At 70.2% G+C, this 57393-nt stretch carries 39 protein-coding genes and 1 pseudogene; 8 read left to right on the plus strand and 32 right to left on the minus strand.

Annotated features, from left to right (window positions below; translation table 11 throughout):
- The 9 genes from FJY74_04030 to FJY74_04070 form a co-directional block, all read right to left on the minus strand.
- On the minus strand, positions 1 to 4851 hold a 4851-nt coding region (locus tag FJY74_04030; protein MBM3307474.1), incomplete at its 3' end, for a hypothetical protein.
- Between the two features lie 96 nt (positions 4852 to 4947).
- Positions 4948 to 5724 carry an NAD-dependent deacylase gene (locus FJY74_04035; protein ID MBM3307475.1) on the minus strand — a complete coding sequence of 259 codons (777 nt, stop codon included), beginning with the start codon at positions 5722 to 5724 and terminating at the stop codon, positions 4948 to 4950.
- The gene (locus FJY74_04040) at positions 5721 to 6572 is read right to left on the minus strand and encodes a 4Fe-4S binding protein (protein MBM3307476.1); all 852 of its coding nucleotides are present in this window, start codon (positions 6570 to 6572) and stop codon (positions 5721 to 5723) included. Before FJY74_04040 ends, FJY74_04035 begins: the two co-directional genes overlap by 4 nt.
- Before the next feature lie 328 nt (positions 6573 to 6900).
- Positions 6901 to 9603, minus strand: a complete 2703-nt coding sequence (locus tag FJY74_04045; protein MBM3307477.1) for a pyruvate, phosphate dikinase — start codon at positions 9601 to 9603, stop codon at positions 6901 to 6903.
- A gap of 188 nt (positions 9604 to 9791) precedes the next feature.
- The gene (locus tag FJY74_04050; protein MBM3307478.1) at positions 9792 to 10487 is read right to left on the minus strand and encodes a hypothetical protein; all 696 of its coding nucleotides are present in this window, start codon (positions 10485 to 10487) and stop codon (positions 9792 to 9794) included.
- A gap of 262 nt (positions 10488 to 10749) precedes the next feature.
- Entirely contained in the window at positions 10750 to 11856 is a 1107-nt protein-coding gene (locus tag FJY74_04055) for a DegT/DnrJ/EryC1/StrS family aminotransferase (GenBank protein MBM3307479.1), read from the minus strand.
- A 257-nt stretch (positions 11857 to 12113) separates the two neighbouring features.
- On the minus strand, positions 12114 to 17603 hold the full coding sequence (locus FJY74_04060; protein ID MBM3307480.1) for a T9SS type A sorting domain-containing protein: 5490 nt from the start codon (positions 17601 to 17603) through the stop codon (positions 12114 to 12116).
- Between the two features lie 266 nt (positions 17604 to 17869).
- Positions 17870 to 19576, minus strand: a complete 1707-nt coding sequence (locus FJY74_04065; GenBank protein MBM3307481.1) for a S8 family serine peptidase — start codon at positions 19574 to 19576, stop codon at positions 17870 to 17872.
- Positions 19577 to 19694: 118 nt separating this feature from the next.
- Positions 19695 to 20519: a hypothetical protein gene (locus FJY74_04070; protein ID MBM3307482.1), complete on the minus strand. Its 825-nt coding sequence runs from the start codon at positions 20517 to 20519 to the stop codon at positions 19695 to 19697.
- Between the two features lie 341 nt (positions 20520 to 20860).
- Between FJY74_04070 and FJY74_04075 the strand changes: the two genes are divergently transcribed.
- The 8 genes from FJY74_04075 to FJY74_04110 all read left to right on the plus strand — a co-directional run bounded on the left by FJY74_04075 (position 20861) and on the right by FJY74_04110 (position 28729).
- Positions 20861 to 21805, plus strand: a complete 945-nt coding sequence (locus tag FJY74_04075; GenBank protein ID MBM3307483.1) for a right-handed parallel beta-helix repeat-containing protein — start codon at positions 20861 to 20863, stop codon at positions 21803 to 21805.
- A 302-nt stretch (positions 21806 to 22107) separates the two neighbouring features.
- Entirely contained in the window at positions 22108 to 22809 is a 702-nt protein-coding gene (locus tag FJY74_04080) for a hypothetical protein (GenBank protein MBM3307484.1), read from the plus strand.
- Between the two features lie 18 nt (positions 22810 to 22827).
- Positions 22828 to 23481: a molybdopterin-guanine dinucleotide biosynthesis protein B gene (gene mobB / locus FJY74_04085; GenBank protein ID MBM3307485.1), complete on the plus strand. Its 654-nt coding sequence runs from the start codon at positions 22828 to 22830 to the stop codon at positions 23479 to 23481.
- Positions 23481 to 23891, plus strand: coding sequence for a 4Fe-4S dicluster domain-containing protein (locus tag FJY74_04090; protein ID MBM3307486.1), 411 nt, complete (start codon positions 23481 to 23483; stop codon positions 23889 to 23891). Before mobB ends, FJY74_04090 begins: the two co-directional genes overlap by 1 nt.
- A 71-nt stretch (positions 23892 to 23962) precedes the next feature.
- Positions 23963 to 25879 carry an aldehyde ferredoxin oxidoreductase family protein gene (locus FJY74_04095; protein MBM3307487.1) on the plus strand — a complete coding sequence of 639 codons (1917 nt, stop codon included), beginning with the start codon at positions 23963 to 23965 and terminating at the stop codon, positions 25877 to 25879.
- Positions 25879 to 26118 (plus strand): MoaD/ThiS family protein, encoded by a 240-nt coding sequence (locus FJY74_04100; GenBank protein ID MBM3307488.1) that lies wholly within the window; start codon positions 25879 to 25881, stop codon positions 26116 to 26118. Before FJY74_04095 ends, FJY74_04100 begins: the two co-directional genes overlap by 1 nt.
- Before the next feature lie 29 nt (positions 26119 to 26147).
- Positions 26148 to 26891: a HesA/MoeB/ThiF family protein gene (locus FJY74_04105; protein MBM3307489.1), complete on the plus strand. Its 744-nt coding sequence runs from the start codon at positions 26148 to 26150 to the stop codon at positions 26889 to 26891.
- Positions 26888 to 28729: an amino acid permease gene (locus tag FJY74_04110; protein MBM3307490.1), complete on the plus strand. Its 1842-nt coding sequence runs from the start codon at positions 26888 to 26890 to the stop codon at positions 28727 to 28729. Before FJY74_04105 ends, FJY74_04110 begins: the two co-directional genes overlap by 4 nt.
- A gap of 9 nt (positions 28730 to 28738) precedes the next feature.
- Here FJY74_04110 and FJY74_04115 read toward each other — a convergent pair whose 3' ends face one another.
- The 23 genes and pseudogenes from FJY74_04115 to FJY74_04225 all read right to left on the minus strand — a co-directional run bounded on the left by FJY74_04115 (position 28739) and on the right by FJY74_04225 (position 57381).
- Positions 28739 to 29524: a hypothetical protein gene (locus FJY74_04115; protein MBM3307491.1), complete on the minus strand. Its 786-nt coding sequence runs from the start codon at positions 29522 to 29524 to the stop codon at positions 28739 to 28741.
- Positions 29525 to 29675: 151 nt separating this feature from the next.
- The gene (locus FJY74_04120; GenBank protein ID MBM3307492.1) at positions 29676 to 30080 is read right to left on the minus strand and encodes a hypothetical protein; all 405 of its coding nucleotides are present in this window, start codon (positions 30078 to 30080) and stop codon (positions 29676 to 29678) included.
- Positions 30081 to 30092: 12 nt separating this feature from the next.
- Complete coding sequence (locus tag FJY74_04125) at positions 30093 to 31391, minus strand: hypothetical protein (GenBank protein ID MBM3307493.1); 1299 nt, start codon at positions 31389 to 31391, stop codon at positions 30093 to 30095.
- A gap of 188 nt (positions 31392 to 31579) precedes the next feature.
- Positions 31580 to 32851, minus strand: coding sequence for a hypothetical protein (locus FJY74_04130; GenBank protein ID MBM3307494.1), 1272 nt, complete (start codon positions 32849 to 32851; stop codon positions 31580 to 31582).
- A 560-nt stretch (positions 32852 to 33411) separates the two neighbouring features.
- Entirely contained in the window at positions 33412 to 36234 is a 2823-nt protein-coding gene (locus FJY74_04135; GenBank protein ID MBM3307495.1) for a T9SS type A sorting domain-containing protein, read from the minus strand.
- Positions 36235 to 36585: 351 nt separating this feature from the next.
- Positions 36586 to 38922 carry a tetratricopeptide repeat protein gene (locus tag FJY74_04140; GenBank protein ID MBM3307496.1) on the minus strand — a complete coding sequence of 779 codons (2337 nt, stop codon included), beginning with the start codon at positions 38920 to 38922 and terminating at the stop codon, positions 36586 to 36588.
- Between the two features lie 35 nt (positions 38923 to 38957).
- On the minus strand, positions 38958 to 40304 hold the full coding sequence (locus tag FJY74_04145) for an alkaline phosphatase family protein (GenBank protein ID MBM3307497.1): 1347 nt from the start codon (positions 40302 to 40304) through the stop codon (positions 38958 to 38960).
- Positions 40301 to 41542, minus strand: a complete 1242-nt coding sequence (locus FJY74_04150; GenBank protein MBM3307498.1) for an alkaline phosphatase family protein — start codon at positions 41540 to 41542, stop codon at positions 40301 to 40303. The genes FJY74_04145 and FJY74_04150 overlap by 4 nt, the downstream gene beginning before the upstream one ends.
- 31 nt (positions 41543 to 41573) lie before the next feature.
- A complete protein-coding gene (locus FJY74_04155) occupies positions 41574 to 42869 on the minus strand; it encodes an alkaline phosphatase family protein (GenBank protein MBM3307499.1) in 1296 nt (431 codons plus the stop codon).
- A 14-nt stretch (positions 42870 to 42883) separates the two neighbouring features.
- The gene (locus tag FJY74_04160) at positions 42884 to 44164 is read right to left on the minus strand and encodes an alkaline phosphatase family protein (protein ID MBM3307500.1); all 1281 of its coding nucleotides are present in this window, start codon (positions 44162 to 44164) and stop codon (positions 42884 to 42886) included.
- On the minus strand, positions 44161 to 45465 hold the full coding sequence (locus tag FJY74_04165) for an alkaline phosphatase family protein (GenBank protein MBM3307501.1): 1305 nt from the start codon (positions 45463 to 45465) through the stop codon (positions 44161 to 44163). Before FJY74_04165 ends, FJY74_04160 begins: the two co-directional genes overlap by 4 nt.
- Entirely contained in the window at positions 45465 to 47582 is a 2118-nt protein-coding gene (locus tag FJY74_04170) for a glycine--tRNA ligase subunit beta (GenBank protein ID MBM3307502.1), read from the minus strand. Before FJY74_04170 ends, FJY74_04165 begins: the two co-directional genes overlap by 1 nt.
- Entirely contained in the window at positions 47579 to 48517 is a 939-nt protein-coding gene (locus FJY74_04175) for a glycine--tRNA ligase subunit alpha (GenBank protein ID MBM3307503.1), read from the minus strand. Before FJY74_04175 ends, FJY74_04170 begins: the two co-directional genes overlap by 4 nt.
- Before the next feature lie 54 nt (positions 48518 to 48571).
- A complete protein-coding gene (recO, locus tag FJY74_04180; protein ID MBM3307504.1) occupies positions 48572 to 49345 on the minus strand; it encodes a DNA repair protein RecO in 774 nt (257 codons plus the stop codon).
- 4 nt (positions 49346 to 49349) lie between these two features.
- Positions 49350 to 50042 carry a DUF502 domain-containing protein gene (locus tag FJY74_04185; GenBank protein ID MBM3307505.1) on the minus strand — a complete coding sequence of 231 codons (693 nt, stop codon included), beginning with the start codon at positions 50040 to 50042 and terminating at the stop codon, positions 49350 to 49352.
- Complete coding sequence (locus FJY74_04190) at positions 50039 to 51277, minus strand: HlyC/CorC family transporter (GenBank protein ID MBM3307506.1); 1239 nt, start codon at positions 51275 to 51277, stop codon at positions 50039 to 50041. The genes FJY74_04185 and FJY74_04190 overlap by 4 nt, the downstream gene beginning before the upstream one ends.
- Positions 51278 to 51281: 4 nt before the next feature.
- Positions 51282 to 52553: an HlyC/CorC family transporter gene (locus tag FJY74_04195; GenBank protein MBM3307507.1), complete on the minus strand. Its 1272-nt coding sequence runs from the start codon at positions 52551 to 52553 to the stop codon at positions 51282 to 51284.
- Positions 52550 to 53068, minus strand: a complete 519-nt coding sequence (ybeY, locus tag FJY74_04200) for an rRNA maturation RNase YbeY (GenBank protein ID MBM3307508.1) — start codon at positions 53066 to 53068, stop codon at positions 52550 to 52552. The genes FJY74_04195 and ybeY overlap by 4 nt, the downstream gene beginning before the upstream one ends.
- 25 nt (positions 53069 to 53093) lie before the next feature.
- Positions 53094 to 55361: an HDIG domain-containing protein gene (locus tag FJY74_04205; protein ID MBM3307509.1), complete on the minus strand. Its 2268-nt coding sequence runs from the start codon at positions 55359 to 55361 to the stop codon at positions 53094 to 53096.
- The gene (locus FJY74_04210) at positions 55361 to 56338 is read right to left on the minus strand and encodes a PhoH family protein (protein ID MBM3307510.1); all 978 of its coding nucleotides are present in this window, start codon (positions 56336 to 56338) and stop codon (positions 55361 to 55363) included. Before FJY74_04210 ends, FJY74_04205 begins: the two co-directional genes overlap by 1 nt.
- Before the next feature lie 164 nt (positions 56339 to 56502).
- Positions 56503 to 56655, minus strand: coding sequence for a LysM peptidoglycan-binding domain-containing protein (locus FJY74_04215; protein MBM3307511.1), 153 nt, complete (start codon positions 56653 to 56655; stop codon positions 56503 to 56505).
- Positions 56652 to 57189, minus strand: a pseudogene (locus FJY74_04220) (LysM peptidoglycan-binding domain-containing protein). The gene FJY74_04215 and the pseudogene FJY74_04220 overlap by 4 nt, the downstream one beginning before the upstream one ends.
- Before the next feature lie 36 nt (positions 57190 to 57225).
- On the minus strand, positions 57226 to 57381 hold the full coding sequence (locus tag FJY74_04225) for a hypothetical protein (GenBank protein ID MBM3307512.1): 156 nt from the start codon (positions 57379 to 57381) through the stop codon (positions 57226 to 57228).
- Positions 57382 to 57393 lie beyond the last annotated feature (12 nt).

Here is a 57393-nt window from a genome sequence, read left to right on the forward strand (position 1 = left end):
GCGCTGGTCGAGCGTGCCCGCGGCGTACTCGGGGTAGTGGAGCGTGAGCCGCACGCTGCCGACGATGTCGATCGTCCCTCCGCCGCACGCCAGGCTCAGGTCGCGCGCCACGCCGACGTACTCCATGTCGTCGCGGATGTCGGTGTCCACGGCCCCCGTGACCGTCGAGAGCACGAGGTCCATCACGCAATCCACCGCGGGGAGGTCGCTCTCCTCGAGCGTCACGACCGTGCCGTCCTGGAACACGAGCATGAGCGGCGCGTCCCCGGTGACGAGCCCGTCCACGGCAGCCACCGTCTGCGTGCCCGCCCACGGCTCAGGCACCGCGATGGTGTAGGGCCCGGCCCAGATCTCGTTCTGGTTCCGCGACGCGTCGCGGGCGTAGAACCTGCCCACGATCACGCGCGCGTCCCCGGTCTTGTTGAGCCGGACGACGTTCGTCGCCGCGACGATCTCCTCGCGCGCGATGTCGGCCGCCCAGACGTCGCCGACGAGGTTCACCATCTCGACAACCCGGCGCGTCGTGTCGCCGAGCGTGCGCCAGTAGAACGCCGCGCGATCCAGGCCGGAGAAGTCCGTGATGGTCGTCCAGACCACGGCCGGCGCCGCGTCGAGCGCGAGCCACGGCGTGTGCTCGACCTCGGGATCGTCGGGCAACGGCGCGATGGTCGGCGGCGAGAGGTCCTCGGCGAAGCTCGCTTCGAGCACGACGGCGACCTTGTCGCCGGCAAACCTGGCCCGCGCGTCCGCCGTCGTGTAGTCCAGCATCTCCTGCTGCGTGCGGCCGGCCTCGTGGTTCGCGCCGGGGGAGGTCGCCACGTCGATCACGTTCGCGTCGCGCTCCCGTCCGCTCTCGTTGTCGCGCCCGCCGCCGAACTGCCACTCCTGCACGTTCTGGTTCACCCAGCGGACGCCGCCGAGGTTCGTGTCGTCGGTGTTGCCGTCGTGCGACGAGAGGCACACGATCAGGTCCCAGTTCTCGATGGTCTCGAGGTCGCCCCCGAAGAGCGCGGCGCGAACCCGCACGTCAATCCAGTTCTCGACGTGGTTGTTGCACATCCGGATGTCGCCGTCGGACTTGCGCAGCGTCCAGCTCGCCTGCGAGTTCGCGTCGTTCGAGATGACGAACCACTTCCCCCACCCCTCGACCGCGATGCCGTAGTCCCACGCGTCCACCGCCGCGACGTCCACGAAGCGGTTCGGGAACCCGCTCGTCGCCCCCTTGCCCTCCTGCGCGTCGATGTAGATGTCGATCTTCTGGAGGTTGAGGTCCGTGCGGTGCGGGTCGTCGCACGTCTGCGGCGTCGGTTGCGGCGCGCCCCAGTTGGCCGCGCCGGGGTCGAGATGATAGACGAGGTCTCTCACGCGCGTGCGGAACACGAGCCAGTCGCCGTCTCGGAAGATCTCGAGCCCCGTGATGTCGAAGGAGCCGGGGAGGAAGACCTGGTTCGTCGGGTAGCGGTAGTAGAGACCCGGGACCGGCGTCCCCGTCGGCGTGCCGTCGCTCGTCTGCGACGGACCGTGATCGTCGCCCTCGTCGTCGGTGAACGACCGGAGCGCCGTCGCGGGGTTGTCCACCGTGACGGCGATGGCAAGCCGCGACGCCCACACGTTCGCCGCGTCATTCGCCGTCACCACGGCGGCGTGCGCGCCGTCCGACACCGCCGCGGGCAGCATCGCCGCCGCCGTGAACACGCCGTCGCCCGCCGCCTGGTCGGCCCCCGCGCCGTCGTCGCGCATGCGCGTGAACCGCGAGCCGCCGAGCTCGGTGAGATCGAGGAACACGTCCCCGATGCCGCCGCCGGCGTCGGTCACGCGGACCGTGTAGGTCACGACGTCGCCCGGCTGGGCGACGGACGGACTCGCCGCGCCGTTCGAGAGCGTCGGCGCGGAACCCTGCGCGGGGATCTCGTACCCGGCGTACTGCGAGAGCGTGACGGGGGTCGTCGCGTTGTCCCACCAGTTGCCGGAGGCCGGCAGCATGTCGTGGGTCGCGTCGTGCGGCGTCGAGTCGAGGGCGGTGCGCTTCTGGCCGTCGGTCTCCTGCATCAGGTACGCCTGAAGCAGCACCGTGTCGCCCGGGCCGAGCGTGTCGGCCGGCACCGGCGAGATGACCACGAGCGGCACGCGGAAGCGGACCTCGGTGTCGGTCCTCACGACACCGCCGTGCTGGACCGCGTTCACGCCCTCGGCCCAGCCGATCCGCCACTCGCGGTTCACGAAGTCGTAGTGCTGCCACTGCCCGCCCTGGAACCGCCTGAGATCGGCGTAGTCCTGGGCCGCGTACTTGTACGTGAAGGCGTAGTCGGGCCTCTGCGAGTGGCCGTAGTTGACCGGGAACTCGAACGGGTCGGTCGAGCCTCCCGCCGCGTCGCCGGCGGTCTCCATGAGGAGCGCGAGATGGACGCCGTCCCAGTTGGATGCGAAGTCGAGCGTCACGACGAGCGTGTCGTTCCTGGCGACCGCGCGCACCACCGCACGCATCACGGTGAGGTCAACTCCGGGGTCGCTGTTGTGCGCTGGGTCAGACTCGGGGGCGGTCTCGTCCACCGCGACGATGGTCGCGTCCACGGCGATGTAGATGGGCTCGACGGTCAGCGCGCCCGCGCTTCCCGAGAGCTCGATGAGCCCGTAGGCCGCCGCGGCGGTGAGCTCACCGCTCGCAACGCCGGTGTCGTCGGTGACGATCGGCGAGTCGAGCGACGTCACGAGCGACGCCGGCGACGCGGTGAGTGCCACCGAGATGCCGGCGACCGGCACCGTGTTGCCCCACGCGTCGCGGACGCGCGCGCGGACCGTCGCGGCGCCGCCCGCCCGGAGGGACGCCGGTGACGCGGACAGATCAGCGGCGACGGCCGGTCCCGGCTCGATGACGATGGGCACCGTGTCCACCGCGAGCCCGCCCAACCCCGAGCCGGGGTCCACCACCGCCGTGACCGTGGCCGTCCCGGCGACCGTCCCGTAGAAGTCGAGTTCGAACCAGCCGTTCGCGTCCGTCTGCGGCGTCGGGACGCTGAAGCTCCCGCCGACGCCGCCCGCGCTCATGTCGGCCCCCACGCCGGCGACGCGCGCGGGATTCCCGCTCGCGTCGAGAAGCTGGCCGGTGATGCGGGCGCGTCCGGTTCCGGCCTCGATCACGCTCGCGTCCGAGGTCAGCGCGAGCCGCGAGGGAGCGGCCGCGCGGATCCCGACCTCGAGCAGGCCGTCGAGCGGCCCGGACGAGGCGTAGACGCGCACGACCTCGATGGCCGTGCCGGCGATGAGCACCGGCGCGCGTCCCGTGTCGAACATGTCCGCCGTGACGACGGACTGCGGCAGCGGCACGCTGTCGGCGCCCGCAAAGACCACCTGTCCGGCCGGCGGGTAGGCGGGGTCGAGCGCGGTCGCCGCGAGCTGGACCGCCGTCTGCGCGCCGGCGTCCCACACCGCGATGCGGCCTCCGTCGTCCCTCGGCTCGAGCCACGCCCGCGCGAAGTAGAACAGGCTGTCGGCCGGCATGCTCACGGTCGTGTTGACGCCGAGCACGGGGTGGCCGGCCGCGTCCGTGAACGCGTACCGCGTGCCGACGACCGCCGGGAGCGTGAGGGTCCCGACGTCCACGGTGTTCTCGTTCACGACCTCGGCGAGCGCGACCTGCTCGACGTAGCCGAGCGCCCTCGCCTCCACGCGGTACGTGCCGTCCACGACGGTCACGATCTCGAAGCTGCCCGTCCCGCCGGCGACGACCTGCGGGCCGTCGCCGCCCACCGCGCCCGTCGCGGCGTCGTACGCCGTGACCGTGACGTTCACGGGCGGGCCGCCCGTGAGCGCGACGCTGCCGCGGATCTTGCCGTCGACGCGCTCGAGGAGGAAGGCCACGCCGGTGACGTCGTTCTCGCCGACGATCTGAACGGGCACGGCCTGCGGCAGGTACGAGACCGCCGTCGCCCTCACGGTGTACGCGCCGTCCTGCAGAAGCTGGATGCTGTACGCCCCGCCGCCGGCCGGGGTCTGCGCGCTCTTCACGGCCGTGGAGCCGAGCCACGCGGTCACGGTCGCGACCGTCTGCGTGTCGCCGGGGTCGTCGAGCGTCACCGTGCCGGAGATGGAGCCGCCGGGCGGGTAGCCCTGGTCCGGTGCGCCGTCGCCGTTCCCGTCGACCACGACCTCGTGATACCGGTCGAGGTCCGTGTACGCGTTCCAGGGGGTCGCCGGGTTGGACTCGACGCCCGTGCTCGAGGTCGGCATCGCGTCGTACGCGCCCGAGCCGTCGCCGCCCACGACCGCCGCGATGAACCGGAGCGTCGTACCCGCCGGCACGACGCCCGGCCCCAGCCCGAAGAGCCCGTTCCAGGAGAACCGCGCCTCGACGTGACGCCAGCCCGGGTTGCACTGCGTGTAGGCCTCGGGAAGCGGCGTCGTCTGCGCGGGGTTGGTGCACCGACGGACGTCGAAGGTGACGGGGAGGTTCCACCCTCCCATCACGACGTCCGCGCCCATCGTGGGGAACCGGACCTTCCGTGGATAGAAGTTCGCGCTCGTGAAGTCGGTCGCCCCGGTGATGCCGTTCTGGGCGTCCGTATCAATGAAGAGGAGATAGCCGTTGCCGAAGCTGCCCGGTCCGTTCGTCGTCGTGATGCCGACGTAGAGGCTGTCGGCGTCCCACGTGACGTACAGGTCCACGAGGTCGCCGTCGGACGGGTAGTAGCGGCAGTCGTTCGCCGGGTCGGCGACGGCCCGTTCGTCGGCGTCCCAGTCGTTGGGCGCGACGGTGACGTGGCCGTTGACGTACGGGCTGTTGTAGGTCTTGGCAGCCGCCGCCCAGGGCAGGAGAAGGCCGAGCGCCGTCACAAGAAGGAGCCGTTTGCGCATGGGTGATCCCCCGATACCGCGAACATAGCAGGCGTGCCTGAGCGCGTCAAGGTGGGCGCCCTGGGGGCTTGCCCGCGCTGGTGAGGGCGGTCTCTCCTACCGCGGGGCTCCTCCGGACGCCGCGCGCTCGACCACCCTGTCTGCGAGCTCGGGGAGGACGCCGCCCGCTGGACCGACGATCGTCGCGTCCACAAGCGCGGAGATCGCCGTGGGCTCCGTGTTGACCTCGACGACGAACGCGCCGTTCTGCTTGGCGACCAGCGGGAGCGAGGCCGCGGGCATGACCTGCGCGGACGTGCCGACGACGAGCATCGCGCCGCAGAACGCGGCGGCGTCCTGCGCCGCCTCGAACGGCCCGTGCGGGAGCGGCTCGCCGAACCAGACGACGTCGGGCCTCAGGATGGCGCCGCAGTGCCCGCAGACCGGCGGCAGACTCGCAAGCGGGCACTCGCTGAGGTCCACGATGATGCGTTCCCTCGTGCAGCGCGCCCGCCAGATGCTCCCGTGCAGCTCGATGGGATCGACGCTGCCGGCGCGCTGATGCAGCCCGTCGATGTTCTGCGTGACGAGGCGGAAGCGCCCAAGCGCCCGTTCGAGCGTCGCGATCGCCGCGTGTCCGGGGTTCGGCCTGGCCTCGGCGATCTGCCGGCGCCGCGCCTCGTACCACTGCCACACCTGCTCGGGGTCCCGCTCGAAGGCCTCCACCGACGAGAGGTCCTCCGCCCGGAACCCGGCCCACAGCGCGATGTTGCCGCGGTACGTGGGAATCCCGCTCTCCGCGGAGATGCCCGAGCCCGTGAACACCGCGAGGCTCGACGCGTCGGCGAGCCGGTCGACGAGCTCCTGCGTGATCTCCGCGGTGCCTTCCGTCATGCCCTCTCTCCCAGTGACCTCTCCTCCCCGAACACGGTGCCCACCGTGATGGAGTCGCACCCCGTGCACGCGTAGCACCTGATGCAGTCCACGCTTCCGACGTCCCGCTGCGGCGTGAGGTCCATGGGGCAGACGCGCGCGCAGGCCCCGCAGTCGGTGCAGGTCCCGCGGTCCACGTTCAGGCGCACGAGGCTCACCTTGTTCGTGAGCCCGAACAGCGCGCCGAGCGGGCACACGAAGCGGCAGAACGGCCGCTTCATCATGGCCATGAGCGCGACGAGGCCGGCGAGAAGCGCGACCTTGAACGGGAACATCCACTGCAGGAAGTCCATGCCCTCGGCGTAGGCCGAGCCGCGGGCCGCCCACGCGAGCCACGGGAGCCCTGCGCCCAGCGTCCCCGCAGGGCACAGCTTGCAGAACCACGGCTCCTGCAGCCACCACGCCACGCCCAGCACGACGGCGCCGAGCCACACGAACTTGAGGTGCCGCACCCAGTCCGGCGCCGAGAACTTCGGAAGCCTGATCTTGTGGACGAGCTCCTGGAACCAGCCGAAGGGGCAGAACCACCCGCAGGCGAAGCGGCCGAGGAACACGCCGACGATCCCGACAATCCCCAGCACGTAGAACGGGAACTGCCGCACGATGACGAAGTGCTGGAGCGACCCGATCGGACAGGAGCCCCACGCGAGCGGGCAGGCGTAGCAGTGGAGCGCGGGGACGCACGCGCCCTTGAGCGGCCCCTGGTAGAACGATGCCGCGGGGATGGCGGCGTAGTACGAGTTCGTGATGAGGAGGAACGCCGACTGAATGGCCCGACGGACACCGTGGTGGCGAGCACCCTTGAACACCGTGCCTCCCGTCACCCGCCGGCCGGCGTCACCCGACGCCGATGCAGGAGATGCAGATGATGGAGCCGTTGCTCTCCGTCTCGCTGAACTGCATCTCGCGGAGCCCGATGACGGTGAGCAGCGCGAAGAGCGCAAGGAAGATCGAGAACGTCACCTTCTTCACAGCGGCACCGTCCGATCGCCCGCCCCGTGGCGGGATCCTCGGGAGAAGCGGCTTCGGGCAGTGGAGCGAGTCTATGCCCGCGCTCCCGGCGCGGTCAAGCGACAAGGCCCACGCGCCGGGCGCTGGGGCGGCGGCGCGCGGCGCGCGCGCCCGCCGGGTCGCGGCCTACAGGCTCGCCTTCATCCTCGCCTTGAGCACCGCGTGGGCCGCGGCCAGCCTTGCGACCGGCACGCGGTACGGCGAGCAGCTCACGTAGTCCAGCCCCGAGTGGTGGCAGAACTGGATCGAGGCCGGGTCGCCTCCGTGCTCGCCGCAGATCCCCACGTGGAGGTCGGCGTTCACGAGCCGCCCCTTGTCCACCGCCGTCTTGATGAGCGATCCCACGCCGCGGCGGTCGAGCGACTGGAACGGGTCCTTCCTCAGGATGCCCTTCTTCAGATAGTCCTTCATGAACATCCGGGTGTCGTCGCGGCTGTACCCGTAGGTCATCTGCGTGAGGTCGTTCGTGCCGAACGAGAAGAACTCGGCGTGCTCGGCGATCTCGTCCGCGACGAGCGCGGCGCGCGGGACCTCGATCATCGTGCCGACGACGACGGGCAGCTCGACGCCCTCGCGGTCGGTGATCTCGTTCCCCACCCTCTCGGCGAGCTCGCGCAGGATGGAGAGCTCCTTGGGCTCGCCGACGAGCGGGATCATGACCTCCGGCCTCACGTCCACGCCGCGATTGGCGAGCGCGCACGCGGCCTCGTAGATCGCCCGGACCTGCATCTCGTAGATCTCGGGGTAGGTCACGCCCAGGCGGCACCCGCGGTGCCCGAGCATCGGGTTGGCCTCGCGCAGGCTCGCCGCCTTCGCCTTGAGCGCCGCCGGGTCGCGCCCCAGCTCGCGCGCGAGGTCCTCGATCTCCCGGTCGGTGTGCGGCACGAACTCGTGGAGGGGCGGGTCGAGGAGCCTGATGGTGACGGTGAGACCCTGCATCGCCTCGAGGATGCCCTCGAAGTCCTTGCGCTGGAACGGCAGGAGCTTCGCGAGCGACTCGCGGCGCTCGGTCTCGTTCGCCGCCATGATCATCGCGCGGATGTGCTTGACGCGCTCCTTGCCGAAGAACATGTGCTCGGTGCGGCACAGGCCGATGCCCTCGGCCCCGAGCTGCCTCGCGAGCGCGGCGTCGGCGGGCGTATCGGCGTTCGTGCGGACGGCGAGCTGACGGAACTCGTCGGCCCACCCCATGAGCGTCGCGAAGTGACCCGACATCTCGGGTTCGACGGTCGGCACCTTCCCCACCACGACCTCGCCGGTGGACCCGTTCAGCGTGACCCAGTCGCCTTCCTTCACGACCGTCTTCCCGACGGAGAATGTCCGCGAGGCGTAGTCGATCTTCACGTCGCTCGCGCCGGCGATGCAGCACTTGCCCATGCCGCGCGCGACGACGGCGGCGTGCGAGGTCATGCCTCCGCGCGCCGTGAGGAACCCCTGCGCCGCGTTCATGCCGTCGATGTCCTCGGGCGACGTCTCCTCACGCACGAGGATCGTCCGGTGGTCTTCCTGCTCCTTCGGGTCCGCCGCGGCCTCCGCCTCGGCCCACCGCACGGCGTCCTGTGCCGTGAACACGACGCGCCCGACCGCAGCGCCGGGCGACGCCGGGAGCCCCTTCGTGAGCGCCTCGTACTTCGCGGCGGGATCGAGCCGCTTGTGCAGCAGCTGCTCGAGCTGCTCGGGGTCCACGCGCAGCACGGCCGTCTTGCGGTCGATGAGGCCCTCCTGCTCCATCTCGACGGCGATGCGCACCGCCGCCTGGGCGGTCCGCTTCCCGGTCCGCGTCTGGAGCATCCAGAGCCTGCCGCGCTGGACGGTGAACTCGATGTCCTGCGTGTCGGTGTAGTGGCGCTCGAGCCGCTCGCGGATGGCCTCGAGCTCGTGGTAGATCTCCGGCATCGTCTCCTCGAGGGAGGGCTCGTCGCCGGGCTTCTTCTGCGCGAGGTTGATCGGGTGCGGCGTCCGCACGCCGGAGACGACGTCCTCGCCCTGCGCGTTCTCGAGGTACTCGCCGTAGAACACGCGCTCGCCGGTGGCCGGGTCGCGCGTGAAGGCGACGCCGGTCGCGCAGCCCTCGCCCATGTTCCCGAAGACCATCGCCTGCACGTTGACGGCGGTGCCCCAGTCGTCGGGGATGTCGTACAACCGCCGGTAGCTCACCGCGCGGGGCACGTTCCACGACTCGAACACGGCGCGGACGGCGCCCCAGAGCTGCTCGTGCGGGTCGTCGGGGAAGTCGCGCCCGGAGATCTCGCGGACCTTCCTCTTGTAGTCGGCCGCGAGGGCCTTGAGGTCGGCGGCCGCGAGGTCCACGTCGTGCCAGACCCCCTTCTCCTTCTTCTTGGCGTCGAGGAGCGCGTGGAACTCCTTGATGTCGAGGCCCATCACGACGTCCGCGTACATCTCGATGAGGCGGCGGTAGCTGTCGTACACGAAGCGGTCGTCGCCGGTCTTCGCGATGAGGCCCGCGGCCGTCGCGTCGTTGAGGCCGATGTTGAGCACGGTGTCCATCATGCCCGGCATCGAGGCGCGCGCGCCCGAGCGGACCGAGAAGAGGAGCGGGTTCGCGGCGTCGCCGAACGTCGCCCCCATCACCGCCTCGACCTTGTGGATGGCCGCCCCCACCTCCTCCCGAAGCCCCTCGGGAAACTCCTTCCCCCGCTCGTAGTAGTGCGTGCAGACCTCGGTCGAGATGGTGAACCCGGCGGGCACGGGGATCCCGATGTTGGTCATCTCGGCGAGGTTCGCACCCTTGCCGCCGAGGAGGCTCTTCATGTCGCCTCGCCCCTCGGCCTCGCCCCCGCCGAAGAAGTACACGTGCTTCGTGGCCATGCCCGCCTCCTTGGTTGACAGCGCCGGCACTCACCGCGACCGCTGGCGGGTACCGTGCGGGACACTCTAAGATAGCATCGGCGGGAAGCGGAGGCAATCGCGCGACTGGCGCCGGGCTCCCGGCGCAGCGACAGGCGGCAGGGTGCTCGCGAGCGGCGGGCGCCTACCGTCACGGGGCCGACGGACGGCTAGATGACCTCCGCGCCGCGGTTCCTCAGCGCGAACCGCACACGGTTCAGGCGGGCGCGCGCCCGGCACGACCAGCGGGCGGCGTACGACTCCCAGCGGCGCGCGGCGTCGAGGAGCTGCTCGTCGCCGGTCATGCGGTGGAGCGTCATCATCTGCGCCGCGTGGAGCCGCTGGCGCGCCGGGTTGGCGGGCCGTACGCCGCGCCACGAGGCGTCGAGATCGCACCGCGTCCAGTAGCCCAGATCGTACCGGTCGAGCAGGAACCGGAGGCCGCGGAGGCAGCGGTCGAAGAGCACCTCGGAGGCGTGGTCGCCGGTGGCCTTCCAGTGGTCGTAGATGCCCCACATCGCGTGGACGTGGCCGGAGAGCACGAGCGACGCGCGATCGAGCATGGGGTACTCCTCGATGAACGCGAGCGACTCGAGCCCGCCCTCCTGACCCGGCGTCCCGACCTCGCGGAGCATCCCGCCGTCCTCGACCGTGAGGTGGAACCCGCCCATCGCGCGCGACGCGCACTCGAGCGTGCCCTCGACGCGGAAGAGCGTCCCGGCGCGCACGAGGAGCGAGACGCACTCGCCGTGCGCCGCGCCCGAGAACCAGCCGCTCCCGAGCTTCTCCGCGAGGGCGCGCGGCGCGGTCGGCATCGGCCACCCGATGTAGCTTCCCGGCACCTCCTCCGCGGTCCGCATGAGCACGGCGGCCGCCGCCTCGAAGAGGCGGCGACGCCGTTCGCTTCCCGTGGTCAGGTAGAGCTCGAGGTTGCCGAACGCGAATCACGCGAGCAGCGACTGGGAGTACGCGCGCGCGCCGCCGTCGCCGATGAGCATCGGCAGGCCGAGCGCGTCGGTCGGGTCGCTGCCGTTCACGCACGCGGAGTGGTCGAGGTAGTAGCCGCGCGGCGAGGAGAGGTCAACGTGCCGCCCCTCGAGCGCGTCGCGGCCCCCGCGGCCGCCCGCGCTACGCGCGCCCGCGGAACGCGAGAACGGTGTCCGCCACGTAGTCCAGCTCCTCCGTCGTGAGTTCGGTGAACACGGGGATGGAGAGCGTCTCCCGCGCGGCCGCCTCGGACTCGGGGAGGTCGCCTTCCTTGTACCCGAGGTCCTTGAAGCAGGTCTGGAGGTGCAGCGGCATCGGGTAGTAGAGCGCGCAGCCGATGCCGTTGGCCTTGAGGTGCGCCTCGAGGGCGTCGCGCTCCCGGACGCGGACCATGTACTGGTTGTAGATGTGGCGACAGTGCGGCTCGCGGTGCGGCGTCCCGACGGCGGTCCCGGCGAAGCGCGCGTTGTAGCGCTCCGCGTTCCGCGAGCGGCCGTCGCTCCACGCGTCGAGGTGGCGCAGCTTCACGAGGAGGATCGCCGCCTGCAGCGAGTCCAACCTGCTGTTGGCGCCGACCGTCCAGTAGAAGTACTTCTCCGTCTGCCCGTGCTCCCTCAGGCTCACGAGCTTGTCGGCGATCGCCGGGTCGTTCGTCGTCACCATGCCGCCGTCGCCGTACGCGCCGAGGTTCTTGCTCGGGAAGAAGCTGAAGCACCCGACGTGACCGATCGCGCCCGCGCGCTTCCCCTTGTACTCGGATCCGATGGACTGACACGCGTCCTCGATGACGACGAGCCCGTGCTTCGCGGCGATCTCCATGAGCGGGTCCATGTCCACGCACTGGCCGTACAGGTGGACCGGGATGATCGCCTTCGTGCGGGGCGTGACGGCGGCCTCGACGAGCGCCGGGTCGAGGTTGTAGGTGGCGCGCTCGACGTCCACGAAGACCGGGACCGCGCCGAGCCGCGCGACCGACCCCGCCGTCGCGAAGAACGTGTAGGGGGTCGTGATGACCTCGTCGCCCCGCCCGATCCCGTACGCCATGAGCGAGAGCAGGAGCGCGTCGGTGCCCGACGCCACGCCGACGGCCCGCTTCGTCCCGCAGTACTCGGCGACCTTGGCCTCGAGCTCCGCGACCTTCGGCCCCTTGATGAACACCTGCGACTCGACGACCTCCCGGATGGCGCCGTCGATCTCCTGCCGGATGGTCGCGTACTGCCGCTTGAGATCCAGAAGAGGTACCTTCATCCCCGCCTCGCTCCTTCCGCCCGCGCTTCCGTTCGCGCCTGGGTCCGTCCGCCTCGACAAGCGCCCCCGCGCGCCGGTTCCGCCGGACGCGCGAGGGCCCCGGGTCGGTAGAACGAATACCAACTCCGGGGCCCGAACGCAACATCATTGCCGCCGGGGCGGCGCAGGAACAACGACCATGCCCGGCAAGGCAGGCGGCCACCCCGAAGGGTGGCCGCCTGAAGGGAACGGAGCCCCAGACCCTGGGTCACTCCGTGTTACCGCAGCAGCGTCAGCTTCTGCGACGCGACCGCACCGTCAACCTCGAGCCGCACGAAGTACACCCCGGAGACCAGGCGCGCGCCCATGTTGTCGAGCCCGTCCCACTCCACCGTGGCGTACCCGCCGCGCGAGTCAGCCTCCGGCGTGAGATGCCGGACGACACGGCCCGCGACATCGTACACCGACAGGCGAGCAGTGCGCGCGCCCACCGGGACCGAGTACGCGATGCTCGCCCCCGCCGTCGTCGGGTTCGGCGCCACCGAGCGGATCCCGAACGCGAGCACGCCGGGCACCGTCACCGACGGATGCCCGCCCGCCACGATCTCCTCACCGGTCGGCAGCACCACCCTCAGTTCGTACCAGAACGTCCCGCCAGGCCATGCGTTGCGGTCCACGAACGTCCCGCCCGTAACGTCCGTCAGCGGAGCGGGCGTGATGCACTCGAACGGACCCTCAGCGGCCAGCGAGCGGTAGATCAGGAGGCCGGAGCCCGCGCTGTGGCCGGAGATCGCCCAGCGGAGGACGACCGCCTGCTCCTCGACGATCGTGGCGTAGAACGCGACCTCGACCGGGGACGGGATCTCGATGAACACGCCCGTGACGGTCTTGTCGCCGTCCATGACCACGATCACCGGGTTGTCCGTGCCGGTCGCGTCCCCCTCCCAATGGTCGAACTCCCAGTTGGGATCCGGGATGGCCGTGATCTCGACCTCGGCGCCGCACTCGTAGGTCGGGAGATCGGGGACGATCAGCAGCGAGCCGTTGCCCACGACTTCCGTGGTCAGCGTGAAGGTCTTCAGCGCGAACGTCGCGTGGATCGTGTGGTTCGCCACCACGTCCTCGAACAGGTAGCTCTCCACCGCGCCCACCGACTCGCCGTCCACCACCACGTCGAGGATGTCGTAGCACACGTCAGGCGTGATCGTGAACGCGGCATCGCCACCGCAGTCCACCACCACGTCGCCCTCGGGCTCGATCGTGCCGCCCTCGCCCGCCGACGCCGCGATCGTGAAGGTCTTCAGCGCGAACGTCGCGTGGATCGTGTGGTTCGCCACCACGTCCTCGAACAGGTAGCTCTCCACCGCGCCCACCGACTCGCCGTCCACCACCACGTCGAGGATGTCGTAGCACACGTCAGGCGTGATCGTGAACGTGGCATCGCCACCGCAGTCCACCACCACGTCGCCCTCGGGCTCGATCGTGCCGCCCTCGCCCGCCGACGCCGCGATCGTGAAGGTCTTCAGCGCGAACGTCGCCGTGATGTCCTTGTTCGCATCCATCACGATCTGGAGCGGGTTCGTGTTCCCGCCCGCATCACCCGACCAGCCGACGAACTCGTAGCACTCCCCGCCCGGAATCGCCGTCAGCGTCACAGGCGTGCCGGGTGCGTAGGCTGCCTGGCTCGGCACAACCTGGATGCTGCCGTTCCCCACGACCGAGGTCGCCAGGAAGTAGATCGTGAACTCGTCCGCACCGATGTCCGGGTTGGCGCCGCGCGGGTCGCCGTCGAAGTCGTACGCGATCCCGGTGATGGTCGTCCCGGCATCGCCCACCGGCGAGATGAGGTCCTGCCTGATGTGGAGGTCGGTGGTGCCGACGTACTGCGGGTCGGCCGAGATGCTGTTCGCGTCCCGGCCCGACGCCGTCCGCCAGGTGGGCAGGTCGGCGTAGTTCGCCGCAGCAATCTTCCCGACGAGGTTCAGGCCGCCGCCCGTCGCGTTGCAGAAGAGGTCGTTGTAGTCGCCGCCGGTCAGCTGCGAGGCGCCGATCTCGAGCGCCAGCGCCACCGAGCCCGCCCCCGTCAAGGCAAGCCGGCCGAGGTTGTTCACGACGCAGTTGCCCGTGACATCCGCGGCGCTGCCGTCGTCGAGTCCGATGCCGACGGAGTAGGCAGCGGCGCTGTAGTTGATCGTGTTGCCGTAGAGGTAGATCGAGTTGGCGTAGATGCCCACGCCACCCTGCCCGGTGCCCCACGCGTAGATGCCAACCGGGGTGTAGGTGCACCCGAACGTGGTGTAGCTGTCGCCGTCACCGGTGATGTTGAAGATCATGTTGTTGGAGACGACCACGCCGGCCGCGGCGGCCCCCGTCGAGATGCCGATGCCCTTCGCTCCGTAGCCCAACGTTCCGGTGTAGCGGAGGTCGTGGATCCGGTTGGCGTTCACGATCGTGTTGACCGTGCTTGTCGCAAGCCAGATCCCGCGGTCGGTCTCGCTCGTTGCCGTCTCGAAGTTGCCGATGTCGTTGCCCGCGACAACGCCGCCGTCAACGCCCTGCAGGTACAGACCGACGTACCTGATGGCATTCGCGCCGCTGGTGTTGAGGTCGTTCCCGACGATCGTCAGGCCGGAGCCGTTCAGCGCCGCCACGGCGGCGTTGCAGTAGACGCCGATGTACGCCTTCTCGATCCTGTTGTTCCGGACCTCGATGTTCGAGAAGTACCCGGCGTTGCCCGCGGTCGTCCCGTCGCTGATGACGACAGGCGTGTTCGTGTTGACGCCGTTCCGGACGACGCAGTTCTTGAGCGCCACGTTCGTGATCGGCGTCGTGCCGCTCGAGCCGAACCAGACGACCATCGGGCTCGTGGCGCTCGTGTTCTCGAGCGTGAGGTCGCGGGTCGTCCCGCCGTCCGAGTTCGAGCCGTCGATCGTGATGTAGTTCGTCTTGAAGACCCTGAAGAGCGAGCCGCCCGCGCTCGGCCCGGCGATCGTCGCCGTCACGCCGGTGTAGGGCTTGAACGTCACGGTGTTGGTGGCGTCCGGAACGTTCATGGTCACGTTCACCGTGATCGGGAACGTCTCGCTCGGATAGGTCGCGTCGGTCAGCAGGAACTCCACCGGCCCGGCCACGCCGGCGGCGTTGAGGTCGGCCACGGCCGCGGTGATCGTCGCGTAGACGCCGCGCGTCCCCCTCGCCTGCTCGGCGTACAGCGACCCTTCATACGCGCGGCCGCCCGTCACCGGCGTCCAGCTCACCTGCTCGACCTCGTGTGTGACCGTCTTCCACACGAGCCGATCGGCCGCCGCGCCGGACTTCTCCGTCTCGTCCACCGGCTCCAGGCTCTCCCTCGTGACCGTTGTCACCTGCCGCTCGAAGGTCAGGTCCAGCCCGGTCGCGCGGTTGAACTCCGAGACGCCGACGAGGTACGTGCCGGACAGCGGCGCGATGCCTCTGCACGAGCCGACGATCTGGTCGTTCCCAGGCACCTGGTCACCAACCAGCTCCGACGACGCGTAGATCGCATAGACGCCGCCGTCGGCCAGGGTCGCGCTCGGGAAGGTCACCGTCACGGTGCCCATGCTCGAGATCGAGGCGATCGACGCCGTCTCGTTGTACACCTCGTCCGTGGACGGCGAAGGACCGACGATCCGGTAGCGAACCGGCACGTCCGTCTGCGTGGCCGTGCCGAGGTTCGTGAACGACGCCTTCGGATCGAAGGCCACGCCGACGACCTTCGCCCCGCCGTTCGTCGGATCCACGAACGCCGTCGCGGCGATGTCGTTGGAGGAGACCGGCGTGCCATCGAACTCGTCCGCGCCGATGTCGTTCGCCGTGCCACCGCCGTAGATCGACCCAGGAGGACCGGGCCGCGCCTCGTTGTCGATGTCAACGGCCACGCCCGTGCCGGCCGCGCCGCCGGACTCGAGCAGGGTCATCGTCCCGGCGACGATGTGCAGGTCCGTCGGGGTCGTGAAGGGCGCCCCCGCCGTGGTTCCGAACGACGCGTTGTCGTTCGTGCCCGCGGCCGACAGCGTGCTCGTGTACGCCCGCATGTTGGTCGCCGGCGTCGTGGCGCCGGGATCGAAGTTGGACGCAAGGTAGAACCCCGTGCCGGCCGTCGTCCCGACCTGCCCGATGCCCTGTCGCGCCGCGTCCGTGCCGCTAAAGTACGCGTTGTTGTTCAGCGTCAGGTTCATCGCGCTCGTGCCCGCGGACGGCAGCCAGATGGAGACGTGGGCGACGCTCGTCGTGCCGCTCGGAATCGTGTTCACGAAGAGGTTGTTCCGCACGTCAAGGCCCGTCTGGCCGGTGCCGCCGATCGCGAACGCCGCCGAAAGCAGCGACGACGCGGCCGTGCCCAGATGGGGACCGTAGAGGTTCACCGAGTTGTGATAGACCTTGTGGCCCGTCCCGCCGGCGATCCTCAGTCCGAACACGCCGAAGCTCGTGGAGAACGCTCCGCCGCCGCTCATGTTGTGATGGATGTCGCTGACGAAGTTGTTCTGGATCGTCAGGTTGCTGCCGCCGGCGACGCTGATGCCATAGGAGCCGTAGGTACCGGTCCCGCGGCTGTAGACCTGGGTCACCTTGTTCTTCTCGATCAGGCCGCCGGTGACGCTCGTGGACACGTTCACGCCCATGATCGACACGCTGCCCATGCACTGGACGTTGGTGACCGTGTTCCCGTTGATGCCGAACGCCGTGCCCGATGCGCTCGAGGCGTCTATGCCCCGCGCGCCGCTGCTGGTTCCGTTGTTGACCACGCCGTTGACGACGTTGTTGTTGAGCATGATCGTACCGGAGCCGATGCCGGTGGTGAGCTCGATGGCGCTCATCGTGGTCGCGACGTACGACAGGATGTTCCGCACCGTGTTCCCTGCGATCGCCACGGCGTTCGTGCCGGTCACGTAGATGCCCTTCGTGTACACCGTGGTCGCGGGCGACGTGTAGGGAGGATCGCCCGCCAGGGTCCCGGCCGCCCCGACGACGTTGCTGTAGATCGTGATGCCCGTCGAGGAAGAGGAGTTCGCCCCGAGGAACACGATGCCGCGGGCGCACTGATTCACCGCGTTGTTGTCAACGACGAGGCCGTTCACGGTGACACCGGAGGCCATTGCGCCCGTGACACTCGTGACCGCCGTGACGCTCGCGCCGCCGTTCGGGCCCACAATGACGCCGAACGACGCGTTCGAGCTGGTCGTCGTGCCCGTGATGGAGCTGCTGTTCCCGCCCGTCACGTTGCCGTTGAGGTTGCAGTTCCTGATCGCGATGTTGTCGTTCGTGCTGTACGGGGCCGTGCCCGACGTGGCGATGCGGACGACCGAGCCGTACGTCACGGTGCTCGCCGCCGTGTTGTTGATCGTGAGATCCCGGTTCGTCCCGCTCGTGTTCGGGTTGTCACCGTTGATCGTGACGTTGTCCACGCCGTTCAACTGGATGACGCCGAACCCCTGCGCGGGATTGCCGGAGATCGAGACACCGTCCGCCGTCGGCCTGATGAGCACCGACGTGTAGCTGGCGGAGCCGGCGCCGGCGCTGTTCAGTGTCGCCGGCGTCGTGCCCTCCGTGGTGTTGCCGCTGAGGCCGATCGTGATGTCGCCGGTGTGCGTGCCGGCGTTGATGGCGTCGAACGCGCCCTTCAACGTCGTGTAGCTCGCCGACGGCGTGCCGCCCGTGGCCGTGACATCAACCTGGGCCAAGGCAGCAGAGACGCTCGCGCACAACATGAGTGCGACGAGCACGAGAAGCACTGCCGCTCGCTTCATGACGCCCTCCTCCTGTCCTCGGTTGCCCGCTCCGCTTGCATTTCTCCAAAGGCCACATGCTCAACACGACTTGATGGCAAGCATACCAGAAGTTCCGCTCAGTGTCAAGAATTGCGGTTGGCCAAGCCTTGGTGTGATGCGTGCGGGGTCTGCGGGGCGCGTGAGCAGACGCCCCCGTGGCGCGGGAGCTCCTCGGCAGGGGCCGTGGGAACCGGCAATGGCGGCTCTCTGCAGGGAAAGGAGCTCTGGACCGGGGGAGGGCCCGCCTACCTCACCACCACCAGCTTCGCGACCGCGCTTCGGCCCGCCGCGATGACCCTGGCGAAGTACACGCCGCTCGCGACCGGGGCGCCCGCGGCGTCCGCGCCGTCCCAGGCCGCCGCGTGCCACCCCGCGGGGCGGCGCCCGTCGGCGAGCACGCGCACGAGGCGTCCGGCGACGTCGTACACCGCGACCCGCGCGCGGCCGTCGCCGGGCACGAAGTAGCTCAAAGCCGTGCCCGCGTCGAACGGGCTGCGCGATGCGGAAACGACCGGCCGCCGCGACCCTCCACCCTCGTCCCCGGGCACACCCGACGGCTGGTGGACCATCGCGTCCGCCGCCTGCACGATGCCCCAGCCCATGAGCGTGTCGGGGCTCGCGCTCTGCGTGGCCGTCTCGCGCAGTGCCTCGATGACCATGGACGGCGTCCAGTGCGGATGCGCCTGGAGCAGCAGCCCGACCGCGCCCGCGGTGAGAGGACACGAGAACGAGGTGCCGCTCGCGGTCGCGTACGACGCGGTGTCGCTCGTCGTGGCGACGTAGACGTGCCGGCCTTGCGCCATCACGTCGGGCTTGATGCGCCCGTCGTACGTCGGCCCGACCGAGCTGAACGACACTCTGATGCCGTCGCTGTTCACGGCGCCGACCGCCACGACGCTGTCGCCGTCCGCCGGCGCGATCATGTAGCGCCACGCGCTCCCGCCCTCGTTCCCCATCGAGTTGACGACGACGACACCGCGCGCCGCCGCCATGTCGGCCGCGATCGTCGTCACGGCGGTGTTCCCGTCCATGTCCTCGTACGTGTACCAGTCGAGGTAGCCGAGCGAGCTCGAGATGACGTCCGCGCCGAGGCTGTCGGCCCACTCCGCGGCGGCGACCCAGTGGTCCTCCTCCGCCTGGATCTCGGTGTCCACGCGCTCGGTCTTCGCGAGCGCGAAGCTCCCGCGGTACGAGCCGCCGTACAGCTGCCCCGCGTACGCCCCGCCGACGCACGAGAGCGTCGCCGTCCCGTGCGAGTCCTGACCGGGCGGGTCGCCGGGTTGGTCGGCCGTGACGGCGTCGTTGTTGATGAAGTCGCGCTCCGCGACGACGTCGAGGTGGCGGTACGCCTGGTGGTCGGTGTCGAAGCCCGTGTCGAACATGGCGATGAGGACGCCCGACCCGTCGAACCCCTGGTCGTGAAGGTCGGGCACCTGGATCTGATCGAGCTGCCCGAGCGCCGGGCCGTAGTCGAGCGACCGCCCGCCGCGGGGCGTCGCCGGGGCCGTCGGGACGAGCTGCGGCAGCTCCTTCCTCGCGCGGGCCACGGGCCGAACCTCGCGCACGAACGGCAGCGCGGCGATCGCCGCCGCCTGCGACGCGTCGGCCTCCACCGAGACCGCGTTCAGCCAGCGGCTCCGAACGACCACCCTTGCGCCCGTCGCCTCGACCGCGCCGACGTGTTCCGGCGCGACGGGGACGTCCCGCACGGTGACGGGCATGCCCACCTTCGCGCGGCGCGCGAGCGCGCGGGGCGAAAGCGTGGCCGCGGCCCGTGCGACGGCCACGCCCTCATCGGCCCGGGTCAGACCCTTGTCCGCGAGGAACACCCAGAGCCTGTGAGGCGACGGCGTCGCGTCTGCCGACTGGGCCACTTCCACGGCGCCCAAGGCGAGCCCGAGGACCAGGGTCAGGACTGCGGCGCCCGGAGCTCTCCTGAAGGTGCGGATCATGCAAACCTCCCAGGGCGGCCTGGGCCGCCGGGTCGCGTTGATGGTCACAGCTTCATTATACCACCGGGTGGGCAACTGGGCAAGCGGGGCGCGAGTGCTGCGCGCTCGGAGCGCCGCGTCAGCTCCGGAACCTCTCCGGGTCGAGCCCGAGCGCGTCGAGCGCCGCCTGCGAGACGCCCATCTGGCCGCGCCCCATCTCCCTCCCGATCGTCCGCGCGAAGTGGAGCGCGATGGCCGCGACGTCCTCGGGCCGTGCGCGAAGCGGCGGGACCTCGATAGCGAGCGGCTCGCCGTCGGCGGCGCGCCAGACCGACAGCCGGACGAGCTCCGGCCTTTGTTTGGAGTGCGTTCCGACACCGGTGACGATCTCGGGCGTCCCGTCGCCGTCTACGTCCGCGATGGCCCGGCCGCCCGTGGGCGTCCCGGCCGCTGGGCGACGCCACGGGATCTCGCCGGTCTCCCAGTTCACGAGCCAGACGCCTCGGGGCGACCGCGCCGCTCCCGTGACCATCGCGCACGCGAGGGCCTCCCGCGTGCCGTTCCCATCCAGGTCGAAGGCCCCGAGCAGGAAGACATCCGTCACCCAGTCTCCCCTGGGCGACACGGGCTCGTCGTACTCGAAGGCGATCCTCGCCAGATCGCGCACCACGGCGGTGCTGTCGCAGCGCACGACCTCGGTCACGACGACCGACGCCGCGCGCACACCCACCTGCTGCTCGTACCACACGACCTCGGGTACGCCGTCGCCTGTGAGATCGGTCACGCCGCAGATGGTGCCTGCCCCGCGCGGCCGGGTCGTGTGGAGGTTGTAGCTCCCGTGCTCGGCCGGTGCGCCGATGTCCCAGTAGCTCGAGTGGTCGAGCCCGCGGACGAACCGCAGCTCCTCGTCCACACCGTCGCCGTCGAAGTCGGTGGCGAAGACGACGACCGGCGTGTAACTCATGGGCGCCGCCGGTCGAAACGCGTAGCGCAGCCATCCGGGATTCGATGGGAGATGCCGCGGGCCGCCGCATCCGGCGGCCGCGACGCAGAGCGCGAGGACCAGAGCGCGGACCGGGGAGAACGACATGAGGCGACGGCATCCCCCTCCGTGCTTCGCGTGTGAGACGAGGCCGACTCGAGTGCTCCCCGGCCGGCGCGTTTCCTCATGGGACGGAAGCCGAGGTTAACCGAGTCCGCGTGCAGCGTCAACGACAGCGGGCGGTCATGGGCTCGCTTGACGCAGGGGAACCGACACGGCTACACTTGAGATGTTCGCATGAGATAATCTGAGGAGTCCGCGCCATGTCGCGCATCGTCATTCTGATGGCTGTCGCGCTTGCTGCGGCCGCAGCTCCGGCGCCGGGTCACACCTACCGCGTCGCCGCCGACGGAAGCGGCGACTTCATGACGATCCAGGAGGGACTTAGCGCCGCGCTCGGCGGCGACACGGTGTCGGTGGCTCCGGGGACATACTCAGGCGCCGGGAACCGCTCGCTCAACTTCGGCGGGCGGCGCGTGCTGCTCATCGCGCCCGCTGGGCCCGAGTCCACGACCATCGACTGTGAGTCGGCGGCGCGCGGGTTCACGTTCAGCTCCGGCGAGGACACGACCGCGGTCGTCCGCGGGTTCACCATCACGCGCGGCTACGCCGCGCAGGGCGGCGGGATCAACTGCACCGGCGCCTCGCCGCTCATTGACGGCTGCTGGTTCGTCGCGAACTCGGCGACCTCCGGCGCCGGCGCGTTCTTCGCGTCGTCCTCGGCGAAGGTCAGGAACTGCGTCTTCACGGGGAACACGGCCACGTACGGAAGCGGCGCCACCTTCCTCTTATCGGCCGTCGTCGTGAGGAACTGCACGTTCGCCCGGAACGGAGGGGCCGGAGCCCCAGGAACCCTCTACTGCGTCGGCAGCCCCGCGCCGACCTTCCGCGCGTGCGTCGTCGCGTTCAGCGCGGCCGGGCCCCCCATGAAGTGCGAGAACGGCGCGTCCCCCGTGACGACCCGCTCGGTCGTGTTCGGTAACGCCGGGGGCAACACGCTCTGCGGGAACGCGACCGACAACCTCGTCACCGACCCGCTCCTCTGCGGCATGCTCGCCGCCGACTACACGCTCTGCGCGAACTCGCCGTGCCTGCCGGGCAACAACGCCTGGGGCGAGCGCGTCGGCGCGCTCGGCGCCGGGTGCGGGGACTGCGCGTCCGCGGTGGAACCGATGTCCTGGGGGCGGATCAAAGCCCTGTGGCGCTGACCGTCGCGCCGCGCTCGACACGCAAGGCCCGTGTGCGCGTCGGAGGGCCCGTACTGCGAGGCCGCGGTTGGGTTGCCGCCCTCGAGCGCCGCGGCGGTCCCATCCTCGAACCGGACGTCGATCCGATCGAACACGAACGTGTCGGGGTTGGGGTAGCCCCCCCCGAGCGAGATCATCCCCGGGAGCTTCACGAACCGCTGAAGCTCGCGGATGGGCGACGGCTCCTTGGCAGTGCGGCCGGCTTTACTCGCCGCGGGGGTTCTGATAGCATCGCCGCGACGTTCGGAACACAGGAGATACCCATGAACTCGCGGCGTTTCGTCGTCCTCTCGGTGCTGCTCTTCGGCTCGCTCTGGGGCCTCGTCGAGCTCGGCATCGGGGAGCTCGCCTGGGTGAACGACGTGCCGAGAGCGCCCATCCTCACGGCGTTCGGCGTCCTCTTCATGGTCCTCGCGCGCTCCCTGTGGAGCGTCCCCGGAAGCACGCTCGCGCTCGCGGCCGTGGCGTCGGCGTACAAGGTCCTGCAGCACCCCGTGTGGGGATGCAAGCTCGCGGCGGTGGTCGTCGTGGGAGCGATCTTCGAGGCAGGCTTCACGCTGTACGAGAGGCGCGCAGGCAGGACCGCGTGGTCCGCGGTCCCGCTCGCGCGCGGCGCCGCATCGTCTGGCGCGACCGCTCCGTCGGCCGCGCGAGACGTCTGGGCGCCGGTCGCCCTCTCGATGGCGCTCACCTTCGTGTCGTTCGTCGTGTTCGGGTACTTCGCCAGGTACGTTCTGCTCAATCCCTACTGGATGGCGGCAGACAAGCTGCTCGACTACCAGTTCGTCCAGGGGCCCGTCGCCACGCTCCTCGCCGCCCCGGCGGCGTGGGCCGGCCTCGCCCTCGGCGCGCGGCTCTCGGAGTCGCGCGCCACGTGGAGCAGGGCTGTCTGGGTCGCCTACCGCGCAGCCGCCGTCGGTTCCGGGATCGCCGCCGTCGCGACGGCGGTCGCGCTGCGCTACTAGTGCCCGCGCGGAGACGACATGGCAGGATTCTGGATCCAGATCGTCGGAGCGAAGAAGACGGGCAAGACCTCCCTCGCCGAGGACATCACGCGCGAGCTGGTCCGCCGCGGGCGCCGGGTGTGCTACATCAAGCACACGCACGAAGACGGGCCGACGCTCGACGGCGAGGACACCGACACCGCGCGCGCGCGTCGCGCCGGCGCCTCGGCGGCGGTCCTCGCGGGGGCGGGCTCCACGGTCGTGTTCCGCGCGCCGGGCGGCGAGTCGCTCGAGCGCGTCGCCCTGCGAGACTCCCTCCCCGGCGAGATCGTGCTTGCCGAGGGGTTCAAGGGGTCGCCCGGAAGCAAGATCGTCGTGACGGGAGGCGGGCTCGACGTCGCGTCGCTCGACGGCGTCATCGGCGTCGTCGGCGAGCGACCGGACGGGTTCGACGGACCCGCGTTCCGGGCCGACGAGACCGGTCGCCTGTGCGACCTCATCGAGGCGACCGCGGCGGCCGCCCAGGGCGGCGACCGCTGGATGACCTCGCTTACGGTGGACGGCCGCGAGGTGCCGCTGAACGCGTTCGTGCAGGACATCCTCGCGTCGGGCGTCCTTGGGATGAGCTCGGCGCTCCAGAACGTCGAGGGCGGGGACGCCATCGAGCTCCGGTGCCGAAGGCGGAGGAGTTGATGCGCATCAAGGTCGACACGTCACGGTGCACGGGCTGCAAGCTCTGCCAGCAGATCTGCACCATCGAGCACTACGGCGAGATCAACCCGAAGAAGGCGGCCATCCGCATCGGGGCGGAGTTCCCGGAGCCCGGCGTGTTCACGCCGCGGCTCTGCGTGCAGTGCGGCGCGTGCGCGCGCGCATGCCCCGAGGGCGCCATCGAGCGCACGGGGAGCGCCGACGCGTTCGTCCTTGATACCTCGAAGTGCACGAACTGCGGCGTCTGCGTCGAGACCTGCCCGATCGGCGTGATGTACACGCACGCGGCGGCCCCGACGCCCGTCAAGTGCGACCTGTGTCTCAAGTGCACCGAGGTCTGCAACACCGGGGCGCTCACGGTGGTGGACTCGCCGCGGCCGACCTCGCGCTAGCGGCGCGCGGATGCTCGCGCGCGGGCCGGCGCGCTGAGCGAACCCTCTCAGGCACGGAACGGAGCGACGCGATGTACGGATTCGGCGGGACTGTTCTGCGCATCAACCTTGAGACCGGCGAGATCAGGCGGTCGCCGACGCCGGAGTCGTTCGCCCGCGAGTGGCTCGGCGCACGCGGCTTCGTCGCAAAGACCATCTACGACGAGGTCCCGCGCAACGCCGACCCGCTCGGTCCGGAGAACCTCTTCATCGTGGCGCCGGGAGTTCTCACGGGCTCCTTCGCCCCGTGCGGCTCCAAGCTCGGCTTCGGTTGCGTCTCGCCGCTCACGAACGGACACGCCGATTCGAACATGGGCGGCCACCTCGGCCCCGAGATCAAGTACGCCGGCTACGACATGATCGTCCTCGAGCGCATCTCGCCGAAGCCCGTGTACCTCTTCATCGACGACGACGCGGTCGAGCTCCGACCCGCCGAGCAGTACTGGGGCATGGGCTCGCTCGACCTCGAGGCCCGCATGAAGAAGGACCTCGGCGAGGACTTCCAGATCGCGACCATCGGGCCCGCCGGCGAGAACGGCGTCGGGTTCGCGTGCATCACGCACGACTTCGGGCGGCAGGCCGGCCGGTGCGGCGTGGGCGCCGTCATGGGCTCGAAGCGCTTGAAGGCCATCGCGGTTCGCGGGACGAAGTCGCTCGCGGTGCACGACCTGCCGGGCCTTACGAAGCACACCTACGACATCATCCAGCGCACGAAGCCCCACCCGAACATGGAGCCGTGGCAGAAGTACGGCACGGCGCTCTTCGTGAGCTGGGCCAACGAGCACGGCTGCTTCCCCAGCCGCAACTTCCAGACGACCTACCACGAGGGATGGGAGGGCATCAGCGGCGAGAAGCTCGCCGAGGAGGTCCTCGTCACGCACAAGGCGTGCTTCGGCTGCTGGATGAACTGCGGGAAGTACTCGCGCGCGCGCATTCCCGGCAAGCCCGACACCTACCTCGAGGGGCCCGAGTACGAGACCATCGCGCTCTGCGGCGGAAGCTGCGGCATGACCGACATCCACCACGTCGCCTACGCCAACTACCTGTGCGACAACCTCGGCCTCGACACGATGAGCGGCGGGAACGTGACGGGCTTCGCGATGGAGTGCTACGAGCGCGGCATCATCACGAAGGACGACCTCGAGGGCCACGAGCTCCGCTGGGGCAACATCGACGACTTCGAGCACTTCGTCGGCATGATCGCCGCGCGCCGCGGGATCGGCGAGCTCTTCTCGCACGGGACGCGCGCCGCCGCGCAGAAGCTCGGGCGCGGCACGATCGAGTTCGCGGAGCAGGCGAAGGGCATGGAGTTCTCGGGCTACGACACGCGCTGGTACTCCGCGCAGCTCCTCTCCTACTGCACCGCCGACATCGGCGCGCACCACAACCGGAGCTGGGCCATCACGGCCGACATCGAGCTCGGGCAGGACACGCCGGTCGGCAAGGCCCCGGTCGTCATCTACCTCCAGCACATCAGGCCGCTCTTCGACACCTGGTGCTGCTGCCGGCTCTTCTGGGGAGAGCTCGACGTGACCCCCGAGGAGCACGTGGACGCGGTGCGGCACCTCACGGGGTGGGACATCACCATCGAGGAGTGCATGCTCACCTCGGAGAGGATCTGGAACCTCACGCGCGCGCACTACCTCGAGCGGAACGGCGGCCCCGGGCGGAAGCACGACGTCGCGCCGCTCCGCCAGCTCGAGGAGAGGATCCCCACCGGGCCGGCCGAGGGCAGGAAGGTCGGCACCGAGAACTTCGAGTACATGCTGAACGACTACTACGCCAACCGCGGCTGGGACGCGGAGGGCAACCCGACGCGCGAGGTGCTCGAGACGCTCGGCCTGCCGCGCATCGCGGACAGGCTCGAGAAGCTGGGGCTCCTCGGAAAGCCAATCCCGGGCGGCATCCCGAAGGTGCGCGGACAGAAGCTCAAGCCGAAGGCGATGTGATGGTCGTCTATCTTCGATCCGGTGGGAGACTGCGGGAGCGGCTCCAGCCCGACGTGGACCAGTACACCCGCCGCGTCGAGGTGGAGGGCGCCCCCACGCTCCGCGAGATCCTCGACACCCTGCGCATCCCCCGCGCGCTCGTGGCCTTCGGCTACTCCCAGGGCACCGTGCGCAGGCTCGACTACAGACCGGCCGACGGCGAGACCATCACGCTGCAACCGCCAGTCGCCGGCGGGTGAGAAGGGCGACCGCGCATCTGGGGCGGCCCATGCCAGCTCTCGGGAACGGCATCGAGGAACGCTACTCGCGTCAGCTCGGCGTACCCGGCTGGGGCGCGGAGGGCCAGCGGCGCCTCGCGGCCGCGTGCGTGTTCGTCGCGGGGGCCGGCGGGCTCGGGTGCTCCGCGGCGGTGTACCTCGCCGCGGCAGGCGTCGGGCGGCTCACGGTCTGCGACGCCGACCGGATCGAGCCCTCCAACCTGAACAGGCAGTTCCTCTACACGCCGGCGGACGTCGGCAGCGAGAAGGCGACCGCCGCCGCGGAGCGGCTCCGCGCGATGAACCCCTCGATCGAGGTCGAGCCGGTCGTCGCCGAGATCAACGAGCGGACGGCGCGCGACCTCACCGGCGGCGCCACGCTGCTCCTCGACTGCCTCGACAACCTCGAGACGCGCTTCGTGCTCAACCGCTGCTCCATCGCCTCGGGCGTGCCGATGGTGCACGCGGCGGTCTCGGAGTTCACCGGCCACGTGGCGCTCCTGCACCCGCCGGCCACGCCGTGCCTCGAGTGCTTCTTCCCTCCCGCGCCGCCGCCGGTCGAGCCGGCCGTTCCCGGCGTCACGCCGGGCCTCGTGGGCGCGCTCGAGGCGGCAGAGGCCATCAAGTTCATCGTCGGCGTCGGCGAGCCGCTCGCCGGGCGCCTGCTGATCGTCGAGGCGCTCGAGCCGCGCTTCGATGTCGTGACGCTGGAGAGGGACCGCGACTGCCCCGCGTGCGGGAGGCTCTGCCGATGAAGCTCAGGAGGCGCCTCGGGCTCTCCGACGTGTTCAGCATCGCGACCGGGGCCATGATCAGCTCCGGCATCTTCGTGCTGCCCGGGCTCGCCCACGCGCGCGCCGGCCCCGCGGTCGCCCTCTCGTACCTCATCGCGGGTCTCTTCGCCTCCACCGGCCTCTTGAGCGTCGCCGAGCTCACGACGGCCATGCCCAAGGCGGGCGGCGACTACTTCTTCGTCTCGCGCGGGATGGGGCCGGCGGCCGGGACGGTCGCGGGCATCCTCACCTGGTTCGCGCTCTCACTCAAGGTCGCGTTCGCGCTCGTCGGCATGACGGTGTTCGCGCAGCTCGTGCTGCCCGCGGACCCGCACCTCGTGGGCGTCGCGTTCTGCCTGTTCTTCGTCGGCCTCAACGTGATCGGCGTCAAGGAGGCCGCGCGCCTTCAGGTGGTCCTCGTGGCGGCGCTGCTCGCGCTCATGGCCCTCTACATCGTGCGCGGCCTTCCGATGGTGGACGTGCAACGCTTCGAACCGTTCGCGCCGCACGGGGCGCGCGCGGTCTTCGCGACGGCCGGCCTCGTCTTCGTGTCGTACGGCGGGCTCCTCAAGGTCGCCAGCATCTCGGAGGAGGTGCGCGAGCCCGGGCGGCTGCTGCCGCTCGGGATGGTCCTCTCGTGGGTCGTCGCATGCCTCATGTACGTGCTCATCGTGTTCGTCACGAGCGGCGTGCTGGACGCGCACGTGCTCGACCGCTCCACGATGCCGATCTCGCTCGGCGCCGAGGCGATCATGGGGCGGCCGGGGATGATCGCCCTCAGCGTCGCGGCCATCCTGGCGTTCCTCACGACGGCGAACGGCGGCATCATGGCGGCCTCGCGGTACCTTCTCGCTCTGAGCCGCGACGGACTCATCCCGGAGCCGTTCGGCCGGATCGGACAGAGGTTCCGCACGCCGCACGTCGCCCTGCTTGTGACCGGGGCGCTCGTGCTCGCCGCGCTCTTCGTGAGACTGGAGGTCCTCGTCGGGGCGGCCTCCGCGGTGTTCATGTCGACGTACGTCCTCGCCAACCTCGCGGTGATCATCCTGAGAGAGAGCCGCCTGCAGAACTACCGGCCGAAGTTCCGGGCGCCGCTCTACCCGTGGGTCCAGATCGCGGGAATCGTGGGGATCCTCTTCGTGATCGTCGAGATGGGGGGCGGGGCGTTCCTGACGGTCGCGACGCTTGCGCTGCTGGGGTTCCTCGTGTACTGGCTCTACGGCAGGGCGCGCTCGGCCAGCGAGTCCGCGCTCCTGCATCTCGTGGAGAGGGTCACGGCGAAGGAACTGGTCACGGGGACGCTCGAGGAAGAGCTCAAGGAGATCATCCACGAGCGCGACGGGGTCCGCGAGGACCTCTTCGACGGGCTCGTGAAGCGCGGCCCCGTCGTGGACATGGAAGGCGCGATGTCCCACGGGGACTTCTTCGCGCTGGCCGCGGAGCGGCTCGGGCCTCGCGTCGGCGTCGAGCCTGGCGAGCTCCGCGAGCTGCTGCTCGCGCGCGAGCGGGAGACCAGCACCGTGCTTGCCCCGGGGCTCGCGATCCCGCACGTCGTCATCCCGGGCGCGGGGACCTTCGAGCTTCTCATGGCGAGGTCGCGCGCGGGCGTCGCCTTCCCCGGCGCGGGCGCGCCGGTCCACGCGGCCTTCGTGCTCGTCGGAACGCTCGACCAGCGCAACATGCACCTGCGCGCGCTGTCGGCGATCGCCCAGGTCGTGCAGGGCCGCGACTTCGAGAAGCGCTGGATGCGGGCGCGCGGCGAGCAGGCGCTCCGCGACGTGCTGCTGCTCGGCGAGCGCCGCAGGGTGCACGACGAGTGAGGGGGCGTGCTACTTGATGACGATGATCTTCCCCTCGACGTCGCCCAGCTCGCCCGCGTCAACGTCCCAGATGTACAGCCCCGGGGCAACCTCCTCGCCGCTGGAGTTCTTGAGATCCCAGGACTTCTGATCGCTGTCGGGGTCGTCGTGCACGAGCGTCCTGACGAGCGTGCCCGCCGTCGTGTAGATCCTGATGGTCGCCTTGGCGAGCTGTGGGGGGGGGCCGACTGGGGGAAGGCCGATGAACACGACCCGTCGCTCGCCGCCGTGCTCCCAGTCGGCGCTCGACCGGTACGGGTTCGGGATGACCCTGATCCGCGCGAGGTCCTCGGACTGCCCGTGGAGCGGATAGACGATGTCCGTCGTGTTGGCCCGCCGGCACGCATACTCGGCCGCCGTGTCCGGGTCGGTCCTCTTGAACGCCGTCACGGAGAACTGGTACGGGAACGCGTTCAGGACCTCCGCCGACGTGTACACACGGACGCTGTCGATGTAGAAGGGCTGGAAACTCCAGTAGCCGGTGGCCTCCGGGTTGGTCTCGCCCCACACGTAGGAGCGGTGGAGGGTCCACCGCTCCATCCAGACCTCTCGCACCCACACGCGGTATCCGCCGAAGTTCGGAATGTCGCGCTCGTCAACGCCCATGGTCCAGCCGATGGAGAACTGCTTGTACCCCATGTCCACGAACTTGACCCGCGGGCAGAGCGCCCCGGCCGCGGTCGCCAGTACGGCGACGAGCACAACCGCCACAGCGGGCGCGAGCGCCCGACGCAGTGCAGCATTCCTCACCGGCATGTGTCCTCCATGGGATCGGGAGAGGCGGGGTCGAACGGGCCCGGTTGCTTCCGTGAGATGCGACGCTACCACCCCGAACGCCCACCGTCAAGGGCTTTCCCGCGCGCCAGCGCCGCGCAGGCCCATCCTGTGGGGCTTCCGAGCGGTCCGGTCAGCGGCGCACGAGGGCTTCGAGCCCGGCCGAGATGGCGACGGTGACGAACGCGAGCGCGAAGACGACGAGCCCGAGCGCGGGCGCGTACTTGAGGAGCTGCCGATGGGATCGGGCAATGAGGACCTTGACCGCGAGGAGGGCCGCGCCGCCGAGCGCAAGCACGATGTGAAAGACGGCGCGGACGGAGATCTGGTCACCGGCGACGGCGAGGCGGTGCGCGCCGGCGACCACAAGAACGACCAGACAGAGCGCGAACGCGTAGCCCGCGATCCTGTGGATCACTCTGAGAGCGTCGGGTCCCAGGCGGCCCCGGCCGCTCCCGCCAAGGAGCCTCAGCGCGGACACGAGCGCGAACCAACCGAGCGCGAACAGCAGCACGGCGAACGGGACCTTGGCACCCATGAGACCTCCACGCTACTGGAACTGCGCCTTGATCCTGCCCCAGCTGCTCCGCTCGACCGGCGTGTGGAGGAAGCCAATGACCAGGATGTCGTCGAACACGATCCCGCAGCAGCCTCCGATGGTCGGCTGCGTGCCGTTGGAGTCGGTGAACATGGCGTGGCGGATCTGAACGCGCTGGACGTCCGGCTGCCATCCGGGGAGCGTGTCAAGACGAACGCCGCTGTTGTAGCTGCCGGACCAGCCGGAGCAGCCGCCGAAGTCGCCGTAGTTCGCCTTCAGCGTGTAGTAGTTCACCCCGTCGAAGGTCGCCCAGACGTACCAGTAGTCGCCGTCATACCCTGCGACCTCGAAGTGCGCCTTGCAGGACCACTTGACCCCTTCCCATGAGAAGGGCCCGTAGTAGACACCAATCCACGGCGAGTCGAGCCAGTTCTGCATGAGCGGAGGAAGCCTGGTCGTGTCGGCCTCGTCCACGCACTGCCACGAGTGCGGCGTGCTCCAGGACGAGCAGAGATCGTACGCGATGTGCCAGTGGTCGCCCGCGGGCTCCGGTTGGCCGGGCGTGCACAGCCCGCCGCCCTCGCCGTCGTCGTAGAAGAACACGCTCCCGGAGTAGAGGTCGTACAGCTTGATGTTGTCCACCGCGCAGGCGCCGCCGACGGTGTTCCAGAGCCCGTCCCCGTCCGACCACGCGCCGTCCGATATGAACAGGAAGCGCCCCCGGAACGGGTTGTCGTAAGCTCCGATCAGGTAGCCGTAGTCGCCCAGGTCGTACCACGCCGCAGTACCGTCGAACGAGTCGAGCGTTGTCCACTCCCCCAGGCTCTCCGCCTGGATGTGCACGAAGTCGTACCCCGGCTCGGTGTCGTGGCGGAGACAGAACGTCCAGACCGGGCAGTCGCTCCGAGGCGGTCCTCCTGCGCCCGAAACGCCCGTGGACGACACGATGACGGGGGGAAGCTCCAGATACTCGAGCCAGTTGTTGCCGTAGCCCCCGTCGGCGTCGTAGTCGAATGTGCCGCACCACCAGCTCAGGCCCGTGCCTCCGCATGCCATGTACGTGTCCAGATGGAACCGTGGACCGCTGCCACCGGCGGTCCAGTCCCCGTGCGTCCAGCCGTTCACGCCGCTCTCAACGTCGTCGAAGAAGAACACCACATACGGCGGTCGGCTGTCCGTCGCGCAAAGCTCCGCACGAGGCGGCTCCTCCCCGCGTCCGAACCACTCCATCTCTTCGATGGGTCGAACCGCCGCCCATGTCGCCCCCGCCGCCAGCGCCAGCGCCGCAACCACGAGAGCACTCCGTCGCATGCGCACCTCCCGGGGCCCCGAGCGTCCCGCCCTCCGACGACCCCGTCCAGGCCCAGCCTGCGCCCGCCCCGCCGCGCGTGTCAAGCCCGACGGCTCCGCGGGCACCGCGCGCCCACAAGGCAAGGGGCCCGCCGATGCTCCGGCGGGCCCCTTCATGGGGAGAGGTGTAGTGCCAGAAGAACTCGACACTACCTGTACTGCGCCTTGATCCTGCCCCAGCTCTGCTCGCTCACAGGGTTCGGCGGCTCTTCCCAGGTGCCGCTCACCGTGAGGTCGTCGAAGCAGATCCCGATCGTGCCGCCGACCGACGGGATGTCCGTGCCGGCCGCATCCGTGTACATCGCGATCTCGATCTGGACCTGGCGGCCCTCCGGGTTGGCGGGCCAGCCCGCGAGCGTGTGCAGCGTCTTGCCGTTGTTGTAGCTGGTGGACCAGCCGGAGCATGCGCCGAAGTCGCCGTAGTTCGCCCACAGGGTGTAGTAGTCGATGCCGTTGAAGGTCGCCCACACGTACCAGTAGTCGCCGTAGTAGCCGGGGATCTCGAAGTGGCCCTTGGCCGAGAACTTCGCCTCCACGGCGTACGAGACGTCGATCCACGGCGAGTCGAGCCAGTTCTGCATGAGCGGCGGCAGGAAGGTCGTGTCCGCCGAGTTCACGCACTGCCAGGAGTGCGGACGGCTCCAGGACGAGCAGAGGTCGTAGCGGATGTGCCAGTAGTCGCCGGCCGCGCCTGCCTGGCCGGGGACGCACAGACCACCGCTCTCGACGTCGTCGTAGAAGTACACATCGCTGCCGTAGAAGTCGAACACCTTGATGTTGTCCACCGCGCACGCGCCGCCGACCGTCAGCCACAGACCGTCGGCATCCGACCACGCGCCGTCAGACGTGAACAGGAAGCGCCCCTGGAACGGCAGGTCGAGCGGATCCAGCGGGTTGTTGATCTCGTAGCCGTAGAGGCCGATGTCCACCCACGCGCCGTAACCGTCGAACGCCTCGAGCGTGACGTAGCTGCCGCCCTTCTTCGCCTGCACGTTGAAGTAGTCGTAGCCCGGCTCCGTGTCGTAGCGGTAGCAGAACGTCCACACGCCGTACGCCCCACCGGGGATCGCCGTCGCCGGCACGGTCAGGAACTCGAACCAGTTGTTGCCGTAGCCGCCGTCCGCGTCGTAGGCGAACGTGCCGCACCACCAGCTCGAGCCGGCGAACGCCATGTAGGTGTCGACGTGCCACTTCGGGCCGCCACCCACCGCCGTCCAGTCGCCGTGCGTCCAGCCGTTCACGCCGCTCTCGACATCATCAAAGAAGAACGTCTTGGGGATCACATCGCGGCTCGGGGACCACTCCGCCGGCGGCGGCGCGTCGTTGCGGCCGAAGTACTGCACATCCTCGGCCGGGCGCTTCGCGCCGGCGACGCCGGCCGCCAGTGCCAGGACGACCAAGCCAATCAGAAGCCTCTTCATCGCTTTCCTCCCTCGAGAGGTACTGCGCCTTGATCACACCTGCAGGTCTCACCTTCGCCGCGGTCTTCACCGCGGCCCCGCGCCTGACCCCGCGCCCGCGCACTCGCGCGATCCGGAGGGCCGGCGCTACCGTGCTACATAGGCACCCCTCCCCTGGGTTGCACCTATCGCCGCTGCTGCCAACACCCTCATCTCTGTGTTGCCGGGGAACACCACGGCCCAGCTCCCCAACCAAGAGAGAGTATACAACCGTCTTGCGTGGTTTGTCAAGAGCTGCTTGGCGCGGCCCCGCAGCCCACGGGGCCAGCCACGCCGACACGAGCGGTATGCCGTAGCAGGATTCGGGCCGGAACGAGGGCGACAACCCGACTTGTGCTCACTTGGCTCGTCGCCCGTGCCACTCAGCCCAGCCGCTGGGGCTGTCCACGCTCCTCCGCCCCTCCGTGGATGCCGCCGGGCCCCCACGCGGTCGCCGACCGAGGCCGGCTACTTCCTGGCCTGAAAGAGAGAGAGGGGGCCTCCGAGGGCCCCCTCCCCTTGGGACTCTGTCCCGGTACAACCTACTTCAGCATGACCATCTTCTCGGTCTGGGTGTAGCCCGGCGCGTTCAAGCGGTAGAAGTACACGCCGCTCGCGCACTTCGCACCGACGTCGTCCGTGCCGTCCCACACCACGAAGTCCTGCGTCCCTGCCGCCACCTCGGTGTCCAGAAGCGTCCGCACGACCCTGCCGGCGATGTTGTAGATCTCGATCCTCACCGGACCGGCCTCACGGATGCTGTACGCGATCTTCGTCACCGGGTTGAACGGGTTCGGGTACGCCTGCGACAGCTCGTTCCTCAGACCACCCTCCACTCCCGTCGGGTTCTGCGTCGGGTTCTTCTGGAAGTAGAGCATGATGTTCTTGATCAGGTTCGCGCGGTCCCTGATGCCGGTCTTGAAGTGACCGGCCGGGGTGTAGTTCGAACCGCCGCACACCTGGCCGTCCATCACGTAGCAGATGTCGAAGCCGAGGTTGACTGTCTGGTACCCGAGCGTCGGGTGCGTGTACGCGCAACCCGACGGCAGACGCGTCGTGCAGTCGGCCTTGATGTAGTCCGCGACGACCTCTGCGCCCGCCACGCCGGGCATGGCGTCAACCACGTCGAAGTAGTGCAGGATCGGGCACGCGCCGGCGAGGATCGCCTGGCCGTCCGTCCCCAGCACCGGGTCCACCGTCATGAAGTTCCAGCCGCCCGCCTTATCAATGAGGCCGGGCACGCTGTCCACGTTCACCGGACCGATGAAGTCCTGCACGTAGTCGCTGGCAAGCCACGTCTCGTAGAAGCCCAGGGTCTCCTTGCCGGTCGCCATGAGCTCCATGCCCACGTCGTTGCCGGAGATGAGCAGGTTCCTGTCCTTCGTCGGGCTCGCGACGCTCAGCCAGTCGATCAGCCGCTTCTGGTCCACACGCTTGATGGTGAACGCGTCGAAGTCCGCGAACCACCAGATCTGCGTGTTGTAGTACTTGTACATGGACGAGTCGGGACCGTTCGACTGCACCGTCGTGCCCGACGGCACCTCGACGTCGTACACGTCGTACTCGTACCCGAGGATCCCCAGCGCCTCGCGGTAGTAGTACTCGGAGGTGCGGTAGTAGCGGCGGCGGTACTCACCCGGCACCCTGCGGCCGTGCTTGTCGACCAGGAGGATGTCGTTGTACGTGGCCGGCAGCCTGCTGGGCAGGAGCTTGTAGGTGTAGTAGCTGTCGGGCGCGGTCGACGGCAGCTTCGAGACCGTCCCCACGCCGTCCGTGGCCGAGTAGTAGTAGCGGATGTTCGCGCCAGGGACCGTGATGGACGCGGGGGCCTTGATGCCCCACCAGTTCCCCTCGGGCGTCTCGCGGTTCATGTTGAACGTCTGCCACGTCTGCCCGGCGTTGTTCGAGGCGATGAGCCGCACGGACAGGATGCCGTCCGGGTCCTTCACCTCGATGCGCGCCGAGTCGAGCAGCGCCTGCGACAGCTGGTCGTTGCACCAGTCGTTGAAGCTGTACCAGGTGTCGCGGTTGTACGTCGTCACGACCGCGCCGGTCGGCTCGCCGACCTTCTGCTTGGCGAGGAAGATGCCGCCCATGTGGGGCACGGTCGGGGTGCTGTCGTTCGCGAGCTCCCAGCGGATCGCCAGGTAGTTGTGGCCCGAGAAGGCGTCCCAGTTGTCGTTCCAGGTGCCCCAGAACGGACCGCCGTACCATCCGCCGGGCGACTCGTCCTGGAACGCATCCATCCTCTGGACACAGTCGGGCTGATCGTCCGCAGCCAGGTTGAGGTCGAAGCGGTCGCCCGACTCGTACGGCAGGTCAACCCACATCGTCCACCGGCTCGCGATCTTGGTCACGCCCGCGGTATTGATCGGCGGGCTGACCAGATACGTCCACTGGTCGTCGACCATCCTGGACTCGACGGGCTCGACCGCGGCCCACATCCAGCCGGTGCCCGCGCCGCAGGTGAAGTCCCTGTTCGTCCAGAAGTCCGTCCCGTAGATGCCGCGCCAGAACACGACGCCGGTCTGGCCCTCGGCCTCGATGTTCGGATGCTGCCAGGTACCCTCGCCGCTCTCGCAGTTGTCCGACCAGATCGTGGCGCCGTTCACCTTGAACTTGAAGTTGTCCAGCTGCCACGCGCCGTCCTTATACGAGTTCTGCGGCGGGTTGTTGTACTGGTCCTGCGAGGAGTTCTGGTAGCTCGACTGCATCCTGAACCGGACCGCGAGGTTCGGGCTGTAGTACGAGCTCAGGTCAATGACCTTCTCGCCGTTCGCCGCCCAGTTCTGCGACGTGCCCGGCTTGCCCGCGAAGCCCGGATTCGTGTAGAACGCGACCGTCGTGTCCCAGTCCGCGACGCCTCCCACGATCGTGCCCACGTCCACGTAGCCGTAGTCGTAGGCCCTCTCGAGGGCGTAGCGCTGGTTGAACGTGAGCTGGATGAGGGCGCCGTTGCTCACGCCCACCATCTGCGGCGTGAAGTCGCGCCACAGATACTGTGTCCACAGGTTGCCGTAGCCGCGCGGCTGCAGCCAGCAGACGTCGTACTTGCCGCACCACCACGCCCAGTCGCCGAGGACGTCCACACTGTTGACGATCCAGTTCGTCCGGATCGTGTCCAGGTGCCAGTAGTTCGTCTCGGCAACCTGGCCGCTGACGTCCACCGACCACCAGGCGTTGTCGCCCGTGGTGTTGTTGAAGTCGGCCACGAAGAACCAGATGGTGTCCGCCCGCTCGTGCTCGAACTCCCGGGCGGCCGGGAAGAAGCTGTCCGGCAGAGGCACAGGGCTCACCTTGAGCATATTGGGGCCCGCGAGGGCTCCCGACGCGCACAGGGCCAGCAGCGTGCCAACCGCCAGCAAGGCCAAGGCTGTTCTCCGCATGTCTTCAGTCCCCCCTCACTCGTGTGATCCTGCTCATCGCCAGTCCAGAATGCGCGGCCGCCGGCCCGCCTCTGCGGGAGCAGTCAGCGCGACCGACCGGCCCACGCGGCCTAGTGGAACAGCATGAGCCAGCACTTCAAGCGCAATCCCAGCTTCCCAGCACGTTGCCAATGATCACCACACCGCCAGAAAACGCACCACACCGTCCGCAAAACCAAGTGATCTTGCACGGCGGCGATGGACGAGTGCGCAGGGGCGCCTTCGCCTATTTCCCGACTCGGGCAAGAGTATAGCACCGGCGGCGGGAGCCTGTCAACCGCGTTTCTCGGGTCAGTCCAGCCCGGCACCCACCCCGCGGACATACTCCTCCATCGACGGGATCGGCTCTCCCCCCAGGGCGAGGTATCGACGGTAGTGGTAGGTCGCGCGGTTGGGGTCTGTCGTGTGGAACCTGTGGGTGATCGCGAGGTTGAGGTGGGCCGGGGCGAAGTCCGGGGAGATCCTGGTCTCCGCCTCATACTCACGAATGGCCTCGTCGTGCCGGCCGAGCTCGCTCAGGAGCACGCCCATGGCGAAGTGACCCTGGGGCAGGGTCGGGTCCAGCTCGAGCGCCCGCGACATCGAGGCCAACGCCTGGTCGGCGAACCCCATGTCCCTCAGGAGCGCCGCGAGTCTGCGGAGCGGCTCGCCTGACGCAGGCGCGAGCGACACGGCGCGTTCGAGGGCCCTCCTGGCCTCGGCGGCCCTCCCGGCGCGACCCAACGAGTCCGCTCTCGCGATGGCCGCCTCCGCCGCGGGGGGGACAGGCTGTCCCGTCCTCTCGTGCAGGAGCCCCAGGTGGAACGCGATCTCCGCAGCTTCCGTCCCGCCCGTGTCACATCGGGACGCAGCGCTCAGCGCGGCGATCGCTTCCTCCCGAAGGCCGAGGCGCCCCAGGACAATGCCTCGCTGCTTGAGCCCAGCCGCGCTGCGCGGATTCGCTGCCAGCAGGGTGTCGAGCTCCGCCAGGGCGGCATCGAGCTCGCCGCCGGCCGCGAGCGCCATCGCCAGGTTCAGCCGCGCGGCCTCGAGCCCCGGGTCGAGCGCGAGCGCGCGCCGGAAGGACGCGGACGCGGCGTCCGTTCGACCCTGCTCAGCCAAGAGCGCGCCCAGGTTCAGATGGCTCTGTGGATAGGCCGGGTCGATCGCGATGGACCTCCGATACTCCGAGATGGCCTCCTCGATGAGCCCGCGGTCGCCGAGGATGATCCCGATCCGGAAGTGGGACTGCGCGAAGGCCTTGCCGTGGTTGACGCCCCACAGATTGGCGTTCACGAGCACCCCGAGCGCGGCGACCGCGATCGCAGGCCCGATGAGCGACCGCCAGCGGCGGGCACGCGCCCGGTCCACGATCTCGAAGCCCGCGTGGCACGCGCAGACGATGAGCGGGGGAACGACCGGAAGCCGGTAGCGGGCGACCACGAAGAAGGCGATCACGGAGGCCAGGTACGCCGTCGCCCAGAGAGCGAGCAGCGAGGGGAGGCGCCGTCTGAACGCGAAGGCAAGCCCGAGGAGCCCGAGGGGACCGACCACGGCGAACCCTGGGAGCGGCAGCGAGAGGAGGCGCGAGTACCGCTTCTGGAAGTAGTAGTTCTCGAGTTGGGGGATCTCGTACGAGCTGAGCGCGAACGACGCCTTCCTGACGACAAGACCGAGCCATCGCCCCGGGTTCGCAGCGATGAAGCGCGCCGCGCGGCGGTACCAGTACGCGGAGACCTCGGACGGTCTGAGCTCTCGCCCTTCGGCCCGCTCCGCGATCGCCTTCCCGGCGGGGTCGGCGGTGATGTCCACTCCCTCGGGCCGCACGTAGCCGCCGCTCGCGATCTCGCTGTTCCCGATGTAGAAGTTGATCCCGCCGTTGGAGGTGATCCCCACGAAGTCGCGCGCGACGACGAAGTTCCGCACGGTCACCGGCGCGACGACGAGCGCGGCCCCGAGAACCACGAGCGCCGCCGCGGACCGCCCCCTCATCGCCGTCGTCCCGCCCGCCCGCCGTCCGCGAACGAGCCACGCGGCGACCACCGGAAGGAGCACGAGGGCCGCCGCCCTCCCGACCGACGCGGCGCCCAGGGCGATCCCCGCGGAGAGAAGGAGCGCCCGCGGCCGTTCCCGGGTCTCGGCGGCGAGAACGAGATAGAGGGACAGCGTAATCAGGAGGACGAGCAGCGGCTCGAGGACGATCGCGCCGTCGTAGAAGATCGCGGCGCCATAGCACGCCGCCACGAAGCCCGCCGCGACGCCGACGCGGCGACTGAACGCCGTCCGACCGATGGCGCAGGTGAGCGCGGCCGAGAGCGCGCCGAGGCCCGCCTGGACAACGCGCACGAGGAAGAGGTCGCGCCCGAACAGCCAGTAAACGCCCGCGAGGAGATACGGGTACAGGGGCGTCACGAAGAACGCCTCGGGGTTCCCCTTCCCGTCGAGGATGTTCTTGGCCCACTGATCGTAGAACTTGGCGTCGAGACCGAGCGTGTGGAAGAACGGGGTGTGGCGGACCTCCACGACGTAGATGAGGCGCAGGGCGAACGCGGCGACGAAGACGGCCAGCGGCCAGAACCACCCGCTTCTCAGCGCTCGCCGCAGCGCGGCCGGCACGCCCGGGCCGCCCGCCGTCGCGTCCGTCGCCATGGTCGCCGCCTTCTCATCCGCTCGCGGCACGCAGGTCACTCGATGTAGCCCAGCGTCCGCAGCATCTCTTTGATCTCATCGTCCACCGGGGACGGGATGGGCTCAGCGTCGCCGTGCCGGGCAGCCCCCTCGTGCGTGGCGACGAACGCGATCGGGCGCTCCGCACGCGCCTCTTTCGTCAGGGCCTCGACGAGCGCGCGTCCGTCCATGTCCCGCCCAAGGGGGATGCCCAGGATCGCGAGGACCGTCGGCGTGACGTCGAGGACGGTCGCGCCCTCGATGGCCGCGCCGGCGCGCACGCCCGGGCCGGCCATCACGATGATGCCGCCCTCGCGGTGCATCGCCGTCCCAAGCCGCGGCTCGCCTCCGCCGTCGCGCGCCCCGTGGCCCTCGAAGCCGTGGTCGGAGCACACGATGAGAACGGCGCCCTCCGCGGCCTTCGCGATCTCCCCGACGAACGAGTCGGCCAGAGCGTAGTAGCGCTCGATGACGGGGCCGAGCGTCTCGACCTCTGGCGCGGAGACGCCGTCGGGCCACTGCTCGGGGGCCCGATGCCGCCAGAACATGTGGCACGCAAGGTCGAGGCCCCTGAAGTACACGCCGGCCAGGTCCGTGGGCACGGACCCCAGAAGCGTCTTCGCCACCTCGAGCGTCGTGAGGTCGGAGGCAAGGAAGCGCCTGAGGTCGTCAACGCCCTTGGCAACCTCCGGGCGTGAGAGGTGACGGTCCGTTCCGAGGAAGCGGAGAACCAGATCATCCGGCACATCCTCCTGCCGAACGAGAAGGTCCGAGAGGGCAGGGAAGAGCTCGGGTGGGTGCACCGCGGTCTGCGGATCGTCCCACGGTCTCAGCATGCCCGCGCGTTCGTCGCGTCGGGCGAGCTCCTCGAACAGCGAGGACACCATGTAGCCGTTCACCGGCTCGGGCGGCCAGGTGACCAGCCAGGCCACGAAGCCGACGGTCAGACCCCGCTCGCCGGCGACCTGCCAGAGGGCCTTCGCCTGCCGCATGTTGCTCGTGGTGGGCGACGACATGCCCGCGCGCTTCCGCTCGCCCAGGAAGTCCTTGATCCCGTGCTTCTCCTCGAGCTTCCCGGTGGCGATCGTCGTCCAGATGCTCGGGGAGATGTAGGGCGGGATGGAGCGGAGCATCCCGGACGCCCCGCCGTTGATCATGCGCCCGAGGTTGGGCATGCGCCCGGCCGCGACGGCCGCCTGCATGATCTCCCAGTCAACGCCGTCGATGCCGAGGACGACGACCCTCGGCGCCGCGGGTGGCGCCTTCGGCGCCCGCCCCCGCGCGGCGAACCAGACGGCGGCCGCCGCCACGACTGCGACCGCCACGACAGCAAGGACGCCCCGCGCGATGCGTCGCGAGGTCACGGCCGCATCACCTCCTCGAGCACGCGCCCGTCGAGCCCCGCCGGGACCTGCATGCCGGCCGCGCGCATGATCGTCGGCGCCACGTCGAAGAGCGCGGCCTTCTCCGCGCGCGCCCCCGCCGCCACGCACGGGCCTCTGAGCAGGAGAACGCCCGATTCGCTGTGCATCTCCCTGCCGATCTTCGGGTTCCCGCTCGAGTCAAGCTCGAGGCCGGAATACCCATGGTCGGCGATGACGGCGATGGTGCCTTCCTCCGCCGCAAGGGCCACAAGATGCCCGAGGATCTCGTCGACGTACTCGTAGTACTCCGCGGTGGTCCCGCGAAGCGCCTCGGCCATCTGCCGGAATCTGAGATAGGCCGCCGCGTCGGCCATGAGCGTCGGGGAGGGCTTCGGATCCCTGTAGACCCAGAACCGCTGTGACACGGCGTCGAGCCCCGGGAGGCTCACGAAGACCGCGGTCGCGCCGTGCCGCGCCACGGCGGCTCGCGCGAGCGTCAGCATGGTCGTGTCGCCCGCGCAGGAACCGGTGAGCACCTCGATGTTGTGGCCCGTCAGCGCCTCGAGCCCCATGGCGGACGCCATGTCGACGAAGCGCGCCAGCGAGATCCTCCGGTACGAGTCCCCGGCGCGGACCAGCGAGTCCACCGCCGCGTAGGCGTCCGGCGGATGCACGGCGTCCTCAGGGCGTCCGCGGCGCGTGCGCTCGAGGACGTACGTGGCGTAGGGGCCGACCATGAGGCCGTTCACCTGTTCCACCGGCCACGTGCCCGGCCACCCGAGGACCGCCACGGTCACGCCTGCCTTGGAGAGCAGCGTCCACGCCGTGTCCACCGTGCGCGACGACGGCCGAAGAGGCAGCGCGACCATGGCGCCCTTCGGCGACGGCACCTTCCCCCCGATGCCCTGCCGCTCCGGCGTCACGCCGGTCACGAGCGACGTCCAGGCGATCCTCGGGTCCGTGTTCCGCCCGAGCGACGGAAACCGCGCGTACGCGCCTTCGGCGAGCAGCCTCGAGAGGTTCGGAAGCCGGCCCTCGCGGACGAGCGGCTCGAAAACGGACGGCTCGAGACCCTCGATCCCCACCACGAGCAGGGCGACTTTCCCCTCCGCCTCCGCCTCCGGCGCGTGAACACGGCCCGCCGGCCGCGCCGCCCCCCTCCACTTCACCACGCCGACGATGACCGCCGCCGCGATGACGCACACGGTGACCAACGCCAGGGTCTTTTCCAGCTTCATGCGCGCGCCTCCGAAGGCACTGGTGCCACGGTCACTCGATGTACCCGAGCGCCCGCATCCGCTCTCTGATCTCGTCGTCCACGGGCGACTCGATGGGTTCGGCGCTGTGGCCGCGCTGCACGACCTCCTCGTATGAGGGGATCGTGCGCACGGGATGGTCCTTCAGGAACCGGGGCTCGATGGCCTCTTCGAGCACCCGCCCGTCCATGTCCTTCCCCACCGGGAGGCCCCACAGGGCCAGCACCGTCGGCGTGACGTCGAGCACGCTCACGTCGGCGATCTCGCGCCCGCGGACGATGTCCTTGCCCCAGAGCACGATGAAGCCCGTCGGATCGTGGTCGCCGATGCCCGCGCGGGACTGCCCGGGCACGATCCTCGGCCCGTGGAACCCGTGGTCGGACGTCACAATGACGGTCGTGTTGTCATCGGCGAGCCTGAGGAACTCCCCGAGGATGCGGTCCGTGTACTCGTAGTACTTCGGGATCACCTCGCCCAGTGCGTCCACCTCCCACTCCGGGATCGACGCCGGCCGCGAGTCCGGGAAGTGGTGCACCCAGAACGTGTGGCACGGCCCGTCCACGCTGCGGAAGTAGATCGCGAGGAGGTCCGTCGGCATCTTGGAAGCGAGGTCGAGACCGACGGCCCTCGTGGTCTCATCGCTCGCGAGAAACCCGGCGAGCGTCTCAAGCCGCTTCCGCGGGTCGTCGACGCGCATCGCGCTCCGCTTGACGAACTCGTCCATCAGCCCGTCCGGCACGTCGCCTGCGCGCATCCGCAGCGGCTCGAGCGCGCTCTTGAGTTCCTCCGGGTAGGTCACCTGCTGCGGCCGCGGCGAGTTGCCGTCCCACCCGAAGCTGAAGTTGGAGGTGACCATGTAGCCCCTGATGGGTTCGGCCGGCCACGTGACGAGCCAGCCGATGACGCCGGAGGTCTTGCCCTCGTGCCCGAGGATGTCCCAGAGCGCCGCGACCCGCCGCACGTTCTGCGACGTCGGGACCTGCGCGGCGCCCCCCTTCCTCGGCTTCACGAACCCCGTGACGCCGTGCTTCTCGGGGAGCGTGCCCGTCGCGATGCTCGTCCAGATGACGGGCGACTCGAGGATCTCGAGCGACCGGATCTCTCCCCACGCCCCCTCGTGCATGAGGCGCGCGAAGTTCGGGAGACGCCCGGCCTCGAGCATCGGCCCCATCACGTCGTACTCCATCCCGTCGAAGCCGATGATCATGACGCGCCGCTCCACCGGTCCCGCCGGGCGCTTCGCGCAGGACGGAAGCACCACGGCCGCCGCGGCGAGCGCCGCCATCAGCGCGACCGCTCTCCTCGTCATCGCAGGCTCCTCACTCAGCGTTCCCTCTCGTGCGTCGGGACGAACCGGACCGGATGCCGCCGCAGGAACTCCGGCGTCATGGCCTCCTCGATCGCCGCCCCGTCCATGTCCCTTCCGATCGGCAGGCCAGAGAGCGCCAGCACGGTCGGCGTCACGTCGCTCACGCCGCGCTCGTCGAGCACCTCTCCCTGTCGCACGCCTTCGCCGCTCAGGAAGAGGACGCCCAGGGGCGCGTGGTCGTTGATGCCGCCCTGGGGCCGCCCCGGGCCGGGCCCGCGGAACCCGTGGTCCGAGCACACCAGCACGGTCGCGTCGTTGCCGAAGTCCGCGAGAAGCTCGCCCAGCATCTCGTCCGCGCGCCGGTAGTAGCGCTCGACGGTCTCGCCGAACACGAGCCGCTCGGTCCGCGAGACGGCGAACCCGGCGTCGGCGGGATGCGCGGCCGCCCAGAAGGTATGCGAGATCGAGTCGAGTCCCCGGAGATACACGGCGAAAAAGCGCGTCGGGTGGGTCCGCATCAAGTGGCGGGAGACGCCGAGGTACGTTTCGTCGCCCGCGGCGTGGTCGCGCAGCTTGCGCAGCTCCGTCGGGAGCTCGGAGAGAGCGCGCATCTCCGGGAAGCGCTCCGCGAGCGGGAGGCGCGTCGCCTCGCGCTCCGTGAGCGCCCTGTCCGGGTCGGCGAGGCGTCTCACGAGCGCGTCGGGCACGTCGTCGGCGACGACCCGCAACGAGTCGATCTCCGCCAGAAGCGCGTCCGGGTAGACGAGCCGCTCGGGGAATGGGCGGCCGTCTCGCGGCACGAAGCAGAAGTAGTCGCTCACGAGGTAGCCGTTCACCGGCTCGGCGGGCCACGTCACGTACCAGCCGACGACGCCGACGGAGAACCCGTGCTCGCCGAGGATGTCCCATAGCGTCCTGGCGGTGCGCACGTTGCTCGTCATGAGCGACTTCCCGTCGGGCGCGAGCGCGTCCCGGATGCCGTGATTCTCCGGGTGCTTGCCCGTGGCGATCGTCGTCCAGATGACCGGCGACTTCTCGAACGGCTCGAGCGTGCGGAGCGGGCAGGAGACGCCTGACTGCGCGATCCTGCTGAGGTTGGGGAGCTTCCCCTCCTGCATGAGCCGCTGCGTGACGCCCCAGTCCAGGGCGTCGATGCCGACGACGATGACGCGGCGCTCCACGGGGGTGCCGCTCCGCGAGCAGCCGAGCGCGGCCGCCAGACATGCCATGAGGACGAGCGCGGCGAGTCTCGCCGCCGCCCGGGGTGACCGCTCCGCGCGCCCGCGCCGGTTCATGTGCCCTCCCGTGGGGCCTCCGCGCTCTCCGGCCGCTCTCGCTCCGCCGGAGACGGCGCCGAGCCCGCGCGCGGCGCCGCGTAGACGACCGGGTGACTCCTCAGGAACGCCGCGTCGAGCATGTCCGTCAGGACGAAGCCGTCCATGTCCCTCGGCACCGGCGCCCCAAGAAGCGCGAGGATGGTCGGCGCCAGATCGAGAACGCTCGCGTCCCTGACGCGCGCCCGCCGCGCGATGCCGGGCCCGGACGCGGCGAGCAGGCCGACCTCGCCGTGCATGTGCGTGCCGAACAGGATCGCGCCGTCGGCCGTCCGCTGGGGCCCGCGGAACCCGACGCTCGAGCAGACGATCACCGTGGTGTTGTCGTCCGAGCGCGCGAGGATCTCGCCGATGATCCCGTCCACGCGCTCGTAGTAGCGCGGGACGAGGTCCTTGTACATGCTCACGATCTCCTGGCTGTCCCTGAACCCCGCCGAGCCCGGATCCATGGGTCCCCAGAACGGATGCAGATTGAGCAGGAGCCCCCCGAAGCAGACGGCCAGGAGATCGGGCTGGCCCCTCGTGCCGAGCATGTGGGTCGCGACCGCAAGCACCGTCTGATCCTCGGCCCAGTTGCCTTTGAAGCTCATCGCCCGCCCGTAGAGGTCGGGATGCTCCTCGCTCCTCCAGAGGTCGCCGTTCATGAAGGAGGCGATCTCGTCGTCGGTCGTCGTCGAGGCCGGCTTCCTGAGCGGCCCGAGCTCGCCGGCGATCTCCGGCGGCCACGCGATGTCGGGGACCGGGTCCCACCCGTCCTCGGGGGCCACGACCACGCCGTTCGTGATCATCCAGCCCTCGAGCTCGGACGCCGGCCAGGTGTACGGCCAGTTGAGAACGCCGGCGGTCCTGCCCTCGTCGCCGAGGACGTCCCAGAAGGGCCGCGCCCCCCACGTGCGGGTGCCCGGGTTGCGCGAGCCGTCGGGCGCCATCGGCGGCAGGGACTCGTGCGCCCGCACGACGCGGCCCGCCGCGATGCAGATCCACGAGGAGCGCACCTTGTCGTCGGGAGCGAGCGCGCGCAGATCGGCGCGGACCCCGCGCTTCACGATCCGCGCCAGGTTCGGCATCCTCCCCGCGTCCATGAGCGGGCCGGCGACCTTCCAGTCCATGCCGTCCACGCCGATCAGGACGACCTTCGACGGCGGCTCGCCGCCGCCGCACCCCGGGACGAGCGCGGCGGCGAGAAGCGCCGCGCCGATCATGCCGAGGCGCGCGACGCCGGCGACCGACCGACCGCGCGCCCGATGCGTCGTCCGTGCCATCACCGCGCCCCCTGCTTCCCCGTCTCCTCGCCCTCCAGCACGACCCTCGCGAAGTCGGCGATGTTCATGAAGAGCCCCCGCACGAAGGCGAGCAGACCGAGCCGCGCGTTCCTGATCTCCGCGTCCTCGACCATCACCATCACGCCGTCGAAGAAGCCGTCGATCGGACGCCGCAGCGCCAGGAGTTCCTTGACCGCCGCGTCGAGGTCGCCGCGCCCGATCGCCTCGGGCACGCGCGTCGCCGCGCGGCGGGCCGCCGCCTCGAGCTCCCTCTCGACAGGCTCGACGAGCCGCTCCGGCGCGAGCGGCGACGGCGATTGCCCCTTCAGAATGTTGTTCACGCGCCGCGCGCCGATGACGAGCCCCGCGAAGTCCTCGTTCGCGCGGAAGTGCGTGAGCGCCACGAGCCGGCTGCGCGCCCCGACGAGGTCGTCGAGCGACGCCTCGAGCACGGCGTCCACGAGGTCGTACGAGAAGGCGTCGTCCATGAAGTAGTTCCGCGCGCGCTGTCGCAGGAACTCGAGGACGCCGGCCTCCGTCTCCTCCGCCTTCGCGCCGTCGCCGGCGTACCCGCGCGCCGCGGCGCGCACGGCGTCGCCGAGCGACATCCGAAGGCCCTTCCCGTCGATCATCCGGAGCACGCCGATGGCCTGGCGCCGGAGGGCGTACGGATCCTGCGACCCCGACGGCACGAGGCCGGCCGAGAAGCAGCCGGCGATCGAATCGAGCTTGTCGGCCATGCTCAAGATGGTGCCCGCGTCGCTCGACGGCAAGTCGTCGCCCGCGAACCGCGGCAGGTAGTGCTCGTACACGGCCAGCGCGACGGCCGCGGGCTCGTTCGAGGCGAGCGCGTACTCGCGGCCCATCACGCCCTGGAGCGCGGTGAACTCCTTGCCGTCCTTCACCATCTCGGTCACGAGGTCGGCCTTCGCGAGCCGAGCCGCGCGGGCGACGGTCTCAACGTCGCCGACGCCGAGCGCCGCGGCCAGCGTCCGCGACAGCGCCTCGAGCCGCGCCGCCTTCTCGTAGAGCGACCCTAAGCCCTCGAGCCAGACGACGTTCCTGAGCGACTCAACCTTGTCCGCGAGCGGGGACTTCGTGTCCTCGCGCCAGTAGAACTCCGCGTCGTCGAGCCGCGAGACGAGCACGCGCTCGTTGCCGCGGCGGATGCCGTCCACGAAGTCGGGCGGGCCGTTCATCACGCAGAGGAAGAACGGCATGAGGGCGCCCGACGGCGCCTCGACCGCGAAGTAGCGCTGGTGCCCCCTCATCGCGGCGATGATGACGTCGCGCGGGAGCGTGAGGAAGCGCTCGTCGAACCGCCCGGCGAACACGGTCGGCTCCTCGACGAGGAAGGTCACCTCGTCGAGCAGCGCGTCGTCGCGCACGAGGCGCCCGCCGCACTCGACCGCTCGTGCTTCGGCGTCGCGCTCGATGGCCGCGCGCCGCTCGCGGTGGTCGGCGACGACGTGGTGGCGCCGGAGAACGTCGGCGTAGTCGGCCGCGCCGCCGACGCGGTGCGGGCCGGGGGACCACGTGCGGTGCCCGAGCGTCTCGCTCCCGGCGCGCACGCCGGCGATCGCGACGTCGAGCACGTCGCCGCCGAGCATCGCCACGACCCAGCGGATGGGCCGCGCGAAGCGCTCGTCGGGGCCCCAGCGCATCGTCTTGGGGAACGGCAGCGAGGCCACGGCGCCGCGCAGGAGCTCGGGCAGCACCTCGGCCGCGGCGCGCCCCCGGTCGGTGACGCGCGCGAAGACGTAGGGGCCGCGGTCGGTCTCGCGCACCTCGAGCGCCGAGACGTCGATCCCCTGCGTGCGCGCGAACCCGAGGGCCGCCTTCGTCGGCGCTCCGTCGGGACCGAACGCGACCTTCGCGGGCGGCCCGGCGGCCTCCCGCTCGAGGTCGTCCTGGCGCGCGGCGAGCCCGCGGACGATCACGGCGAACCGCCTCGGCGTCGCGCAGGTCTCGAGCGAATCGAACGCCAGCCGGGCGTCGCCGAGGCCCTCGCGGAGCGACCGCTCGAGCTCCGAGAGCGCGGGGGGGATGTACGACGCGGGGATCTCCTCGACGCCGACCTCGAACAGGAGGTCCCTCGGGGTGAGGGCCTTCGTCATCGCGCGTCCCCCTTCCCCGCGCCGTCGGCGGGCGTGGCGCGCTGCTCCGCCGGCAGCATCGGGAACCCCATCGCCTCGCGCTGCTCGAGGCAGACGAGGGCGGCCTTCCGCGCGAGCTTGCGCACGCGCGCGATGTACCCGGTCCGCTCCGTCACGCTGATGGCCCCCCGCGCGTCGAGGACGTTGAACGCGTGCGAGCACTTGAGCACGCAGTCGTACCCCGGCGCGAGGAGCCCCTGGTCGAGCAGCCGCCGCGCCTCGGATTCGAACCGGTCGAAGAGCTCCCGGTGGAACGGGACGTCCGCCGCTTCGAAGTTGAACCTGGAGTACTCCACCTCGAACTGCTTCTCGATCTGCCCGAAGCTCACGCCGGGCGCCCACTCGAGATCGAAGAAGCTGTCCACGCCCTGGAGGAACGTCGCGAGCCGCCCGAGGCCGTAGGTGATCTCGGCCGGGATGAGGTCGAGCTCGAGCCCGCCGGCCTGCTGGAAGTACGTGAACTGCGTGATCTCCATCCCGTCGATCCAGACCTCCCACCCGAGCCCGGCCGCACCGAGCGTCGGGGACTCCCAGTCGTCCTCGACGAGCCGCACGTCGTGTTCCTTAAGCCGTATGCCCAGCGCCTCGAGGCTCCGGAAGTACACGTCAAGGACGTCGGCCGGCGCCGGCTTGAGCAGGACCTGATACTGGAGGAACTGCTGCATGCGGATCGGGTTCTCGCCGTAGCGCCCGTCCTTCGGCCGACGCGACGGCTCGACGTACGCTGCCTTCCACGGCTCCGGCCCCAGGCACCGGAGGAACGTCGCCGGGTTGAACGTGCCGGCCCCGACCTCCGTGTTGTACGGCTGCAGGATGACGCAGCCGTACTCGGCCCAGTGGCTCTGGAGCGTGAGGATCACGTCCTGGAAGAGAAGCGCCGTGCGTTCGTTCTTCATCGTCTCGTCCGTTCCTGTCGCGGCGGCCCGTGAGCACCGCCGTGCCGCGCGCCGTCAGTCGGCGCGCCCGGCTCGTTCCGCGCGCCGAAGCTGCGCGAGCACGTCGAGCGACCTCAGATGGACCCGGCGTCCCGTGTGCTCCGCGAGAAAGGCGCTCATCGCTTCCCAGGCCTCGTCGGCGACCGCCTCGCTCGGCGCGGCGCTCTCGCGTCCCGCCGCGGCGTCCGCGAGCGCCGCGGTCGCCGCGCGCCCGACCACCTCGACCTCGGGATCGGCCGCGACGCAGGAGCCGCACGCGAGGCCGCCGTGGCGCGGCGCGAAGAGCGCCGACGCGCCGGGCGGGCCGCCGCAGAGGACGCAGGACCCGAGCGACGCGGCGTAGCCGAGCGCGGCGGCCGCCCGGAACGCGAAACGCAGGAACGCTCCGTCCAGCGAGCCCGCGTCGGCGGAGTCCATCTCCGCGAGCGCCGCCTCGACGATCCGGAAGAGCGCCGGGTCGGGCTCCTCCTCCGAGATCAGCCGATCGGCGAGCTCGAGCACGGCGCTCCCGTGCGCCATCCGCACGGCGTCCCGCCTCAACCCCGCGAAGTCCCGCTCGACGTCGGCCTGCGACACGATCGAGAGCCCGCGCCCGGTCTTCGGGTAGAACACGACCCCGGAGACCGAAAACGGCTCCAGGGCCGCTGCCAGACGGCTCGCGGCGGCGCGCCCCCCCTTGGCGACGAGGCGCACCTTGCCGTGGGTCTCAGTATAGCAGACGACGACCTTGCTCGTCTCCCCGAGCCTGTGAGTCCGGAGCACGAGCGCCCTCGATGTCACGGGCGCCATGCGGCTACCCCCGCCCGCCGTCCGGCGGGCGGCGCGCGGTGAGCGCGCCGGCGGAGATGACGAACCGAAGCCCGTCGTCCACCGACATCGGAAGCGAGATGACCTCGTCCTCGGGGTAGAGGATCACGTAGCCGGACATGGGGTTCGGCGCGGTCGGAACGAAGACGGGGCACATCCTCTTCCCCCCGACGCCGCTCACGTCGCGCGAGGCCTCCGCCGTCTGAAAGCCGATCGTGTGCACGCCCCTGTACGGGAACTCCACGAGGACGACCTTCCGGAATCCTGCGGCCCTCTCCTCGAGGACGGCCGACGACAGCTCCTTCGTCGTCCTGTAGATCCACCGCACGAACGGGACGCGGATGACCAGGTCCTCGATGCCCCGGATGAGCCGCTTCCCGGCGACGTTGTGGGCGACCGCGCCGATGCCCAGCACGAGAAGGAGGAGCGCGACGAGCCCCGCGCCCGGGACCTTGAACCCGAGGACGGCTTCGAAGATCTGCCCCAGCAGCCGGTCCAGAGCGGAGAAGATCCGCCAGAGCACGAACAGGCTCACCGCGGCGGGCAGGATCACCGCGAGGCCGGTCAGAAAGTAGCGCCTGAGCCGCCGGCCGGGCCGCATGCGCGGCGCAGACACCGGCGCGGCGACCGCGGAGCCCGCGCCCTCGGCGGCGCATCGTGTCTCGGGCCCTGTCGTCATCGCTTCCTCATCCTGATCCTGCCCACGCGCGTGGCGCTCGCCGAGACGACCCTCATCTCGAACCCACCGACCACCACCTCGTCCCCCGGCTCCGGGATCCTGCCGAGTGCGTCAAGCACGAGTCCGGCGATCGTGTTGTAGTCCCCGTCCGGGAGTCTCGCCCCGAGAACGCGCGCCACGGCCGTGACCTCGGCACGCCCGTCCACCACGTACAGGCCCTCGTCGATCCTCTGGATGAGCTCGTGCCGCACGTCGTGCTCGTCCTCGATCTCGCCGACGAGCTCCTCGATGAGGTCCTCGAGCGTCACGATGCCCGCGAGGCTGCCCTGCTCGTCCACGACGACAGCCATGTGCTGCCGGCCCGTCTGGAGCTCGCGGAAGAGGTCGTCGCACCGCTTCGTGGTCGGCACGTGGGGAACGGGGCGGGCCAGCCCCTCGACCGCGTCCTCCCGCCCGCGGCCCAGGAGGTCGCGCGAGTGGATCATCCCCTCGATGCGCTCGCGGTCGTCGGACAGAACGGGAAGGCGCGAGAACCCGTGCTCCCCCACCAGCGCGACGGCGTCGCCGACCGTGGACTCGGGCGAGACGCCGACCACGTCGGTGCGCGCGACCATGACCTCTCCCACCGGCGTGTCGGCGAACTCGAAGATGCCCGAGATGAGCGCCGTGCCGCTGCGGTCCACAGCGCCCGCGCGTTCGCCCTCGTTCGCGAGGAGCGAGCGGAGCTGTTCCTTCGTGAGCCGTCGGTTCCACCGGCTGGCGTCCACGCCGACCGCCTTGTTCAGCAGGCGCCCGACGGCCGACACGAGCACGGCGATGGGAGAGAAGAGCCAGTAGAAGAAGCGAAGCGGGGCGATCACCTTCAGCGCGATCGTGTCGCCGTGTCGCAGCCCGACGGCCTTGGGGAGGACCTCGCCGAACACGAGGAGCGTGATCGAGACGACGACGGTCGAGACGACGCCGATGGCCTGCGCGGGCCAGGACGCGAGCGTCGTGGCCAGGCGCCACGAGACGAGCGAGGACGTCATGACCACCGCGATGTTCGTGCCGACGAGCGTCGTGCCGAGGAGTCGCTGCGGGTTCCCGACGAACCACTCCAGCGTCCGCGCGCCCCGCAGCCGCTTCTCGAGCCAGTGCTCCAGTCTGAGCCAGTTCATCGAGACGAGCGCCGTCTCCGTCCCCGAGAAGAACGCCTCGAGCGCCACGCCGAACACGATGAGGAGATTGATGGCCACGCGCCTACTCCCCGCTTCCCTGCGCCGCCGGCTCGATGCGCACGATCCTCACGCCGGTCACGCGCCGCCGCTCGACCGCCGCCACCTCGAGCCTGAGCGACCCGTGCTCGACCGACTCACCGACGGCCGGGATCCTCCCGAGCTCGTTCAGAAGATACCCGGCAAGCGTCTCGACGTCGTCGTGCGACCCGAGGTTCACGCCGTACTCCGACGCCAGGTCCTCGAGCCGCACCGTGCCGGACGCGAGGAGCGTCCGCTCGTCCACGATCCTGACCGGGGACTCCTCGAGGTCGTGCTCGTCGCGGATCTCGCCGACGATCTCCTCGATGAGGTCCTCGAGCGTGACGAGGCCGGCCGTCCCGCCGTACTCGTCCACGACGACGGCGATGTGCGTCCGGCGCCGCTGAAGCTCCCGCAGGAGCTCGCCCGCCTTCTTGGTCTCGGGCGTGAAGTACGCCTTTCGGGGAAGGCGCGAGATGCTGCGGCTCCCCTCGCGCTCCTGGTCGAACGGCAGAAGGTCCTTCGCGTACAGGACGCCCGTGATGTGATCGATGTCGCCGTGGAACACGGGGAAGCGGGAGTACCCGAGCTCCTTGACGATCGCGATGGCCTCGCCCACCGTGGTCGAGTCCTCGAGGCACTCCATGTCGGCGCGCGGGACCATGATCTCCCGCACGACCGTCTCACGGAACTCCATGACGCTGTCGATCATCTCACGCTCGCCCTCGTCGAGCGTCCCGCGCCGCTCGCTCAGCGCGACGATCGTCCGGAGCTCCTCGGCCGTCACGTACGACCGCTCCGCGGCCGAGGTCCTGCCGAGCACGGCGGCGGACAGGCGGCTCAGGACGCCGACGACCGGCGACGCGACGCTCATGAGCGTCGCGAGCAGGGGCGCCGTGCGACGCGCCAGCGCCCTGTTGCGCTGCATCGCGAACATCTTCGGCGTCACTTCGCCGAAGATGAGGACGACCAGCGTGACCGCGCCGACCTCGAAGGCGATGACCGCGCCGGGACGGAGGTCGAGCGCGCGGCTGGCGTGAAGCGCGACGAGCGCGCCGAGCGCGCCGAGCGCGGTGTTCACGGCGGTGTTCCCGAGGAGGATGGTGGCGAGCAGCTTCTCCGGCGTCTTGAGCAGGCGTCGCACGCGGCTCTTGGGGTCGAGCTCGCTGAGCTCGACCTGCGTGAGCGAGAAGAACGCCGTCTCCGACGCCGAGAACATCGCCGAGAGCGCGAGCAGGACGGCGAACCCGATGACGGCGAGCGCGACGATGCTCATCGTGTCCCTTGTCTCCCGCGACCGGACCGGGGCGCGCGGCGCCTCCGCGGCGCGCGCGCGGCGGCAGGCCGCCCCGTGGCCCGCGCGTAGCCGCGCTCGAGCGCCGCCATGCGACGGCGCTCGCCCGCGCGCTCGTGGTCGTGCCCGAGCAGGTGCAGCACGCCGTGCGCGACGAGCGTGCGCACCTCGCGGTCGAGCGTCACGCGCCGCGACCGGGCCTGCGCGGCGGCGCGGTCGATGGAAACGACGACGTCCCCCAGGATCTCCTCGGGCGCCTCGTCCCGGCGCGCGCGGGCGGCTGGCCCCCCGTCCGCGCCGAAGGACAGGACGTCGGTCGGCGCGTCGACGCCGCGATACGCGGCGTTGAGCCTGCGCAGAAGGCGGTCGCCCCCGACGACCACGGTGACATCGGCGTCGCCGCGATCGTGGTCCTCGAGCACGCGCGACACGAGACGGCGCAGGCCCCGGAGGTCGACCGTCTCTCTCCTCTGTCTGCTGATGATCGTGACGGCCATGGCGCCGGGCGCCCCGGACCGGGCGCTACGCCCCCTCCGGAGCTCCTTCATCCTCTTCCTGATCGGGGTAGCGCACGCGCTGGTGGTACATGCCGACGAGCACGCGGAAGAAGGCCTCGCGGATCTTCACGAGGTCCGAGAGCGTGAGCTCGGCATCGTCGAGCTGGCGATCGGCGATGCGCCTGTCGATGATCTCCTCGATCTCGGCCTCGATCCTCCGCGGCGTCAGCGCCTCGCCGATCGAGCGCACGCGCGCCTCGATGGTGTCGGCCAGCGAGATGATGGCGGACTCTCTCGTCCTCGGCCGCGGACCGGGATATCGGTAGTCCGCCTCGCTCACGTCGGCCGGGTCCTCCGCGTCCTCGAGGGCCTTGCTGTAGAAGTACTCCATGAGGCTCGTGCCGTGGTGCTCGCGGATGAAGTCGATGATGGGCTCCGGCAGGCGCTCCTTCCGCGCCAGGTCCACGCCGTCGCGCACGTGCGCCCTGATGACGAGGCTCGATACCTTCGGTCGGATGCCCGCGTGCTTGTCCTCCGGGACCTCGAGCCCCTGCTGGTTCTCGGCGAAGTACCCGGGGCTCACGAGCTTCCCGATGTCGTGGTAGTACGAGCCCACGCGCGCCAGAAGCCCATTCCCGTCGATGGCCTCGGCGGCCGCCTCCGCGAGGTTCCCCACGACGATGCTGTGGTGGTACGTCCCCGGCGCCGTCATCGCCATCTTGCGGAGGAGCGGCTTGTTCATGTCCCCGAGTTCGAGGAGCGTGAGGTCGGTCGTGACGACGAACCCGCGCTCGAAGAGCGGCAGCGCGAGCACGACGATCCCCATGCTGATGAGGACGTTCAGCCCTCCCCACCCGCACCGCCCGATCGTGCCGGGCGCCAGGTTGTGCATGAGCGCGTCCGCGACGACGATCGCGCACGCGTAGGCCGCGACGGTCCGCATGGCGGACCAGTAGAAGTCCTCCCGGTGCCGGACGGCGCGGACGGAGTGCGCCGCGACCGTGCCGCCGATGAGCGACACGAACAGGGACGGCAGGGTGAACTCCGTGTAGAGCCCCGCGAGCATCACGACCGTGACGGTCGACGCGAACGCGATGTCGAACTCGAAGAGCATCGAGACGAGCATCGCGAGGATGGCCACGGGCACGAGGTGTTCGGACGCGTTCGGGATCCGCTTCACGAGCGCGGCCCCGCCCATGACGAGGACGAGCAGCACGAGGAAGAGCGCCTGCGAGCGGCCGTGCGCCAGGAGCTGCCGCTTCCGCACGCTCACGTAGAGCACGAGCGCGCCGAGAAGGAGCGCCGCCATCGCCATGCGGCCCGGCGAGACGAACCCGGTCCCGAACCCCGCCCTGCCCATTCCCACGCGCTTGGCCGCCATCGAACGAAGGACGGCGACGTGTTCGGCGGTCACGCGCTGGCCGCGGAGCACGATGACCTCGTCCTTCCTCACGTCCCGCCCGGCGAACTCGCTCACGGACCGGCGCGCGGCCTCCCTGCGCCGCGCCGTCTCGGCCGCGTCGTACACGATGTTCGGCGCCGCGAACGGGGCGGTCAGCTCGGAGACGGCCTTCCGGAGCCCGGCGTCATGGAAGCTCGCAGAGGCGACCGCCCGGATCGCCGCCGCGATCGTGCTTTCGGTGTGGAACCCCCGCACGCGCGCGATCGCCTCGTCGTCCGCGCGGAGGACCATCACGGTCTCGTCGGGCGAGAGCGGCGGCGCGCCCGGCCCTCCGATGATGCCCCTCTGGTGCAGAGAGAGAAGAAGCTGGCGCGCGCGCTCCTCGACGGCCGTCGCCCGCGACGGCGACAGGAGGACGCGCCGCGTCGTGTCGCTCAGCGCCGGCCCGAGCTGCCCGAGCAGGTCGAGCTTCTGGCGCTCCGGCTCGCCGCCCGACCGGACCCGGTGCGCGGCCGTGAGGAAGTCGCCGAACCGCTTCCTCGCGGCGTCCTGCGCGGCGGGATCGAGCCGGAACACGGGGACCACGCTGGCTTCGGCCATCGCCCGCTCGTCCCGGAGCGCCTCGGGCGACTTCAGCACGTCGAAGTCGAACGGCGCGACGACGTCCTCGCGCGCCACCTGACCGACCTGGAAGGCGATGCGGCCGCCGGGGACGGGCCGCGGGAAGAGCATCTCGAACAGGACCAGGACGGCCGCGATGGCGCCGATCCCGGCGAGCGTCCGCGGCCTGAGCATGGCGCGCGGCGTGATCTCGTTCGCCGGCTCCGCCTCCAGGACGACACGGTCGGCCCGTGGGCGCACGTCGCGCCGCCGCTCAAGCCACCATGCCATCAGCCTTCCTCCTGCTGCGCCCTGGCTTCCTTCGCCTCCGCGTACCGCTCGAACGCCTTGATGATCTCGCGCACCAGCCGGTGTCGCACGACGTCGGCGTCGGTCAGGTACACGAACGCAATGCCCTCGATGCCCGCCAGAATGCTCTGGATCCTCACGAGGCCGGACATGTCCTGGTTCGCGAGGTCGATCTGCGTGATGTCGCCCGTGATGACCGCGCGCGAGTTGAACCCGAGCCTGGTGAGGAACATCTTCATCTGCGGCATCGTGCTGTTCTGCGCCTCGTCGAGGATGACGAAGGCGTCGTTGAGCGTGCGGCCGCGCATGTACGCGAGCGGGATGACCTCGATCGTCCCGACCTCCGTGAGGCGCTTGACGCGCTCGGGGTCCATCATCTCGCGGAGCGCGTCGTAGAGCGGCCTGAGGTAGGGCGCGATCTTCTCCTGGAAGTCGCCGGGGAGGTAGCCGAGGCTCTCGCCCGCCTCGACCGCGGGACGCACGAGGATGATCCGCTCGACCTCCTTCGCCCGCAGCGCGGCCACGGCCATGGCGACCGCGAGGTACGTCTTGCCGGTCCCCGCCGGGCCGATGGACACGACGATGTCGTGCGTCCGCATGGCCTCGACGTACTTCTCCTGGCCGGCGGTCTTGGCTTCAACGGGCTTCTTGAGCCCCTCGAGCCGCGCGCCCGACGCGTAGAAGCGGCTGAGCTCGTCGCCGCGGTTCGAGCGGACCATGCGGATCGCGTACGCGACGTCCTCGCCCCACACGGACTTGCCGCGCCGGATAAGGTCCGCGAGCTCGTTCAGGATGCGCTCGATGTCACGGACCTCGGCGTCCTCGCCCGAGACCGTCACCTCGTTGTCGCGCGCCGTCACCGTCGCATGAAACGAGTCCTGGATCATCCTGAGGTTCGCGTCGTTCCGGCCCAGGAGCAGCACGGGGTCGATGTCATCGAACGACATTCTGCGCTTCATCGGTCCTCGCGAGGAATCGGGCCCTGCGCGAAACGAGCCCCCGGTCGGCCGCCATGCCGACCGGGAGCCCGTCGCCAAGGCCCGCTACACGCCCTGTGCGAACCGCTTCCCTCGAATGCCCTGCCTCCCCTCGGACGCGCCGGACTCCACGACCTGCCGCGGCGCTAGCGCGGGACCACCAGGACCTGACCGGGCTTGAGCACGTTCGGATCCCTGATGCGGTCCCGGTTCGCCTCGTACAGCCTCGTCCACTGCGGACCGCTGCCGTAGACCTCCCAGTAGCCCGCGATCTTCCACAGGCTCTCCCCGGGCTTCACCTCGACCTGGGTCGGCCAGTCCCTTGGAATGGTCAGCTCCTGACCCGGCCGGATGAGGTTCGGGTCGCCCCCGATGACGCCCCGGTTCGCGCGGTAGATCCTGCGCCACTTCAGGCGGTCCAGGTAGATCTCCTCGAGCGCCGAGATCTTCGTGAGGTAGTCTCCCCGCTGGACGACGTACGTCCTCGGCAGGCCCTCGAAGTAGTCGACCTCGCTCTGGAGCGCCGCCGTCTCGAACGCGAGGCGCTCGTGCTCGGGCCTGAGCTGGGCGAGCCGCTCGTTGAGCTCGCGCGACGCCGCCTGTTCCTTCTCAAGGTCGCCCCGGGCCTTGTCGGAGCAACCCCGTTGCTTCGCCGCCTCCTCCTCGAGCGCCGCGCAGTACGCGATGCGCTGCGCCTTCGACAGCTTCTGGAACTCCTTCTCCGTGTAGTACTCGCCCCTCGTCGGATCCGCCGGTCTCGTCACGCCCGCGCAGCCCGAGGCCGCAGCGAGCGAGGCGAGGAGGAGCAGTGCGACAGCCATTCTGAGCTTCATGGATCGTCACTCCCTCTCGTGCACGCCGCCTCGCTTCTAACGGCCGCTGCCCTTCTTGAGGCTGTGAAGTCGCGCCTTGAGCTCCGCCGGCTTCCCTTCGAGTTCGGCAAGCTCCGTCCTGAGCCTGCTCACTTCCGCCTCGAGCGCCGACCGTTCGCTTCGACCGGTCTCGAGGGCTGCCTGCGCCTTCACGCAGGCGTCCTT

The sequence above is a fragment of the Candidatus Effluviviaceae Genus I sp. genome, from assembly GCA_016867725.1.
Classification (GTDB): Bacteria; Joyebacterota; Joyebacteria; order Joyebacterales; family Joyebacteraceae; genus VGIX01.

Excerpts from the sequence above, each read along its gene's own strand:
- FJY74_04035 (MBM3307475.1), bottom strand. The coding sequence starts at position 5,724 with ATGACGGAAGGCACCGCGGAGATCACGCAGGAGCTCGTCGACCGGCTC.
- FJY74_04045 (MBM3307477.1), bottom strand. The coding sequence starts at position 9,603 with ATGGCCACGAAGCACGTGTACTTCTTCGGCGGGGGCGAGGCCGAGGGG.
- FJY74_04055 (MBM3307479.1), bottom strand. The coding sequence starts at position 11,856 with ATGAAGGTACCTCTTCTGGATCTCAAGCGGCAGTACGCGACCATCCGG.
- FJY74_04060 (MBM3307480.1), bottom strand. The coding sequence starts at position 17,603 with ATGAAGCGAGCGGCAGTGCTTCTCGTGCTCGTCGCACTCATGTTGTGC.
- FJY74_04065 (MBM3307481.1), bottom strand. The coding sequence starts at position 19,576 with ATGATCCGCACCTTCAGGAGAGCTCCGGGCGCCGCAGTCCTGACCCTG.
- FJY74_04070 (MBM3307482.1), bottom strand. The coding sequence starts at position 20,519 with ATGAGTTACACGCCGGTCGTCGTCTTCGCCACCGACTTCGACGGCGAC.
- FJY74_04075 (MBM3307483.1), top strand. The coding sequence starts at position 20,861 with ATGTCGCGCATCGTCATTCTGATGGCTGTCGCGCTTGCTGCGGCCGCA.
- FJY74_04080 (MBM3307484.1), top strand. The coding sequence starts at position 22,108 with ATGAACTCGCGGCGTTTCGTCGTCCTCTCGGTGCTGCTCTTCGGCTCG.
- mobB (MBM3307485.1), top strand. The coding sequence starts at position 22,828 with ATGGCAGGATTCTGGATCCAGATCGTCGGAGCGAAGAAGACGGGCAAG.
- FJY74_04090 (MBM3307486.1), top strand. The coding sequence starts at position 23,481 with ATGCGCATCAAGGTCGACACGTCACGGTGCACGGGCTGCAAGCTCTGC.
- FJY74_04095 (MBM3307487.1), top strand. The coding sequence starts at position 23,963 with ATGTACGGATTCGGCGGGACTGTTCTGCGCATCAACCTTGAGACCGGC.
- FJY74_04100 (MBM3307488.1), top strand. The coding sequence starts at position 25,879 with ATGGTCGTCTATCTTCGATCCGGTGGGAGACTGCGGGAGCGGCTCCAG.
- FJY74_04105 (MBM3307489.1), top strand. The coding sequence starts at position 26,148 with ATGCCAGCTCTCGGGAACGGCATCGAGGAACGCTACTCGCGTCAGCTC.
- FJY74_04110 (MBM3307490.1), top strand. The coding sequence starts at position 26,888 with ATGAAGCTCAGGAGGCGCCTCGGGCTCTCCGACGTGTTCAGCATCGCG.
- FJY74_04115 (MBM3307491.1), bottom strand. The coding sequence starts at position 29,524 with ATGCCGGTGAGGAATGCTGCACTGCGTCGGGCGCTCGCGCCCGCTGTG.
- FJY74_04120 (MBM3307492.1), bottom strand. The coding sequence starts at position 30,080 with ATGGGTGCCAAGGTCCCGTTCGCCGTGCTGCTGTTCGCGCTCGGTTGG.
- FJY74_04125 (MBM3307493.1), bottom strand. The coding sequence starts at position 31,391 with ATGCGACGGAGTGCTCTCGTGGTTGCGGCGCTGGCGCTGGCGGCGGGG.
- FJY74_04130 (MBM3307494.1), bottom strand. The coding sequence starts at position 32,851 with ATGAAGAGGCTTCTGATTGGCTTGGTCGTCCTGGCACTGGCGGCCGGC.
- FJY74_04140 (MBM3307496.1), bottom strand. The coding sequence starts at position 38,922 with ATGGCGACGGACGCGACGGCGGGCGGCCCGGGCGTGCCGGCCGCGCTG.
- FJY74_04150 (MBM3307498.1), bottom strand. The coding sequence starts at position 41,542 with ATGAAGCTGGAAAAGACCCTGGCGTTGGTCACCGTGTGCGTCATCGCG.
- FJY74_04155 (MBM3307499.1), bottom strand. The coding sequence starts at position 42,869 with ATGACGAGGAGAGCGGTCGCGCTGATGGCGGCGCTCGCCGCGGCGGCC.
- FJY74_04160 (MBM3307500.1), bottom strand. The coding sequence starts at position 44,164 with ATGAACCGGCGCGGGCGCGCGGAGCGGTCACCCCGGGCGGCGGCGAGA.
- FJY74_04165 (MBM3307501.1), bottom strand. The coding sequence starts at position 45,465 with ATGGCACGGACGACGCATCGGGCGCGCGGTCGGTCGGTCGCCGGCGTC.
- FJY74_04170 (MBM3307502.1), bottom strand. The coding sequence starts at position 47,582 with ATGACGAAGGCCCTCACCCCGAGGGACCTCCTGTTCGAGGTCGGCGTC.
- FJY74_04175 (MBM3307503.1), bottom strand. The coding sequence starts at position 48,517 with ATGAAGAACGAACGCACGGCGCTTCTCTTCCAGGACGTGATCCTCACG.
- recO (MBM3307504.1), bottom strand. The coding sequence starts at position 49,345 with ATGGCGCCCGTGACATCGAGGGCGCTCGTGCTCCGGACTCACAGGCTC.
- FJY74_04185 (MBM3307505.1), bottom strand. The coding sequence starts at position 50,042 with ATGACGACAGGGCCCGAGACACGATGCGCCGCCGAGGGCGCGGGCTCC.
- FJY74_04195 (MBM3307507.1), bottom strand. The coding sequence starts at position 52,553 with ATGAGCATCGTCGCGCTCGCCGTCATCGGGTTCGCCGTCCTGCTCGCG.
- ybeY (MBM3307508.1), bottom strand. The coding sequence starts at position 53,068 with ATGGCCGTCACGATCATCAGCAGACAGAGGAGAGAGACGGTCGACCTC.
- FJY74_04205 (MBM3307509.1), bottom strand. The coding sequence starts at position 55,361 with ATGGCATGGTGGCTTGAGCGGCGGCGCGACGTGCGCCCACGGGCCGAC.
- FJY74_04210 (MBM3307510.1), bottom strand. The coding sequence starts at position 56,338 with ATGAAGCGCAGAATGTCGTTCGATGACATCGACCCCGTGCTGCTCCTG.